Raw genomic sequence first — 55,800 nt, forward strand, 5'->3', positions numbered from 1 at the left:
GCTAATCTCTTCAATTAGATGATCACGCATGAGCGGCTCGATTTTTCCAAGATAAACAAAATCTCTAATTGCATAATATGTTATCTTTGATAGGCTACGTGTTGGTATCTCCATGTTGTATTTTTTAATTAGCTCCAAAATTTTGGATTTTAGCTCACGCGCAGCGTCTTTTTTTGTTTTGATAGAATTTAATGAAATGTCCAACTCGGAAATTAGCAGTTTTTTTATGACCTTAAAGTTGATTTCATCTGTTTTGCTTAATTGTGGCTCTATTATGACATAGCGCAAACCGTTTTTTGATGTTGGGTCTTTGATTAGGCCTGCATAAATTTCCGCATCGTCAAACTCTATTTTGTTTAGTGTCTTGAATTTTGGAACCAGATCCTGTATCTCTGATGAGTCAAGATTCACATTTGTGCTAAGTGAGGCGTCCTGTCTTGCTACTGGCTTTTCTTTTTTTATTGTGAATTTAGAAAAATCAAACGGCGAAGTCTTTTTTATCCTGATAAAAGGCGTGCCTCTTTGAGCCTTAGCTAGGTCCATTGTGAGGTATAGTCGGCAAATTACACATAAGAGATTGTGAGTGCAAATGAACAGCACCCCCTTTACATTTTTGAAAACGACTTGAATTCTAGTATTGTTCCAGATAGGAAAGAATGTTCTCAAAGGCAAGACCGATCCCAAGTCCCAAAAATTAGAGTCAGTCAAGGAGCAGAAAAAGGCCAGAGTTTCAGCCTCGGAAGCGGCAGAACTTGCTCGTTGGCAGGAACAAAACGAGGAAAAAATAACAATTTTCATCAAAAAAGCAAAGGATAGCTATAACGGACTGCTTGTTCCTGAGGTCAACTACAAGGAAGCCTCATTCAGCTATAGAATATTTCGTGAGCTTGATGACAAATTCGATATAGAGTTTCTGGATAATTTGGCAAATCTTGGCATGTTTGAAAAACTAGTCAACAACAAATTCTTGGTTTGTCCTGAACACCAATCTTCGTTTCTCATAAGCGTTCGGGTTGGTTGCCCAAAATGTAATTCAATTAATGTTGAAAAACTACATTTGCTAGAGCATAAGGCATGCGGCTTTATCTCTGAGAAAAAACATTATGAACCACAGCCTGATGGGCAGCTAAAATGCCCCTCTTGTAAAAAACTAATAAAAAACCAAGAAAAAGAACTGCGATTACCCGCTGCGTGGTATCTGTGTAATGATTGCAATGACAAGTTCGATGAGGCAAAGATCAGCCTTCATTGCAACGAATTCAATCATGATTTTACTGCAAGTCAGGCATCGTCAGTTGCATTGTATAATTATGTTTTAACTGACTATGAGGCCAAGTCGAATTTAGACCAATCCAAGCTAAAATCCGAAATCTCCAAAATTTTATCAAAGCGTGGTTATGCTGTAAATGAAAACTATACTACAAAGGGAAAAAGCGGACTTGATCATAGCGTGGATATTGTTGGGTCTGATAAATCCGACCCAGCGGTGTTTATCTTTGTTAAAAATTCGTCTGAGAACAATTCCGAAGTAGATTCACGGCTAATTCAAATCCTTGACACTGCTCCAAAAATAGCGATTCTTGTTGGTTTTAGCTCCATTTCTGAAAAAACAGTATCAATTGCATCAAAGTACAATCTTTCTATTGTGTCATCACAAAACATTGACGAGATTGCAGCCGAGATTGATACAATTCTTGCATCAAAGGCCAAAAAGGCAGAGGCAAGAGAGAATTGATTGGAAAAACTCGCCCTAGACGCGCCGTAAGCCAAATTCTAGGCACACTTTTCATGCTTGCAATTACTGTTCCAATAGGCACAGTGATTGTGAGCAAGGGCCTAAACGAAGTGGGTGACATCAACAACAGGCTTGCAAGTGGAGTCACGTTTCAAAACGAACGAGGACAAGAAGACATTGTCTTTGAGCATGTTAGATTCAATCCTACTGGAAATCAGGTCACAATTTCAATAAGAAATGTTGGTACAACTGATTCTGTTATATCAAAAATAACAATGGTCAAAACCGACACTCAAGATTTAATATTTAATAATAACATTGCATTAAGTGTTCAACCAAAAATTGGAGTCGATGTGTTGACTGTCGGTAATTTGCAATTTACCGGCAGATGGGATGATCCTAACTATCGTGATGATGAATACAAAATTGGTTTGACTACTGAGCTGGGCAATTTTTTTGAATTTACTGCGAGGCCGTACAACACATGATGAAATCAAGGCGTGCAATATCTGAGATTTTTGCAACCTTGATGTTGCTTGGAATAACTGCAATTGGCTCTGTAATGCTTGCAAGTCTAGTGCAGGGCTCTGGTATTAGCTCACAGGACAGCAATACTCAAAGAAACAACGTTGCGTCGTATGCAATACGACTAATCGGATATGATACGCGAGACTCTAATGATCTTTTAGGGATAACGACACTTGATAACAAATTTGATCAACGAATATGCACTATAGCATGTAATATCACGCCCAATAATACACCGCAAAACTCTGGAACAGAATTTGTTGTGTTGCAGATACAAAACACTAGTCCAGATCTGGTCTACTTGGAAGGAGTTCAAATCAATAATGTGTTGCATACTTGGGATACAAGTACTGGTGGAAGATCTCTGGATGCGAGCGCAAACGACTTTACAGGAAAGTACCCACAAAACGGTAAATTCAGTATTCTTTCTGCCTCTGGCTTGGTCCAGAAAAATGACAATACTCTATCCGAAGACGAACAAGTCCGAGTGGTAGTCAAACTAAGCAAAGATTTGAGCACGGATGTCTCCCTTACGAAACCAATACTGATTCAGATTGATTTTGGTGGAGCGAGAACCTCAGACCACGTAATACTCAGCGGAGAGATACGATGAGGCGAGGAATATCTACCGTTATTGGCTCTGTATTCTTTTTGGTATTGATGACGGCTGGATTGTCAGTATCATATCTTGTAATTGAAACCCAGTCTGATATGATACAGGCCCAGCAAACAATAGCAGATTCTGAAATCAAAAAGATACAGGAAAAATACTTTTTATCCGTATCCTCAGATAGCACTGACTCTAATCGATTGGCAGTATACGTCAAAAATCAAGGAACAAATCCACTTCACATTGAAAGTCTGTGGATTGTAAACAAAACGCAACCAACCCAGCCTGCGCAGAAATTTGATGTAGACTATACTGACTCTGTCTTGGCCCCAGGATATGGTACGGACATTTTACAAAACAACCCAATGTACATGAGTCCTGGAATTTATGACATCAAGACAATATCGACGATTGGTACAATTAAAACGACCGAGGTAAACGTTGGTGGAGCAAATCACATCAAGGCAAAGCTGATCATGAATCCGCCTGATGTTAGATTGGGTGAGAATGCAACCGCAATACTATTTGTGACAAATACTGGGCCTACAAAACTGTTGAATGTCACCGCAGGACCGATCATTATATCGCCGTCATCCGCAGTATTGGCATCATCCCCAATTGTTCAGATGAAGTCTGATCTGGCCCCTGCAGAATCTGCCGTCTTGTCATGGAAATACAGGTTGCTCAGCCCTGCTGGAACCAATGTCACATTTTCTACATATGCTACAGGAATTGATGAACCAACCAAGGTAACAATGCAAAGCTCTACTGAAAAAGGCATGGTCTTTATGCGTGATAATTCAGAGCCTGGCTCTATAGTGTCATCTGATCTTTTTGCAAGACCTGAAATGTACGTGATAATGCCAAACACGTTTGGTGACACCAATGACAAAGGATTATGGGGAGTAAATGTCATCAATCCGACAAGTCAGCCGATCTATGTCTCAAAGCTGGTAATTAGTGCACAAACATCTCCTGCAAATAGTAATGATGAAATCTTTAACAGTGGCTGCAGTGCGCAGACGATTTATCCATCTGTGAATAATTGGTCTTGTCCTACCTCAAATCAACTGATGTGGAAAAATACTGTGACGCCTCAACTGATAGGACCGAAATCTGTCGGTACATTTCTAGTCAAAGTTGATCCTGGTAACATTGGTGGTAGCGGAATAGAACCTGAAACCATTATTGTGCAAACAAATGTGTTTACCACTCTTGGTCAATTTGGCAAGGCAGCGTATGGAACATCAATTAGAACATCGTCATCAATCCCAAATGTCTATCTATCCAAAGTTGTTGATTCTACCGCAAATACAAACATTTTTGCAAATATGACAAACGTTCCACCTGGCTCGATTCAGACATTTAATGTAGTTCTTGCTGATTTAGAAGCCGCAACCGGAAATCGAATCAGTGCTGGTTCACGCCTAATCATAAACATGCCCAGTGGTTGGACCACTCCTGTTGTTACCGGGAATACTGGGTTTACAATTCAGCCCACCCAAACATTTCCAGATGGTTCTTCACAAATTGTAGGCATACTAAACGCTGATCTGACCGGTGCTGGTGGGACAGGTAAAACTATAACATTTACTTCAATTGCTCCACCAATATCTGATACTAGGATGTATGTGATGTATGTTCTAGCAGACGGATATGTCAATGGAAACATTGTCATGGGTCCACTTGCGGAGGTAGTCTTGCGTGTATCTGCGACTTAGAATGTCCTTGGGGCATGGATCTGGAAGATTATTTCGCTATGACAAGAAGCGTGGTCTAATCGCTGTCCGAATCTAAAATATCAATTGAGGTATCTGACATTGTTAAAGACTAAGATATTTGCTTTGTCGCTGATTCTTGCAGGATTGATAGCATTGCTGACATCGCTGAGCTATACAAATTCTGAGATCAGCCCTGTGACCAACATACCTAGAATAGAAGTGCCTGAGATACACACATCCGAAATCAAACTACCTATAGTTGGCAGTGCCAAGCTAACAAACATCGATAATTCTCAAATTGTTAATTCTACCAATACTTGTCTTGGTGTTGAATTGTGTACCACTGACACAATAATCAAAATAATAGATGGTGATACAATCTACACTACACACCACAAAGTCCGACTAGCGCTTGTAGATGCGCCTGAAAAATATGATTCTGGGTTTTCAGATGCTAAATCATTTACAAACAATCTGTGTCCGGTAGGCTCAACTATATTCATAGACCAAGATGATAGACAAAAAACGGATCAGTATGGAAGAATGGTTGCCAAAGTGACCTGTTCTAACATAAATCTCAATGAAGCTCTGCTAGAAAACAAACATGCCACAATTACCAAGTTGTTCTGCAAGAAAAGTGAATTTGCATTAGAGTCTTGGGCTATGAGATTTGGTTGCTAGTGTAGGTCAGAATCAGGCCTTTTTTGCCCATTTCTTTGGCTTTTTCTTGAAAATTCGTCTGCATCCGTTGCAGCAAAAAAAGTATTTTTTCCCATCATGCTCGTATGATACTGCTAGGGATTCATCCATTTCAATTCCACATACAGGATCTACTGGCACAAAGTATCGCTAATTATTTTCTATTTATACATTAAGAGATCTGCAACATTATTGATTTTAGCTCGTCGATTGTTTTTGCAAGCATTATTCCAGAGCGAAACTTGGCGCCCTGTCGCAGACCTTTGGTAAATCGCATTGCCTGCTGTCTGATGTTTGCAAATTTGATTTTGTATTGTGCTGCATAATCCAAATACTTGCAAAACATTTCCGTTCTGTTTTTTTGTGAGTATTTCTTGTATGTTCCTGTCTTGAGATAATCGTTTATCTGCTCAAACAAAAATGGATTTCCCATCGCACCTCGGCCTATCATGATATAATCACAGCCTGTCTCATCAATCATTTTTTTGGCAAGTTCTGGAGTTGTAATGTCGCCGTTTCCGACAACTGGGATGTCTACTGCTTGTTTTAGTTCTTTGATTAAAGACCAATCCGATTCGCCCGAATATCCTTGTTTTACTGTTCTAGCATGTAACGTTATCATCTGTACTCCTGCGCGCTCTGCAATACCTGCAATGTCCTTGAATACTAGATTGTCATCAACCCCTGCGCGCATTTTCAGCGTGACTGGCTTGTCGGTTGATTTGACTAGTGTTTCTAGAATTTTTCGAGTTAGGCTGAGGTTTTGCAACAATGCTCCACCTGCCATTTGTTGAGTGATGTGCGGTGCTGGGCATCCCATGTTATAATCAATGATGTCAAAATATGGTCCAACTATTTTGGCTGCTTTTTCCAGTGATTCCAAGTCGGAGCCAAACAGTTGTACTGCGAGAGGCCTCTCTTTGTAGGAATACTCGATAAACTCGGAAATGTCTTGGTTTTGCGCCTGGAGCTGTTTTCCTTTAGCAATTATTGCATGAATGCTTGTGAGCTCAGTCACCACTAGTCCTGCGCCCATTTCTTTGCAAATCAATCGTAAGGCAGGATCGCTTACTCCAGCCATGGGTGCCAAAAAGGCACGACTAGAAAATTGGGGCAGCATGATTTTTGCCGTTTTAGTTATTATATAAAATCAAGCAAACTATTCCGTTCGACTCAAACACACCAACAAAAATACTCTCACATTTTGCAAAAATTGTGATGAATCGCAGAGGTCTGACATTTTGGTATAATACAGCACTTGTTACTTTTGGTGTTGTAGCATTAGGAATCACTTGGTCTGTTATGAGCTCGGGATTTTCATCCAGTGATGTGATGAAAGAAGTGGTAGAAGAGGCCGTGCAAGATTCTGCAAATAATCTGCAGGTAATAGGAAAGATCACGGGCTCTGCAGATGTGTCTGATGCTAAAATCAAGGTTACCTCTACTCCAATTACAGCTACTACGACAGGCCTAGTAGACATGAGGCCTCAGAACATCAAGGTAACATACAAGATAATCAAGCTTGGAAGCCACGAGATCAGCTATGAAGATATCTATTCTGGAATGTTGGATGGTACTGCCTCCTCGCTTGGCGATGCACTCATCAAGGCAAAAGAACAAGGGCTAATCTCGGCAAATCCAAACATGGATGAAAAACCAGACACCACTAGCGCATTTTTGTATTGGGTCATACAACAAAATGACGATGTTTTTCTGGAAAGCAACGAAATTGCAAATCTGGTAGTTGTGTATTCTGATAAAGACAGACCAATATCTAGTGAATTCATCAAGCTTCAAGTGGAGGAAAGTGAAGGAATGCTGCTTGACATACAGCGAACAATTCCGACAATCTCTGGCAGTGTCGTAGATCTTGGCGGCAAAATAAAGAATTAGTTGGTGAATTTCTTTATCAAATCAGTAAATTCTGATTCTGACAAAGGAGGAATTTTCATTATCTGCAGGTTTTGGTCAACATGACTCTGGGTTTTTTGTCCTACTAGTGGCGCCAATACTCCTGGAGTTGAGCGAATGAATTGGAGACATCGAAGCGATGGCTGTGCAATATTTGCAAACTCTGGTATTGTTCCTGGAGCAAGCAGTCTTCCCTGCATCAGAGGAACACTGGTAAAGACTCCTATACCAAGTGATGTTGCGGCATTTAGGAGAGATACGTCTGTGCCAGAGATCTGCTGTGACTTTAGCATAAAGGCTTGGTCATAATACAAATTGTATGGCAACTGGATGAACCTAAAGCCGTGATTTTCTCCTCCAACCTTTTTTGCCAATTCGACGGTATCGTACAATGACAAGTATTGTGGACTGTCTTTTGAGACCCTGTAACACTCCCATGTTGCCATGCCATAGTATCGAATTTTTCCATCTGTTCTCATTTTTTCATAAAATGCAAAGACATCCTGTAGATTTTGCAAAAACTGCTGGCGAGGAATGTCTGGCTGGCCTTCAACTGCATTGTGTAGATACATTAGATCAATACATTCCAAGCCCAGGTTCTTTAGACTTCGATTTAGCTGGTCATGCAAGTACGGTATTGTCATGCAGTGATATCCAGATGAAATGTCGTTTGCCTTGATTGTGCCTGGCTTTGCATACTCGCGCTGTATGTATGCCCAGAATTCTTCTTTGATGTCTGCGTCATTTGTGACATAGCCGTTTTTTGTGCTCACAAAAATCTGGTCTCGGTCTATTTTGCCTTGTGAAATCAGGGATGCGATTGCCTTTCCTACGGAACGTTCTGCCTTTTGTGCCCTATAATTAATGGCAGTGTCAATTACATTGATTCCAGACAAGACTGATTTTTTGATTGCTTCTTCCACAAGTGCATCTGTTTGTGAATCTGGATTGCCAAGGTATGTCCCAATTCCCACATTTGATAGGGTGAGGTTTTGTATTGTTTTGTAGTTTTGCGGAATTGCGCCAGGCCTAGTTGAGAATTTTTTTGTTCCTTCTGGCGTGGCAGAGCCTGCAATCATGTTTGAATTTCCAATTTGTTTGATTTAACTGTTGGTTACTATGGCAATTATTATGCTAATTACAAACAATGCTCCGGTAATTCTAGAGAACAAAATCGTTGCCTTCATCGTAAGAACAAATTCCTCTAAACTGTCAATTGATTTTTTGATTTTTTTGCTAGATTGTATTGTCAATGGGATGGTAGTAAACACCATTGCGCTGTATATTGGCAACAGATCAAAGATGATTCCAAATGTGATTAGGCCATATGCTACACACGGGAAAACCAAATACAGATTCGCTGCACGCGATTTGCCAAGTACGATAACTAACGTCTTTCTTCCTTTTTGTTTGTCTGCATCATGATCTGGAAATGATGTGATAAACAAGACAAACGAAGATAATGCCCCTGCAACAATTCCTGCCAAAATGTTTGCAGGTAAGATTTGCTCTGTTTGGATAAACATCGTGCCAAGTACAATCATGGTTCCTTTAATGCCAACAAAGATTTCGCCAAGGCCTGAATCCACTATTTTTGTCGAGTAAAAATAGATGGACACAATTGCAAATCCAAGAATTGCAGCAATAATCCAGCCATGAACAATGACGAAATACGCGCCTGCAAATGAGCCCAAAACAAGGCAAATTATGCCTGCATAATACACCGTGGAAGGCTTTAGCAAGCCTTCTGGAAGCACCCCAGTTCCTCCGGAGAACTTGGTTCGCTTTGTTATTGCATCGATTCCTCGCTTGTAATCTGAATAATCGTTTAGAAGATCAACGCTTGCATGCAACAACACAACGCCCCCCATTGTGATTGCGGCCGATATTGCATCTATCGATTTTGTCTGCCAATATGATAACGCAAGACCAAGTGATACTGCAATTACCGATGCTAAAAGAAACTTTATTCTAATTACGCGGAACCAAACTGAAATGCTCATACAAGAGATTCGTCGCTTACGCTTAATGGTTTTCGCCCCATAAAGCCAACGTCTTTCTCATGCCAAAATTTTATCTCAGTTTCACCTTCTTTCCAGCACAGCCAAACATCCTCATCAAATCTTTTTGATGGAAAGTCAAGCAGCCCCTCTTCTATGCTTTTTAGTATCACTCCAGAGTTTTCAAGCTCTTCTACTGCAACATAGAATTTTGTGACTGCCGAGTTTAGCTGTTTTTTTAGTGTGGCATAGTCTCCTAGATTAAATGACATGCCCATTTGCGAGTTTAGTTGAGCTTCTATTTTTTGCACTTCGGCTCGCTGTCTTTGTAGCGCTTTGAATTTTTGAATTACATTGGGCAATGCTGCATTTGCTTCTTGAATCGTAAAATAGGTGGGCAACATTTCCAATGCAAAATATCGTCATTAAAAGGATTGTTGTGGATTTCTCTGCAAATTTATTACCAATCACATTCCCACAAATGACGTGAGCGAAGAGCAACAACTAGAAGAGCTGATCAATCAAACCTTGGATGGAACCCTTTCTGCAATACCAGTCTACATGCAGGAAATAGAGCAAAACAAGGCAGAACTACACGTAGAAAATGTACGTGAATTTGTATTTGGAGTGATAATGGGCATGTCGCTAGGAATGGCAAGCACGGCTATTGCTGCCATGAGAAACGGAATGCCATCAGAAGAAGACCAAATCAAGGTGCGCGACATTGTTTATTCTAAAATTCCACAAATCCGCGAGAGGATCTATAGTTGAATTTTTCACCCAAAGAAAAAAAATTCCTACACGCAATCGAGGAGGCAAGATTTGCAACCGTAAACGGCACAATTCCTCACGTCAAGCCAGTGTCGTTTATTTTCCATGATGATTCATTTTATCTTGCAACCGATTACAAAACCCGAACATACAAGAATGTAGCAAAAAACCCAAAGGCAGCAATATCAATTGATGTTTACAAGCCAGGAGGACACAAGGCAGTTCTGGCACAAGGAAAAATCAAAATCATAGAACATGGTCCTGAATTTAAAAAAATATATGAAAAATTTTTTGAAAAATTTGAGTGGGTTCGACGTGATCCGTGGAAAGAAGACGAGGCTCCGTTTTTGAAGCTAATCCCAACAACCAAGACTTCTTGGGGATTATCATAAGATTTTTCAATCCCGATTACAAACTTGTATCATGGCAGACAAGATAAAATGCTCACACATTTTGGTTGAAAAACAAAGTCAGGCACTTGCCGTACTAGAACGACTAAAAAAAGGAGAAAAATTTGCAGACCTGGCAAAAGAACTCTCGCTAGATACTGGATGTGGAAAACGCGGGGGGGATCTTGGTTACTTTGGGCGCGGAAGAATGGTCAAGCCATTTGAGGCGACTGCATTTGCATTGACAGTAGGCCAAGTATCAGAGCCTGTAAAGACAGAGTTTGGCTATCACATAATCAAGCGATTTGCCTAAAAGTACGCGTCAAGGCCTGCCGGTGTATTTTCTGACTGCTTTTGTAGGTCTTTTGTGAGTCTCTCGCCCATGGTTTGAGCGGACTTCATCTTTCGCTGCCCAACCCAGTAATATGCCTCATCTATTGTTCCCTTGGCAATTAGCACTGTCAGGTTTCCAGCAGATTTTCTTCCGGTTCGACCCTTTCTCTGCACAAATCTGATAGAGCTTGGAACATTGTCAAAGAAAATGACATCATTTACCTCTGAAATGTCAAGGCCTTCTTCACCCACACGAGTTGCAATCAATACCTGATATTTTCCGTCTCGGAATTTTTGCACCGTTTCTACCTGTTGTTTTTGTTTGAGGCCTGTCTCACCTGCCTTGCCAATCAAAAATCCGGCAGACACTCCAAGATTCACCAGCTTGTCGTGTATGATCTCAACAGAATCCCGGTAGCTTGTAAACACGATTGCGCGGCCTGACAACCCTTTGATGATTTCGGCAAGCTTGACAATTTTGCTATGCTCTATTCCTTTTTTCTGTGCATCTTTGGCATATGCCAGTGCACGAATAAAATTAGAATCATTCTCAAACAGATCCTTTATTCCTACTCCCTTCTTTTCTCGTGTTCTATCACAGAATCTCAAAAATGACGTCACTCCATGAGATTCCAAAATGTTCAGGGCATAGTGCAGTCGTATTGCAGTAAACAGCGGTTTTGCCGCCCGCCTGTTTTGCCGTATCACAAAATCCCTGGCTCGCAATAATTGCGACAGTGAAACATTGGCAGACAACCGCAATCCGCATTTTGTTAATTCATGGTGTCGCACTTCCAAAGCTTTTCTCAGGTAGAATTGGACTTCTTTCATTTCTTGAGGTAGGTCAACTTTGACCCAGTTTGTGTTTGTTTTCTGTATGTGTGGCGCAACATCAGGGCTGTCTTCTGTTTTTTGTGCAACATTTGCAATACGCAACGTTGTGATGATTTCCGTTGCCTTGTCTTTTTCAGCAGGGAGAGTGGCAGTCATGCCCATAATGCGCACGTTTTTGCCTGCAAATCTTTGCGCTATGCCAGAATACGCATAGTCACCTATGGTGCGGTGCGCCTCATCAAATATCACCAAAGAAAACTGGTCTACTGATACTATTCCTCTGTCTAGATCATTTTTTGTAATTTCTGGCGTGGCGCAAATGACAGAGTTTGCCCAGGATTTCTTTCGTTTTGCTAGCGTGTCTTCGCCTGTCAACAATCCAATATCATCCAGATTCAAATTATTTTTTAGAAATTCATAATGCTGGTTTGTCAAGACACGAGTTGGTGCCAAAAACAAAACTCCGCCAGTACCACGAGACAAGTATTCTGCTATTACTTGTAATGCCACCGTGGTCTTGCCAAGGCCTGTGGGCAATACGATCAAACAGTTCTCAGATTTTGCCTGATTTGCCAGTGAGACCTGGTATTCGCGGGACTCGACTTGGTTTGGCTTGATGAATTTATGAGTAATGTATTCTGTCAAACAACAATGATTTTGCGATCTTTGAATTTTATAGTTTCGAGTCACTAAATGCAATCCAGAGGTTAATTCTGAATGAAACAATGGATCGACCTAAATATTGAATTATCGCACCATGATTCATGTGTGCAAGCTTTGAGCGCCCTAGCTGGGATGAATACTTTATGCTACAGGCAGAGCTTGCCAAGCTTCGATCCAACTGCATGACGCGCCAAGTTGGAGCAGTAATTGTTAGAAATAATCGCCAAATCGCAACAGGATACAACGGAACGCCGCCAGGCGTAAAGAATTGTTTTGAGGGAGGATGCAAGCGGTGCCAGCTTAGGATGGAAGGCAAAATCGAATCCGGCGCATCACTTGATAGATGTCTGTGTAACCATGCAGAGGCAAATGCGATAATGCACTGTGCCATAATGGGAATAGAGGCAGGAACCAAGGACGCTACGCTATACACGACGTTTGTTCCGTGCCTGGAATGCTCCAAGATGGCAATCACCATAGGTGTAAAAAGAATAGTGTGCTTGGATACATACCCGGAAACGGATTATGACCTAATGAATGATGCAGGAATTGAAATCATAAGATTGGACAAAAAAAAGGTTCAACGCTGGGCATCCACATTACTAGATGAGCCAAAGCGGTAATGGATAATGCAAGTACAAGAACAGACACTAAAAACACTTGGCCCATCACTTTTGGTTTCAGCAACATATGACAACCAAAAACAAGCAGCAATTCTGAAATTCTATGATCCGCAATCACAAAAAGTGATTTTATGGGCAGATGAAATTGGCCATAAACCATATTGTTACTCTAAATTACATCCAGAGGAGCTATCGTTTCTTAACAACAGAAAAGACATCATAAAGATAGAGTCTGTCAAAAGAAAAGACTTTCTCAAGGACAAAGAATCCGAAGTATCAAAAATCATAGTGACTGATCCTCTGGCAATTGGCGGAACCCAGACAGACAAGAGCATTCGAAACATCATAGAAACATGGGAGTCTGACATCAAATATTACGAAAACTATCTGTATGATCGAGGACTAATTGTAGGAAGATTCTACGAGATCAAAGACGGCAAAATACTCCCTCATGACTTTGAGGTAACAGAAGATGTTGCACTTGCAATGAAGAGCCTACTATTGGATGTAAACACTGCAAAGGGAATTGTAAACACAAAGGAGTTTCAGGAATATATTTCCCAGTGGGCAGAGCTACTCAACCAACCAATTCCAAAAATAAAACGACTCAGCATAGATATTGAAGTAGAATCTGAAATTGGAAGAATACCAGACCCAAAGATAGCTGAAAAGAGAATCACTGCAGTTGGATTTGAAGGAACGGACGGACTACGACAGATCTTTGTGTTACGCAAGGATGGCTCAACTGATGGTAAAAACGAGCTTCCAGAAGGAGTCAAAGCGACATTTTACGCACAAAATAACGAAAAGAAAATGATAGAGGACACGTTTAGAATAATTGCAGAATATCCCTTTGTCATAACGTACAACGGTGATGAATTTGACATGCCATATTTGTACAACAGGGCAGAAAGGCTTGGCATCAAAAATTCCGACAACCCACTATACATGATGCGAGATTCTGCCACACTAAAGCATGGAGTTCACATTGACTTGTATAGGACAATGTCGAATAGATCATTTCAGATCTATGCATTCTCTCACAAGTATACTGATTTTTCACTAAACAGTGTATCTATGGCATTACTCGGTGAGTCAAAGCTTGACTATGGGGTAGATCTGGACCAGCTGACAAACTACCAGCTTGCCAGCTATTGTTACAATGATTCTCGCATTACATACAAGCTTACAAGCTTTAACAATGATCTGCTGATGAACCTTCTTGTTGTAATATCAAGAATTGCAAGAATGCCAATTGACGATATTGCAAGAATGGGAGTATCACAGTGGATTCGAAGTCTGCTATATTATGAGCACAGACAGCGAAATGCGCTAATTCCAAGGCGCGAAGAACTGGACGCAAAGTCTCAGGGAGTAATGAATGATGCAGTAATCAAGGACAAAAAATATCGTGGAGGACTAGTAATAGATCCTGTTGAGGGGATTCACTTTAATGTCACAGTAATGGACTTTGCTTGCTTTGATGACAAAACCGAGATATTGACAGTTGATGGATGGAAAACATACAACACATTAAAGAAAGGAGACATTGCATTATCTGTCAATTTAAGGACGAATATTGTAGAAAATGACCCCATAAAAGACGTATTTAGGTATAATTACAAAGGTAAGATATTCAGAATAAAAACACCAAGAAAATTAGATTTTGTTTTTACACCCAACCACAGAGTCATCTACAATGCAAAGGTCGGTGGCAATAAATGGAAATGGAATAAAAAACTACAGGTTGAAGAAATACAAAAAATCAACAGATATCACATCGCATTACCATGTTTTGGCGAATGGGTAGGAAAAGAAGGAGAAAAAATAAAAATCAGTAATTTTGTTTTTGAGACCAAATTATGGTTTGAATTTCTTGGTAGATTTCTAGGTGATGGATACCTAAGCAACAGATCTATTCACATATATGAAAACATAAAAAATCGAGATAAAATAAACAATCTCTGCAGCATAATTACAAAGCTAGGTTTTATACCAAAAAAAACCATAATTGCAAAAAAACACAGTATCACCATATCCATACACAATTCGCGTCTTGTTGAATCATTACGTGATCTTTTAGATGGAAAAACACACAGTAAAGATCGTCACATACCAGTCGAATACCTCGATTATTCAATCAAATACCTACAATGTTTGCTAAAAGGACTAATGGATTCTGATGGAAGTACAACTAAAGAGGGAGATAAAACATACTCCACAATTAACAAAAACCTTGCCGATAGTTTTCAACTGTTGGCATTAAAATGTGGATACAATTGTTCAATAAACAAAAGAATCAGTAATGGATTCGGAAAAAAGACTCGTTATTACTTATGTGTGTTGTCTGGATTTAGACAAAAAAAATCCTCGTTTGTAGTATCAAAACAACACCACCACATCACCACAAAACAATATGATGGAAAAATATGGTGTGCTAGTACAAAAAATACAACATTAATCATTAGACGAAACGGCAGGGTCATAGTGACCGGAAATTCACTGTACCCAAGCATAATCAAGGTTAGAAATATTTCATACGAAACCGTCAGATGTGTTCACGACGAATGTAAAAAAAATATCATACCAGATACAAATCACTGGGCATGCACAAAACGAAATGGACTGACATCTATGTTGATTGGTTCTCTTCGTGATCTTCGCGTGAATTATTATAAAAATTTAGCAAAAAATGCAAAGACGTTAGAACAAAAAGAACAATACACAGTAGTCAGTCAAGCACTTAAGGTAATTCTCAATGCAAGCTATGGGGTCATGGGTGCAGAGATTTTTCCATTGTATTTTCTTCCAGCAGCTGAAGCTACAACTGCAGTCGGCAGATACATAATTGTAGAGACAATTAAAGAATGTAAAACAGTTGGAATAGAAGTTTTGTACGGAGACACAGACAGTATTTTCAATAAAAACCCAACACGTGAGCAAATTCAAAAAGTAATTGAATACATCAAGAAAGAATATGGTGTTGATCTTGAAATCGACAAGGAATATCGATACGTTGTGTTAAGTAACAGAAAGAAAAACTATCTTGGAGTAACAAAAGATGGCAAAGTGGATGTCAAGGGACTGACTGGCAAAAAATCCCATACGCCGCCATTTATCAGAAATTTATTTACCGAAATATTGAGCATACTGTCAAAGGTACAGACTGCCCAAGATTTCGAGGCGGCAAAAAAAGAGATCAGCCAAAAAATCTCAACATGTGCAACCAAGGTTAAGGAAAGAAAGATTCCAATTCCAGAACTTGCATTCAATGTCATGATAAGCAAAGCTCCATCAGAATACGACAAAACCATCCCGCAGCACATTCGAGCAGCCAAACTGCTAGAACAGCAACGTGAGATAAAGCGTGGTGATATCATATCCTATGTGAAAATACTTAACAAACCAGGCGTAAAACCCGTAGAAATGGCGCGCCCTGACGAGATTGATTCTGAAAAATATATGGAATTCATGGAATCCACATTGGATCAAATCACATCATCGATGGATTTGGATTTTGACAGCATGGTTGGCAAACCAAAACAAACTGGCCTGGACCAATTTTTCTGGAATTAGATATATCTAGCTGCTGTGATTTCCGCACAACACTTGCCTTAACAGCACGCCAGCATGAATACCATACAATGAATACATACGTCAAGAACCGACGACTTCATTCACGCAGAGGAGTAGCCCCAGTCATTGCTACGCTGTTGCTAGTTGCAATAGCAGTGGTAGGCGGAGCAATCGTCTTTGCGTACTCGCAAAACTTCTTTAGCTCATCACAGCTGAGCGGAAGACCAACAATTGAGGCAGTCAAGATTCTTGGTTATGATGCAAGAGCAATCCCAACAATTGTCAATCAAAATGGCGTTGCATTTACAACTGCAGGAGGAGATGCTGATGCACTAAAAGAAGTAGACGAAGAGATAGCAGTCTATGTCAAAAATGATTCTGTCCAATCTATCACTATAGGTGAATTAAGATTTGGAGGCCAGACATACACGTATACTACCAATCCAGCAACACTAGGAGCTTTAACTGCAGGACAATATACCATTGCGGGAAGCGGTGCCGGTGACGGTATCATAAACAATCCCGTTGCAGAAGTTCTACCTGGGCAAACACTCAGTGTAGTTGTAGCACTTAGCGAAGACATGAAGTCAGGACGAGACACACAATTCAAGATTACCACTACCAACGGAGCCGTATTCGTAGGCACCGTTGTGATAGGACAACAGAGTGGTTAATCCTCTCTTTTTCTTTTTATGGAGGCACAAAAAATGATAAAAACCTCTGAAAAAGCCTTTTTGATTTTATCAATAATGTTCATCATGTTGTCTGGAAACCTTGTCATGGTTTCCGCACAGCAAGAAAACTCTAATCTAATTTTAAGAATTGACATAAGCCCATCAAGCATAGAACAAACACAAGATGTGCACAAAATAGGCCATGTTTGGCTTGAAAACAAATTGGGAAATCCAATCGCACTTCCTAATGATATTGTGATAAACTTGGAATCTGACAATTCTCAAATAATCTCAATTCCACAGACAATTACAATTCCAGCAAACTCTGAGCATGCTGTTTTTGATCTATCTAGTACTGGAATCAAAGGACAGGCAAAGATCTTTGCCTCGTATGGTGATCAGACCGTGTTTGATACAGTATTTGTCGGCGACAGAGATGTTGACATTACAAATGACTTGCATTTGGTGATTAATTTGCCAACATCTGAGATGAATGTAAACTCGCAGATGCCATTTTCGCTATATCTGGAAAATTCCGAAGGCGTTGTAGCACAGGCGCCATTTGACATACCAGTATCAATAGAATATGAAGACAGCCTGGTGACTGTTGAATCACATGATCTAATCATCAAAAAAGGAAATAGCTATGTTTGGGGCACAATAACTACAAAAGACAAAGTAGGTAACGCGTTTGTTCGAGCATCATCGGACAAGCTAGGTGCCGACGAGGCAAAAGAAATCAAGATTTCATCGTCTGCACCGGCATCACTTGCAGTAAATATCTTCCCAGAGCAAATCCCGGCAACGTTAACACGTGATATTGAAATCATTGTAAGCCTCATTGATTCTGATGGCTTACCGACGCTTGCACAACAAGACATCAAGTTGGAATTCTTCTCAGATGATATATCGGTGGATAATCAGCTGGACAAAAAAATCAAAGAGCAAAGCCTTGATGGCCTCATAAGAAAAGGCGAATTTAGTTATCACTTTAGTCCTAGTCTTGATTTTTTCAAAGAAAATCAAACCATAACAATTGGCGCCTCTACTAAGGGCTTGGGCGTAGCTACAGACACATTTGATACAGTAAAGCCAATTACCACCACCAATCCTGTGGCAGAAAACAAGACCATGGCAATATTTACACTAGGCCAAATCCCGACCAAATCGCAAGCTGTCGTGGTATACCAGATAGGAATGCTGGCAGAAAAGGAAGACGATGAAGAGACTGGAACCATAACAACCGAAGAAGAGGAAGAACGGGTCTTTTTCCCGTTGATAATAAATGAAAACTATGGTTCTACTGGCAGCCAACAAAAGATAAACATCATTTCCAGCAACGAGCTTTTGCTCAAAGTACTGGATGCCGGTTTGATTACTGCAGCATCATCCCATGGAACCGCAATAATACAGACAGGCCAAGAGACAGGCCAAGTCTCTGTATCGTCCACCATAAAGGGAATTGGATCTGCCACCACCACAACTGAGACAATAAACACATTACGACAAGAACAAACAATGCTGTTTTCACCAACAGGTGCAAATTCTATCTTATTTGATAATAATGGCAGGTTTGATTTCTTTGTGATATCACTTGATACCAAGGGAAGGCCGACTCAGGTGGAAAACCAGATCCGATACCTGATAACACCAATTAATGAGATAGTCGCAATAGAAAAACCAAATACATTTGCACACGTAAATTTCCAAGGGAGCACAATCCAGTCTGAAGATGAAGGCACTATGATAATCAAGACAGTGCCAATCGGAGAATCGGCAGATGTTAGGCTGGAGGCACAAAACACATTCACAAAAGAGCCCACTGCCAAGCTTACACTTGCTGTACCGCACCAAACAATGAATCCTGATGAGTCATACTCTGGCATAATTCAAGTAGTGGATTTTAATGACAATCCTGCTGTACTCAAAAGTGATCTTAGGGTAAAGCTAGACACAACAGAGCTAGGCATATTGCAGATGCCAGAAAACGTCATAATCCCAACAGGCAAGTCTTTTGTGGAATTTCCGCTTGGTACTACTGATAAAATTGGAAGCACCATGATCTTGGCAAGTGGAAAGGGAATTGTAAGTGATGATTATGATGTTGAGGTAAAGACACTAGCAACAAAGCTCAAGATAAGCATTGGAAGCGTTGAGGAACCCGTGCAGCTAGAGACGCCGACAGAGCTTAAAATCTACGTTGATGATGAAACCCAAAGTGCAGTAAGTGGCGCTACGATCAAGGTGATATCGACAGACTCTTCCATTATGCCGGATGTCATAACAACTGATTCTAGTGGAACTGCAACAATTCAATTCAATCCAAAGACTGCGCCCAAGATATCACTGGAGATCTTGGCCACTGCGGAGGGATACTCTGAGGATTCAAAGAAAATCGACTTTGATGTAAGCGGAACAGTAGAGGATACCAGAACAGAGCTTCCACCTTGGATAATTTATGGTGCAATAGGGGGAATTGTTGCAATTGGCGGCGGTGTTTTTGCATTTTTGCGCAAGCCAAAGAAACAACAGGATGAAGACGAAATCTACGAATAGCTATATTGGGAATCTGCCGCACATCCTGCAGAATCTAGAGTTTTCCTCTATCATACCACGACAGTCTGGACAAAAATTATCATGAGACTGCTTTAGAGTGTGGTATTTTTTGAAAATCTCATAGTAATGCATGGATTCCTTGGTTCTGATGGTTACGTTGTCGCTTGACTTGATTTTTCTTGCCTTTTCAAAGAATACGTCATCTGGAATTGCCCAATCAAAGAATCCTGTCAATCCTTGGGTTCCGGCGCCTTCCTGCATGGGGGATTTTTGGCGCCACACTATGCTGTTTGGAATTGTATTTTCAAAGGTCTTTCTTAGGATGAATTTGCCGTATTTTTTGTCATCATGCGTCCCTACTAGGTCGCCTGGTGACAGACCGCTTGCAAATTCCACTACATCCTGATGGCAAAACGGTGATTCGACTGTCACTCCAAGTGCCTTTCCTATTTTTTGTGATGGAAAATGCATGATTTTTGCAATTCTTGCTAGGTCTTTTTTTAATTCGTCGTCTGATTTTGACATTAGAAAATTATATCCCGCAAAGAGCTCGTCTGCACCGTCACCTGTTATTATTTTGTCAAATCCCTGTTTTTTTACCTCAGATATTGCCAAGTATGGCACCACATTGTTTCGAATTTCAATGTCGTTGAAATTGCCTAGGATCTTAATTGTCTGCTCTATTGCGTCAAGGATCTGCAAGATATCGTACATGTATGTGGATAACGGCAATCCGAACTCCTTTGCCGCCATTTGTGAATATGTCAGATCATGTGCAATGTGATCCTTTGATATTATGACAAGGCAGTCTGGCTTTTTTTCCTTGAGCAGATATGCAAGAATTGTGCTGTCTAATCCACCAGACAGTGCCAAGTGTTTTGCTGTACAGGAATTTGCTGCATTGTATAACAGCTCAAAAATCTTTTGCATTGTGTTGTTGTGTAAAAAAATCAATTAAGGTTTTTGCGATTAGCTGAAGCTAGTTTTGATTCAACAATTCTTGATTAGAAATTTTGTAAAATTCATTGTTAACTTTAAATAGATTAAACAAGGACTTTTGCATAATGTTACTTCCTGCCGAAATAGAATCAAAGACGCTGATTCCAGCACTGCGTGCAATCTTGGCAAAAAAGCTTGCCGAGGACCACAAAGTTCGAGAAGACGAAATATCAAAAATGCTTGGAGTAACACAGGCGGCAATAAGCAACTACATCCGTGGAACGCGCGGTGATCCAAAACTAATCGAAAAACTAGTCTCTGACAAGCAAGTATCTGAGATGATAAACGAGCTTTCCGACAGACTGTCATCAGATATGGCATATACGCCATCAAGCCTGGCAAAATTCATCAGCCTTTGCAATTACATCAAATCTAGTCTGTTGATCTGCGAGATTCACCACAAACTAGAATCAAACATTGATGAGGCAATCTGCAAGGAATGTGAAAACATGCTGCTAAAGGGCCCAGGCTCTGTATACTAGGTCTTTGAAATAGAAATTTCTATTGTGGATAGCATCCTTTTGCCAAACTCGCTTTCCGAGTCCAGCTTGATGTGGTCCAGCTTGCAGGAATTATGAAGCATTTTTTCCACTATGATATTTGCAATGGCAACTGCGGCCGGTATGTTGAGTCCTTTTGCAAGCAAGACTGCCTTGCCATGTTTATTTATGATAGTAAATACATCAAGTGCGGATGGCATTATTGGATCGTTTCTTACAAAATACGTGTATGGAGGATGTTGGGCGATCTGTTTTGTTTCTTCCATACTAATCATTCAGTCTCTCCCAAAAATTAATTCTATTAAGTTTTGTCGACGATTCATCCACTAGTTAAAATAATCAATTGGGATGTTTTGGTAATCCCCGTTTGGCAATCTTCTTTTAATGACAATTGGTATTGCGTAATCGTCAAGCTCTTTTAGTGCAATGTCTAGTGAGGTTCTGGCGTCTGCTGGAATCTCGATGAATGGCGGTGCTCCCTGTGATAATTGTAATGCGCGTGCGCCCAAAATTCTCGCCTTTTCAAATCTGGTCAGGTTTGGTGGTCCTATTGCTATCTTGCCTTTGCCTGCAAGCGGGATTTCTGTTATTTCGTGGACTGGGTCTATGTCGATGATTTCGCGAGTTTCCATTGCCTTGATTTTTTTGTCCAGTTCTGCTCGCTCGTCGTCTGTTAGCTCTTTGGTCTCGAAAATCTTCTTGTATGCGTTGATGGCATCCTCCATCGTGGTGTCTTCTGCCATCTCTTCGCCAGCTGGTCTGACAAATTCAGGTTCTTCCTCTATTTCTTCTGGAGCTTCAATCTCAACTTCTTCAGGATCCGACAAGTGAAAAAACTCTCTAATGCGGTTATATATTCCAATTCGCGCAATCTGGTGTATTGAGCGCAGGTACAGTATCGACAACTAGGATGATTCTGGAGATCAGGGGCAAATCAAAGCTAGACTGCGAGCTGAAAAGACACCTCTCCCCAAAAACAGTTGGAATAATCATGAGATCCCTGCCGCTTGATGGCAATGCGCACTTTATGGGCCAAAACATTGTCTATTTTGAAACAAAGGTAAATTCTGGAATAGAGCGACAGAAAAAGGAATTCAAAAAAGGCGACATTGCTTTTACTCCTGCGGGCTCTAGCATCTGTTTGTTTGTGTCCGATGTTGTCACATCAAAGCCACTAACGCCAATTGGGAAAATTCTCACAAATGTTGATGCGCTAAAAGATGTAACGTCTGGCGATGTGATTTCGCTGTATCTAGGCTGACTGGTAAATCCAGTGCCCTGAAAATCCGCCTGCTCGCTTTACTGCTCCCTTTTTGAGCAAGCCGACAAGGCATGCGTTTGCAGCAGAGATCTTGACTCCTGTCTGCTTTGCTAGTTCTTGGATGGTAAGATAATTGTTTGATTTTATGAGCTTGAGTGCTTGGTCTTCGGCTAGAATAACTGTGATTTCGGCTTTTCTTTCTGTCTTTTCTCCCTTTTTGTCTTTCTTGTCTTTTTTGCCTCCAGCATCTTTTGCCTTGGAGTCATCTTGCGATTTTTCCATGGCTGCTGCTCCCTTTTTCTTTGCTCCGCCCATGTGTCTTGTGCAAAATACTCCATTTATAAACGATAGAGCACATGATTGCAAAAATATTATCCGTACGAAAAAAACACACTAGTCTTACTATACAATAGTATAACAAGTCAAATTATAATGGCCAGAAGGTACATCAACCGTAATACCAAGGAGCATTTTAAGCGACTTGCAAGTTATGATGATTCCCCAAAGCATGTTACGGAAAAGGGGCCTGCCATTCCAGAATTTGACGAGACACTAAAGCCAAAGAGAATAATCTATCTCAAGGATATGGAATCTCATCCAAGTACGTTTGAGGATGTGGTCAATGAAAAGATTACCGATCTGTGCAATGTAGCAGAGGAGACAAGCCAATACATAAAACAGGTCAATGACCATCTGGACAAGCAAAAGATCAAAATAGAAGAGCTCAAAAAGCTGCAAAAAACCTACGAATCTCAGATGCGCAGCCTTGAAGGAAAGTCTGAAAATTAAATTCTTCCGTGCTTGCTTAGTGCGATTGCCATCTGTGATGAATCAAACGGTTTTAGGATATAATCAATTGCACCTGCTCGCATCGCGTCCTGTACAATGTGGATTTTTCCAGTGGATGAGACCATTACTACTTTGGCGTTTGGGTCTAGCTTTTTTATTGCGCGCAAAGCCTGGATTCCGTCTGCCTTTGGCATCAAAATATCCATTGTAACCAGGGTTGGATGGAATTCTTTGTATTTTATTACTGCCTCTATTCCGTCTCCTGCTTCTATGATTTTGTTGGAAAGATGATTTTGCTCAACTATGGTTCTAATGGCTCGCCTTGTAAATGGGGAATCATCCACTATCATAATTGATGGCTCGTAATCTTCGCTCATTTTAGATCCGCCAGTGCATGTAACACGTTTGATTTGTTGAGGATTCCAATCATTTCTCCGTCCTTTTGTACTCCTATAGAGTCGATTTTCTCATCTAGGAGCAGTTTTGCGGCATCGCGCATTGTGTAGTTTGAGGGTATTGTGATTAGCCCCTCAGTCATTATTTCACCAGTTATCTGCGCACCGACAAACCCTGACTCTGACCATAATCCGTCATCGTCGGAATAGTTGGAATCGTGGACTATGCTGAGCTTGTCCGTCGCTAAGCTTGTCCTGAAAATGTCGCCATTTGTTATGATTCCAAGCGGATTGTTGTTGTCTGTGACTACAACTCTGGATATATCACAGGTGATCATCTTTTTGAGAATCTCGTGAATTTTAGAGTGGTGCGGCGCTGCAAAAAAGCTCACCGTCATGTAATCAGAGACCTTGGATGTGCCCGGATCTGTGGCGACAAAATAATTGATCAAATCGCTTTTAGTCACAATTCCTTCGAGCCTGTCCTTGGAGCCAATTCCAAGTGAGCTTATCTTGTTTATCATCATCATCTGTGCTGCCTGCTTGCATGTCATTGTATCCACGACAAAGCAAATCTGGTTCATTATTTCCGATGCATAGATCTCATCTAGTTTTCTTTTACTCCTGTCAATGTACAAAAATCGAATAATGTCCTTGTCGCTAATTACGCCTACCGGCTTTTGGCCATTATTTACAAAGATCTTGCTTATCTTGTTTGCGACCATGTGAAATATTGCGTCCTGCATGGTCTGGTTTTCCTGAACCATGATGACATCAGTGCTTTTTATCTCCGATATGGTGTCCTCCTGCTCTGCGCGTAACATCTATTCTAATTGGGCAATTTGGAAATTTTATCTCCCAGTTAGTTTGTTTCAAACAAACATCAAGTCCAACTATAAATAATATAAGTCCGCAGAAAACCCATGGGAATTGTATCCAAAGGCGCAAAGTGCAATGTTGATGGATGCTCCAACGATGGGGCTCGCTCTTTGAACTCATCCAAGGTGGAAAACGCTGGACTGCGACTCAACACGTCTGCAAAAAAGGCAATCCTGTGCAAGGAGCACTATAAGGAATGGAAAAAAGAAACCAAAGACGACCGCGACCTGGAGCGAGCTAGATTCGATAGATTCTAGTATTTTTAATTTTGAACTGTTTTTTGTTTATTCTGTCTTTGTGATGTGCAACTGGATTCTGATTTCAATAATGTTATAATGATTATTGTGATGTGTATGATACAATGAAAATCATCGACATGACAAATCCAGACAGAATAAACCGAGATCCCGATGACGTAATTGTGCTAGTCGAGTCGGGAAATTTCAAAGAACAAGGATTTGTGATAAAAAAAATCACACTGCGCCTATTTGTCGAAAAAAACGACACAAAACTAGGCAACTATTCCTTGATTACCTCTCTTGTGGAAACGGATCAAGGGGATGTGGAGATGATCTACGATGAGGGGTATAGGGGAGAAAACGCACTGAACCGTGCTGCAAGTTTTTTGATGAATAATCTTGGATTATCCAGCATAATACTTCGCTCTGTGATTGCGTTGCAATCCAAAAGCTAGATGTTCATCTCTGATAATTGTCGATTTTATTATTAATCAATAAATTATAGTACAATAAATGGCAGACAAAATACAAAAAATTCTGGTGCCGCTGGATGGCTCTGATAACTCGCTTCGCGGCCTCAGACACGCAATCACTGTTGCGCAACCGACGGGTGCTACAATAACCGGGCTGTATGTTGTGAACATACATCCAAAAGAGGTAATACGATTCAATCCGCAGCAGAGAAAAAAGGAAATCTCTTTTGCGGAACGAGTGATTGCAGAGGCAACAAACCTGGCGGCAAGGTCTGGCGTGAATTTCAAGCCAAAGACAGACTCGGGCAATCCTGCGGAAAAGATAACAAAGATGGCAAACGACGGCGACTATGATCTTGTAGTGATTGGCTCGCGCGGCAGAGGGGCAAGAAAAGAGATGTTCCTTGGAAGCGTTTCCAATCATGTCTTGCACAAAGCAGATGCACCAGTAATGATAGTCAAATAGATCGCGACACTTTCTTTTTTGTCGTAACACTTAATTCAATAACGCAGAGTTCTTCACATTATGCGAATACTACAGCTACACTGCGACAGTATAGAGTACAATCCTACTAAAAAAGAGATAAAATCGGCAGAAGAAATCACACCAGAACCAAAAAGACTAGAAGAGGTAGTTGTGGTATTTGTAGCAATAGAAAACGGCGATGATTCCGAAATTGCGCAAAAGGCAATATCTGAAATAAAAACCAGCATGGGCAAAGTTGGCTGCAAAAAGTTACTGCTATACCCATATGCACATTTATCGTCAAATTTGGCAGCACCAAGTACTGCACTATCATTACTAAAGGAAATGGAGTCTCTTGCATCTGATCTAGAAGTGTCGCACGCCCCGTTTGGCTGGACAAAATCATACAATGTCAAGGTAAAGGGACACCCACTGGCAGAGAGCTCCAAGGTGTTTTCCAAGGATGTTGCACCTCATGATCACGGACATGTACACGATGATGAGGGCCAGGCATCCGAGGCTCTAAAGTCAGAATCTAAAATCAAATCATTTTGGTATATTTTATCACCAGACGGTACCATGACAGAGGTTGACAAGTTTAACTTTGCAAAACATGAAAAACTCGAAATCTTGGCAAAATACGAGGCTGCCAAGAAAAGGGCAGTAGACGAGCCACCACCACACGTCAAGCTTATGAAGAAAATGGCAATAGCTGACTACGAGCCGGCGTCCGACTCGGGCAACATGAGGTTTTATCCAAACGGCCGACTAATCAAGTCCTTACTGGAGCGATTCGTCACAGACCAGGTAAAGGAATATGGCGGCCTCGAAGTAGAGACGCCAATCATGTATGATTCACACCACCCAAGCATGGAGAGCTACTTTAACCGCTTCCCGGCACGACAATACAATATCAACACGGAAGGCAAGCAACTCTTTTTGAGATTTGCAGCATGCTTTGGCCAGTTCCTAATGGCAAACGACTTTCAAATATCATACAAGAACATGCCGATGAAGCTGTACGAGCTTACCCGGTATAGCTTCAGAAGGGAGCAATCAGGGGAGCTGGTTGGACTGCGAAGACTGCGAGCATTTACTATGCCTGACTGCCATGCATTCTGTACCGACATTCCTCAGGCAATAGAGGAATTCCGAAAGCGATTTGACCTGTCTCGAAATGTCCTCAAAGAAGTAGGAATCGACGACTCTGATTATGAGATGGCAATCAGGTTCACGGAGGAATTTTACAATGAGAACAAGGCCTACATTGAGGAGCTGGTCAGAAAGATGGGAAAACCAGTGCTGGTAGAGATGTGGAAGGAGCGATTTTTCTATTTTGTGCTAAAATGGGAATTCAACTATGTGGATAATTTGGGAAAGGCTTCTGCATTGTCCACTGACCAGATAGATGTGGAAAACGGCGCTCGCTATGGAATTCGATACTTTGATGAATCCAACACTCCACACCATCCCATAATACTGCACAACTCGCCAAGCGGCGCAATAGAGCGAGTAATCTATGCGTTATTGGAAAAAGCCGCACTGGACCAAAAGGAGGGAAGAAAGGCGCAATTTCCACTGTGGCTTGCCCCAACACAGGTCAGAATAATACCACTCAAGGATGAATTTGTCAAATATTGCGACGACCTAGCAGACAGGCTCAGCTCATCAGATATTCGCGTCGACATTGATGACCGAAATGAGACACTTGGCAAGAGAATTCGCGAATCCGAAACAGAATGGATCCAGTACACATTGGTAATAGGAGAAAAAGAAATCGGCAAGGCAAATCTGTCCATACGTGACAGAAAGACAGGAAATGTCAGGGAATTATCATTTGAGGAGTTTGTCTCTGAGATAAAAGATCAAACCAAAGGCAAGCCCTTTACAAAACTAAACCTGCCAAGGTACTTATCGAAAAGACCGCAGATAATGGTCTGATTCGTGTCTGTTTGGATCGAACACAGGTTACTAAATTAACGCTAGATGTGAATTTCATAATGTGAACATCTTGGTTGCCGAAGACAGTGTTGCGTACGGAGTATTGTACCAAGAGATATTCCAGTCCAAGGGACATACAGTCCGGCTCACATTTGATGGGCAAGAATGCCTATCGGAATATTGCGCAAGACCCACATCATATGACATGGTTATTCTGGACTATAGCATGCCAAAGATGAACGGATTGGAGGCTGCCAAAGAAATCTTTGCCAAAAACAAAAACCAAAACATTTGTTTTATTAGCAGCTTCGGCGATGAGCTGGAATCAAAGCTTGCCGATCTTGAATGGGGCAACAGAGTCCACTTTGTCGAAAAGCCATTCAGCTCTGCCAGTCTGGTAAAAAAAGTAGAAAGACAATTCAAAGAGTCCGGCCACAAGGTCATAGCATAGTATATTTTCTAGTGATTTTCTGAAAATACAATGAGCTATCTGGACTTGTATCTTAACAAGGACCCGCTGATTATCAGTCCAGGCGATGCTAAAACTCCGGTTGCCACTGTTTATGGAATTCCTTTTGATTCAACGCATTCTTACAAGCCGGGGTGCAGGTTTGGCCCTGACGCAATCCGCAAGGCCTTTAACAATATAGAGATTTTCCACCCAGACTTGGGAGTTGACCTGGAAGGCGTGGCAATAGAAGACTTGGGAAACGCAATGCACACTGCAAATGTAGAAGAAATGCTGGATATGGTTGGCAAACTCACCGCAGAGCTTACAAAAAAAGATAGGTTGCTGATTATTCTGGGAGGCGAGCACTCGCTGACCTATGGCACATACATGAATGTTCCAAAGGAAACTGGCTATATCGTATTTGATGCGCACTATGACCTGCGAGACGGATATGCGGGAGAGGAATATTCCCATGCATCATACCTGAGAAGAGTGGTGGAGAAAAAAGGCGCAGACAAGATAATCCATGTTGGTGCGCGCTCTTTTGTAAAAGAAGAGCTTGCATTTCTAAAAGAAAACAAGATTCGCACCATTACTGACAGAGATATTCGAGAGGGTAAAGGCCCAAAGATGGTCAAGGACGCACTCTCTACATTTGACAAGACCTATGTCAGTGTGGATTTGGACGTGTTGGATCCTGCGTTTGCCCCCGGCGTTGGCAACCCAGAGGCAGTAGGAATTACATCACGCGAACTATTTGACATGATATATTCAATGCAGGATCGAAAAATCTCCGTTCTGGACGTGGTGGAACTAAATCCGACATATGACAATGGCGCTACGGCATCGCTTGCAGCCAAGCTGTTATCTACCATGGTTGCCATGAATTTTAAATAGAATCGGAAATCATTCCACGACATTGCTTAATAATTTTAGGGAATCGCTAAAGCCGGCACTGGAAAAGCTTGGCGCAAAGTTTGGCGCAATCGGCCTCTCTCCTGACTTTTGGACAGGCGTGGGTCTTGCATTTGCTTTCTTGTCTGCCACAGCATATGGCCTAAACCAGTACATTTCTCCGTATTTTTCTGCTGCAATAATCGGCGGCGTACTGCTTTTGGTTTCTGGGTTTTTTGACATGGTTGACGGCCAAGTTGCTCGATACACAAAAAAGGTCACAAAAAGGGGCGGGTTCCTAGATTCCGTATTTGATAAAATTGCCGAGGTTGCAATCTTTGCGGGGTTATTGGTGGGCGGATTTGCAGAGCCAATCTGGGTCTTGCTTGCTATCACACTATCGTTATTGGTAAGCTATGCAAGGTCTCGCGCAGAATCCCTTGGAATCAAACTGCAGGGAATTGGGATTGGCGAGCGCGCAGAAAGACTGCTAGTAATTGCCATAATTGGCATGATTCCGGGATTGATGCCGTATGCCATAGGCATTGTAATTGTAATTGCAGGAATAACGTTCATTCAGAGAATTATCGTAACGTCCAAAAACATTAAAGAAGACTAGTACAGCTTGCCTGTCTGTCTTCTGGAATCAGCAGATCTGATCTTTAGTATGCCAAAGTGAATTGCACATGACACGCAGTACCATTTGAGAACCTTTGGCGATGCAATGTATGCCCCCTGTGCCCGCAGTTCTTTTGCAAGCGATGCCTCCACCAGGTTTAGCCTGGATGTGACTTTTTTTGCCTTGTCTTTAGGAACTGTAGCGCCACAATTTGTGCACTGGATACGGTCAGAAGAGCCCTTTCCACCCTTTCGTCGTCCCCTACTTGCACGCTTTAATGGCATGGCTTTCCCTTCCGAGTGCCTCTTTATAATCTTGATGTGATTACTGTGATACTAGATACACCGCAAACTTGTTTTCTGCATCTATTGTGTAATTTGCGATTTTCTCAAACTTGTATCCTTTGATGTCTTTGACTTTTTGGTACAGTGATTCACCGATTACAAGCGTGTTTGGTTTTGCAAGCGAGTTTATCTTCGAGCAGGTGTTTACCGTAGAGCCAAAAATGTCATCGATTGCAGACGTTGCGACTATTGCCACCCTGACTGGGCCAAACATTGCAGATATCCTATAGCTTACCTCAGGCAGGTTTTCTGCTCCTAGTGCCCGGTTGATTGTGGTTCTAGCCTCGATTAGTTTCATGCAGCAATGTAGCATTTCCTCAAATGGGGTCTGCTCTTCAGAGTCTGTCTTTGGGAAATAATACAGTAATGCGTCGCCAATGTTTTTGACTACGACTCCGTGGTTTTGCGTAATTGCAGTTGCTGCCGAGTTCAAAAATATGGAATAAAACTTGCTAGTCTCCATGTCTGATAGTTTTGATGTGAGTTTTGTAGAGCCGACAATGTCTACAAAGCAGACGCAATAATTGGAGCTGTACTGGGAAAACTGTAGCAGTATGTCTTTTTGCTGCTTGATTATGTCCTCTCGCTCTTTGATTTTGAGAAGAGAATCCTGAATCTGCTCTGCCATCTGGTCAAATGAGCGCGAAAGCTGGCCTATCTCGTCGTCGGTCTTGATGTTAGTCCTGACGTTAAAGTCTCCGTTTGCTACTTGGTTTGCGGCATTTTTGAGCTTAATTATTGGCTTTGATATCAGCTTTGATAGAAAATACGCGGCAACTCCTACTACAACAGTAATGATTGCGCCAAGGACAATTATTTTGTCTCGAAGGTCTGCTACTGGCTCAAAGACTTCGACTTCGTCAATTTCTACTATCATGCTCATCCCAAGGCTCTTCATGCAGTTTGATGCGCCAAGGACTGGCATCCCACGATAGTCGTTGTGTATGCCAAAGTAGATCTGGCCGTCCGCTAGGCAGTGCTTGAGTGGCTCGGTGTCTACTTTTTGCACAAACGGCGCATTTGGAATAAACCTGGACTCTGATATCATGTATCCATACTGGCTTACAAGATAGGCCTCACCTGTCTGGCCTAGGCCCTTTCTGTTTAGTAGTACACTGTCGATTTGGTTTGTGTTTGCTGTGATTATTGCAACGCCTGAAGGGGATTGGTCTTTTGGTTTTTCAAATATGGGTGCGGCAGTTACAATTTTTCGCTTGCCGTCGGCACCAAGAATTATCTGCGTAAATGGCTCTTTTGCCCCGCGAACAAAGATCGGATCGGACAGATAGTCTTTTTTGTTTTTCGTGTTGATGAGTGCAAATAATCGCTCTCCGTCAATTCCTACAATTTCCACGTTTTCTAGGTCGTCTAGGCCTCCAATGCTTGCCTCAAATGCCTGAACCTCGATTAAAAAGTCCATTCGTTTTTGCGCAATTGTCCCTGCAAGAATCTGCGCGTCTTCGATTTGGTTTAGCTCCGAGACTAGCAGCTTTATCATGGGGTTTGTGGTAATTACTTGCATTTCCTGGATTTTGGATTTCATGGTGCCTTCTATGGCGCTGCCTCGAATTGCGGCCTCGCCTATTAGCTGGTTTGTTGCCCGCTCGCCCAAAATTATGGTAGCATAATGAAATGAAAAGAAAATAGTCACGCCTATCCCAATCAATGAAACTGCCATGACCAAGGAGACCAGCTTTTTGTCCAGGGTCACCGGAATTGGCTTTCTCACAGCCTTGGACCTATTCCCTTGGAATATCTCTTTTTCTAAGATTACTAGCTTAGATTTATGCTAGTTCGGGTATGGTATAGTAGATGCGAGGCCTCTGCCATTTCTGCCTAAGGTCAAACGTGGAAATTGTAATAGAGCGGGGACAGATTATCTGCCCTGACTGTCTTCAAAAGCAAAAAACTAAATCCGAACCGAATTGAGCTGGTACCGTGAAGCTTGGAATTTTTTCCCACTGTACAATAGATGAAATCAACATCGGTGGAAACCTGTATGAGAGGCCTGGCGGACCTGCATGCTATTGCGGTGTGGCTGCAAAAAACATGGGTTTTGATGTGGAATTGTACACAAAGTTTGGCCCTGACTATACCAATGTAGAGTATTTGCAAAAAAACAAGATAAAGTTTGAAAACGCGCAATCGCAAAAAAACACCACGCGATTCAGATTGGACATCTCTGGCGCAGAAAGAACACTATGGATAAAAAATCTCTGCGACAAAATTGATTACGCCAAAACAAAAGCAGACGGAATTCTGATCAGCCCAGTATTTGATGAAATATCTGTGGAGGTACTGCAAAAGATAAAATCCGATTCTGGCTTTGTGGCATTGGACCCTCAGGGCTTCTTGCGAAGAAAAGGCCCAGACGGGCTGGTGTCATTTGAGAGAACAAGCCTTGAGCTTGACGACATAACCGTTCTCAAGTCGGACCCAAACGAGGTGTACCAGCTGACTGGAATAGAGGGAATTGAGGGGGCAAAAACACTGCACAAAAAGATAGAGCACTTGCTATACACTAACAAGCGCGAAGTCTCACTGTTTTACAAAAACAGGCAGTACTCCATTACTTTGCCAAACATGGACATTTACGACACTGTCGGAGTTGGTGACATTTTTACTGCCACATATTGCTGTGCAATGCTCAAAGAAAAGGACGCATTGTGGGCACTAAGCTTTGCAGGAGGTGCTGCACAGGCTGCCCTGGAATCAAAAGAGGTGGGCCTAGACAAGATTCCGCAGAGAGGCCAAACTCAGGTCAACGCCTCATACTACTATAATATAATGAAGTTCAAGGACGTCTAAGCTTTTATTATTACAAGAAAACCTAGCTTTTCTGTGCAAATAGGAATCTCTGGTGTTACACCAACAGACATTGCAGTAAAGACAATCAAGACTGTCTTGGATGACTATGGACTGTCATCTAGATATGTGGGATACAAGCCGCAAAAAGACCTCGACTGCGTAATTGTTACTGGTGGCGACAGGGGAGTGCGCAATTATTTTCACAAGACCCAGGATGCACAGGTCCCAGTCCTTGGCGTCGGAGAATCCGAATCAAGCGGGTTTTTGGCCCAAATTGATCTAAAGGAATTCTCCTCTATAGTAAACAGGATAAAAAAATTAGACTATGAAACATCGGAATTCTCAAGAATTGCAGTCAAAATTGACGGAAAGCCTGCCTATCCAGTGTTGAATGATGTTGCAGTGTTTTCATCAAAGAGCGCCATGTTAATGGAACATGTGTTGCGCGTAAACCATGAGGAAGTCTGGCATGATTCCAGCGACGGCGTCATTATATCGACTCCGATTGGCTCGTCTGCATATTCCATGTCTGCTGGGGGCCCAATGATATTTCAGGACTCGCCAGTATTTGGCATAGTGTCTGTGAACTCGCTAGACACCACCCGCAGGCCGCTCATCGTCCACGACACTAGCATTATCGAAGTAGATGACATTTCATCTCGATTGTTCTGTGAAGTGGTAATGGACGGAGTCGACAGATTCAGAATAAACAACACACTAGAATGCACAAAATCCGTGCCGTCCGCACGAGTAATCAAAATAAAAAAGGACTCTACTGCCGTTTCCGCGCTAACAAAAAAGGTCAAGCTGGCAGAGGACCTACTAAACATGCCTCCAAGTTCAAAGCTGCTGCTCAAGACATTGGAATTTGAGGGCACCATGACGCAGCGCGATCTGGTGACAAAGACCCTGCTTCCTGATAGAACTGTACGCCTGGCACTACGACACTTACTTGACAAAGGTTATGTCAAAAAGAAAATCTCTATGCGGGACTCTAGGCAGAAAATCTACGAAATATCAAAGACCTAGCTTGCCGAAGCCCGGACAAAGGCCTCAAAGGACTCTTCTGGAAAGCCTGGCCTACTGTTGAATTCCGGATGGAATTGCACACCAAAATAGAACTTGTGCGATGGAATCTCTAGCATTTCCATTCTCTTTGAATTATCAGATTCTGCTGAAAATACTAGGCCTTTTTTCTCAAATTCCTGTAGGTATTTTGTGTTGATTTCGTATCTGTGTCTGTGTCGTCTTGAGACATGAGTTGCATTGTATGTTTTTGCTGCAATTGTGTTTGGTTTTATTGTAATATCATGTGCACCTAGTCGTAGCGTTCCACCAAGATTTGACATTGTCTTTTGCTCTGGCAGCAAGTCCACAACTGGATGTGTAGTGTTTGGGTCTAGCTCTGTTGAGTTTGCATCGGAATAATTCAGCACATGTCTGCCAAACGCGACTGCAGCTAGCTGAAATCCAAAACAGATTCCTAGGTATGGTATGTTTTTCTCTCGCGCAAAGTTTGCTGTTTTTATTATTCCTTCTACGCCACGTGATCCAAATCCTCCCGGCACTAAGATGCCGTTGTATTTTGATAGTGCATCGACGTTTCCGTTAATTCCTTCAGAGTCAATCCAGTCTATAGATATGGATTTTCCAATTTTAGCTCCTGCGTGCTTTAGTGCGTGGTTTACGCTCACATAGCTGTCTGCTAATGTGACATATTTTCCAACCATTGCTATTTTGATCTCGCCGTCTTTTTGCTGCATTGACTGGACTATGCTATTCCAGTTGTCCCAGTTTGCAGCCGAGTTTATCATGCCGACCTTGGCAAACTTTGTAAATATTTTATCGACTATACCCTGTTCGTAGAGAATTTGCGGAACTGAAAATATTGATGACACGTCATGACATGAGAACACATCGCTTGCCGTAACGTTGGTGAACATGGAGATTTTCTTTTTTGTTGATTCCAAGAGTGGCTCTGTGCACCGAACTGCCATAAAGTCTGGCTGGATACCTATTCTTCGCAGCTCTTGGACGGAATGCTGCGTCGGCTTGGTCTTTTGCTCGCCTACTACATCCAGTGATGGAGCCAGGGTAACATGGACAAACAATACACCTTGCGGCCCTTCCTCTAGTCTCATCTGTCGCAATGCCTCTAGGAATGGCAGTGATTCAATGTCTCCTACCGTTCCACCACACTCTACGACAAGAAAGTCGAGCTTTTCATCTTCTGCTATTTTGTGGATTCTCTTTTTGATTTCGTCTGTAATGTGTGGAATAATCTGGACGCATGCACCTAGGTATTCGCCTCGGCGTTCTGCCTCTATTACTGCGGAATAAATCTGGGCAGTCGTGATGTTGTGGGTTTTTTTGAGGTTTTGGTTTAGGAATCGCTCATAATTTCCAATGTCCATGTCGCACTCGCCCCCGTCATCTGTGACATATACTTCGCCGTGGGCTACTGGGTTCATTGTTCCTGCATCATAGTTCAGGTATGGGTCTATTTTGACGCAAGAAACCCTCTGGTTTGATAATTGTAATAGTTTTGCAATAGAAGATGTGACTACGCCCTTGCCTAGGCCAGACATGACACCGCCTGTAACAAAAATGAACTTTGTCTGCACATTTGGATAAGGAAAATGATATTTTTATTTCTTTTTTTGCGGATATGCTTTAATCAGCACGGTTTATGTCTCAAAGAATGATCGAAGACGTCTGGGTGACAATTCTTGGGAGCGTGGCAGCAGCTCTTGTTACCGGAAGCTTTGTGCCACAAGTGATTCGTGGCTATAGGACAAAGAGCCTCAACGACGTGTCGTATTGGTTAATGATTACAATATGCGTTGGATTGTCTTTGTGGATTGGATATGGAATAATAAAACAAGACTGGGTCATAATCGGCGCAAACATTAGCACTATAGCGCTAAACGTGATGTTGCTTGCCTTGAAGGTAAAATACTCAAAATAGCTATTTTGTAGCTGATTTTAGCTGCCTTGTAAATTTGGCAATGGCGCTCTGGATTCTGGTAGAGGGTGTTTTTTCTATTAGTTTTATCAGAGCAGAACCAACAATTGCAGCATCCGCCCCATGTTTAATGTATGATTTGATGTCATTGGGGGTTGATATTCCAAATCCAATTCCTACTGGGACCTTGCCCCTTGCAATTTTCTTGGTGGCTTGGAGTGCAGATATTGTATATGACTGGATTTTGTTTTGAACGCCGGTTGTGCCAAACACTGCCACTAAATACAAAAATCCCGTAGTCTGCCTTACTATTTCTTGCAGTCTTGACTTGCTGGTGTTTGGTGATACCAGAAATATTGTATCCAAGTTGTGTTTTTTTGCAGCCTTGAGGTATTCTTTAGATTCTTCAACTGTCATGTCTGGCGTAATAATCCCATCTAGTCCTGCCTCTTTTGCAAGCTTGAAGAATTTCTCATATCCTTTACTGTATAGAATGTTGGTGTATGTCATCAGTACCAGTGGAATTTGGCTTTCCTTGCGGATTTGTCTAACTAGGCTCAAAAATTGTGCCATCTTGGTTCCCCTTTCTAGCGATATGGTACTTGCATGCTGGATCACTGGACCGTCAGCTAGTGGGTCTGAAAATGGAAATCCTAATTCTATAATATCTGCGCCACCCTCAATTAATCCGCGAACTGCTGACAGCGTGTCTTTGTGTGATGGGTACCCTACCATGACATAGGTGACCAGTGCCTTTTGTCCGGCTGATTCCAGCTCGGCAAACTTATTTTGAATTCTCGATGTAATCTTGTACCACCTCTACGTCCTTGTCTCCTCTGCCAGATAGTGTAACTACAATGCTGTCTGACTTTGATCTTTTCTTTGCAAGCTTGATTGCCTCTGCCACCGCATGCGATGATTCCAGTGCCGGAATAATTCCCTCTGTTCTAGTTAGTATCAAAAATGCATCAATTACTTCCTTGTCTGTTGCAGAAACATATTGTATTCTTTTTTGGTCCTTGAAATAGGAATGCTCTGGGCCTACACCTGGATAGTCTAGTCCCGCGGAAATACTATGAGTTTCTTGGATTTGGCCTTCTGAATCTTGCAACAAATATGTCATCATGCCGTGCAATACGCCTTTGGTTCCAGCAGACAGTGTTGCGGAATGGTGTCCTGACTTTAGGCCCTCCCCTGCAGCTTCAACACCAATTATTTCGGTGTCCGTGTCTACTAGTGGATAGAATGTTCCAATTGCGTTTGATCCTCCGCCGACACATGCAATTACGGTATCTGGAGTTTTTTTGCCAAAGGCCTTGATTTGCTGCTTTATCTCCTCGCCGATTACTGCTTGGAAATCACGCACCATTACTGGATATGGGTGTGGTCCAACTGCTGAGCCTAGCAAATAATAGGTATCCTTGACGTTTGTAATCCAGTCGCGAATTGCCTCGTTTATTGCGTCTTTTAGTGTCTGCGAGCCTGCCTTGACTGCATGGACTTCGCATCCCAGCATGTTCATTCGAAATACGTTTAGCTTTTGTCGGATTGTGTCCTTGTAGCCCATGTATACTTCGGCTTTGAGGCCTAAGGCCGCACATGCCATTGCAGTAGCTACTCCATGCTGGCCTGCACCAGTCTCTGCGATTATTCTTGTCTTTTTCATTCTCTTTGCAAGTAACGCTTGACCCAGAGTGTTGTTGATCTTGTGGGCCCCGCCGTGTAACAGATCTTCTCTTTTTAGGTAGATTTTAGCACCGCCGATTTTTTCTGATAGATTCCTTGCATAGTATAATGGGGTTGGGCGTCCTGCGTATTCTGTTAGGTAATAGTTTAGCTCTTTTTTGAAGTCTGGGTCGTTTTTGTATTTGAGATAGCTTTGTTCTAGCTCTTCGATTGCTGGAACTAGGGTTTCTGGGATGTATTTTCCACCAAACTCGCCAAATCGACCGTCCTTAGGGAACTTAATTTTCATATCGCGTTGACCAAACTCCTTACGTTCTCTTTAATATCTTCTGACTTCATGATGCTAGAGCCAATCAAGAATGCCCCTGCGCCGCATTTTTTTAGGAATTGTATGTCTTGGGGGGTTTCAATTCCGCTCTCTGAGACTATGATTCTATGATTATCGAATCCTTCCAGTAGTTTTTTTGTCGTATTGATGTCGATTTGTAGGGTGTCCAGGTTTCGATTGTTTATTCCGACCAGGTCTGCTTTTGTATTTAGCGAATTGACAAACTCTGATTTTGTGTGGGCCTCAACTAGCACCTTGAGTCCGTTTTTGTGCCCATAATCAATGTACTCGTCAATGTCTTTGAGTAATCCAATATCAAATAATGACTGGATTAGTAGCATGTAATCTGCGCCTATTTTTCTTGCCGCATCGATTTGCACCTTGTCCACTACGATATCTTTCATCAGCATTGGGATTTTTACTTGCTTTCGAATTTGCATGAAATATTGCGGCGAGCCCTCAAAAAGATACGGCTGTGTGAGAACAGACAGTGCCTTGGCACCACCCTCCACCATGGCCTGGGCAATCTGAACAGGATCTGATATTTTGCGTATTTTACCAAGCGACGGGGATGAGAACTTTACTTCGGTGATTAGTGATGCATGCTTGTTTTCTTGGATAGATTGTATTAGATCTATTTCGGATTTTGGGATTTTTTCTGTTATCTCATATGTGCCGTCTGATATTGCCTTGTGGGAGTTGTCAAATAATTTCTGCAGCGTATTCATTATGTAATCTCCTTTAGCTTGGAATAATCACCACAATCTTTGACAAAATTCTCAAAATGCGAAAATGCCTGGCCTGACTTGATTGATTCTAGTGACATTTCCAGGCCTTCCTCTAGGTCTTTGGCTACGTTTCCGACAACTAGGCCTGCAGCTGAATTTAGTGCGGTGATCTCTATTTTGGCCTGGCTTGCCGTACCATCAAGTACTGTGACAAATGATTCGATTGCTTCCTGTTTTGTTGATATCTGCAAGTCCTTGATTGTTGCCTGATGCAGTCCGAACTTTAATGGGTCGATTGTCATTTTTCCTACGTTTCCGTCCCGCAGAAAGCAGATCTTGTTCTTTGATGTTGTGGATAGTTCGTCTAGGCCATCCTGAGAGTGAACAGTCATGATGTTTTGCGCGCCTCTTCTTTGCAAAATACTGACTATTCTTTCCAGGTAATCCTCGGAAAAGACACCTATTAGCTGGTGTTTTACGCGTGCCGGATTGCACAATGGTCCTAAAACATTGAATGCGGTTCTGGACTGGAGCAATTTTCTAGCAGCTGCGACATTTTTCATTGCAGGATGGAATCGTTGTGCAAACAAAAATCCAATTCTGTGTTTTTCTATTATTGATGTTGCTTTGATTGGGTCTGCGTTTAGGTCATAGCCAAAATACTCGAAAATATCTGCACTGCCAGAAATCCCTGACGATGAACGGTTGCCGTGCTTTGCTACTATTCCCTTGCAGGATGCAATGACAAATGCCGCAGTGGTGGAGACATTGAATGTCTGTAGTTTGTCGCCTCCAGTTCCGCAGACATCAATTATTGTGCCCTTGCATTTTGGCGATATGTGTACTCCATGCTCTTCCATTTTACCAAGCATTGTTAGCAATTCGTCGTCCGTTTCGCCCTTGTTTGCCAAGTGTTGCAGAAAAACTGCCTTTACTTGGTCTGGCGTTCCCTCTGTTAGCAGTAATTCCATTGCCTTGCTCATCTCGTCATGCTTGAGATTTGCGCCGACTTCGAGCCTTGCGATATAGTCTTCTAGCATTTTTTCACCTTGTTGATAAAATTCTGCAGGATCTTTTTTCCTTCTGTGGTCAGTATGGATTCTGGGTGGAACTGTACTCCTTCGATTAGATAGTCCTTGTGCGATACCCCCATTACTTCGCCGTCGTCTTCAGCTATTGCGGTTATTTTTAGAACATCTGGTATGATGGTTTTATCGCCTACCAGAGAATGATATCTTGTTGCGCGAAACGGGTTTTGCACGCCAGAAAATAATGAATCGGAATAATGCTTGATCTGGCTTGTTTTGCCGTGCCTTGCGCAGCCCGCATTGACTACTTTGCCGCCAAATTCCTGTATGATTCCCTGGTGTCCAAGGCAAATTCCAAGAATCGGTGTCTTTGGTCCAAGCTCGCGAATCACATTGGAGCAGATTCCGAAATATCGCTTGTCTTCTGGCGTTCCGGGACCAGGCGATATGATTATCGCGTCATAGTTTTTCTTTTGTATTTCATCCAGTGTTATCTTGTCGTTGCGTATGACATCGGATTCTACTCCAAGCTCGCCTAATAATTGTGCAATATTGTATGTGAATGAATCGTAATTGTCGATAATTAGAAATTTCATTTTGTGGACTCCTTTAGCGCTGCGATCATTGCACCTGCCTTGTGTTCTGTTTCCTTGAATTCTCCTTCGGGTGTCGAATCTATTACAATTCCCGCACCGGACTGGATGAAGCCTTTAGTGCCATCAAAGAAGATACTTCTAATTGCTATTGCAAAATCGCAACAACCATTGTTGGAAAAATACCCAACAGCCCCTGCGTATTGCTCTCTGATATCTGGTTCTAGCTCGTTGATTATCTCCATTGCCCGAACCTTTGGCGCACCGGATACCGTTCCTGCAGGAAATACGGCCTCAAATGCAGAAAACATGTCATGCTTGTCATCTAGTGTCCCTACAACGTGGGTCACAATGTGCTGCACATGCGAGAATCGCTTTATCTGCATTAGTTCTGGTACTCGGACAGAGCCATATTTGCAGACTCGTCCCACATCGTTTCGCCCAAGGTCAACTAACATTGTGTGCTCGGCGATTTCTTTTTGGTCAGATAGCAATTCCTGCTCTAGCTGTTTGTTTTTTGCCTCATCGTCTGTGATTTTGCGCGTGCCTGCAATTGGAAATGTCTCTACTTCCTTACCTGTTACTCGGACCAGCATTTCTGGGCTGCAACCAATGTATGTTTTTTGTGCAAATTTCATGTGATAGAGATATGGTGATGGATTTAGCGTACGCAGTTCCTTGTATACGCGCAGAAAATCCCCCGATGCTGAAAAATTAAATTTTCTGGATAATACCACCTGGAAGATGTCGCCAGAGTACAGGTATTGCTTTGCCTTGTTTACTATACTTGCAAACTGGGATTCGTCCATGTTTGTTGTGATATCAGATAGAGTGATGTTGCCGAATTTTCTTTCAGCCTGTTTTATCTGGTTTATTCTGTTTTCATCATAATAGAAGTATAGTGATTGGTTTGTCTTGTTGTCGTATAATATTCCGTCCTGGTAGATTCCAAATTCCATTATTGGTTTTGAATTGTCCTTGATTGGAATGTTTTCGTACAGTTTTATTGCGTCATAGTTTATGATTCCAACTGCGCCGCCCAAATATCGGTGTGACTGGTCTTGGGTTGGTGTAATGAATTGTTTTAGCTCGGCTACTGGGTCTTTGGTTGGAATTGTTTTTGTGGTGCCGTCCTTGTATGATATTACGATTTTGTCTGGATATCCCTGGATGATTATTTTTGGATCAAAGCCGATGATTGATGATTCTGCCAGCTCTTCAGGTCCAGTTAGTGATTCAAAGAGAAATGTGTGGGTGTAATGTTGTTCTAAATTGGAATAGATTTCAAATTGCGTTCCAGGCAGGCCTAGGGGTATTACAGTACAAGTATGGTTACCAAAGGTGGCCACCCATGGAGTAGCTTGTTGATTTGGGATATTTAATGAGTTGTATTGTTGTTGGATTTTTAGTAATTTTTGCAAAAATTTGCGCCAATTTACGCACGATCAGGCTCAAATGTTGTAAGAATTACGGTATGGTACGGTACCTTTATATGCGATCTTGATCTATTATAATTATGAGTCAGATGCTTGCAAAGCCAAAATCACACATATTGTATTCGGAGATGTATTTTGGCAAGCCGCAAATTCCACTGAAAAGTTCGGCAACCGAAGTAATGTGTACATTGTGCAAGTCGGAGCTGATGGAAGGAATTGGAATTACTGCAAAAAAGATTGGTGACAGAACGGTCTTTGTTTGCAGTATACATGGATTCTAGTTGTAAAACTGATAAAGCAGCACCAAAGATACCAATCCATGACTGATTTTATCTACGAGCCGTACAAGAAAATCCACGTCCATGATTTGATAAAAATGAGTCTGGATGATCTAGTAAGCATGATTTCTACACTGGAATCTGCAAATGCGTATTGGGCAGAAGGCGTTTTGTTTGTGAGCTTTTCGATTTCGGAATCAGATGAGCTGGGAAAAAAAGAGATTGAAGGTGAGACCTATTTGGATAGGGTGGTGTTTTGCAAGTATGACAGGTACACCAAAACAGCAAAATCAAGTACTAATGTGGAAATTAATGTGATTAATGTCCAGACCAGTCATCTGTATCGTGATTTGGTGTCCTGGCTCAAAAAACAATCGGTGTGGAATGAATAATGGATGAGAAATCAAACTATGTTGCCACTGACGGTAAAATTGCAAAATCTGAGATTCCGATGGGGGATCTTATTGCATATTTTAGGGTAAAGTGTAGAAATTGTGGCCACCACAGAATAATGCATGATGGTATAGGTAAATGCGAAGGCGTAATGAACAAGCCGTGCAACTCTGGCTGCGATAATTTCAGCCCGGAAATCTGAGAAATACTCTTAACTTGATTATATCTTGGTAAAATAATGTATGTTGCAATAATAGACATGCCTCTAAAGGAGGAAAAAGAAGAGGAATTTGCGGCTTGGATTGCAGAAACCAACAAGATTCTTACCAAAAACCCTGGATTTGTAGGCAGAAGGCTGGGCAAGTCAAGTGACGGAAAGTACATTATGATTGCAGAGTTTGAAAATGAAGAGGCGCACCACAAGATACACCAGACACCAGAACATCATCAGATATCGATGCAGTTGATGGGGTTTCTAAAGCAAGGGCCGTCTAGAAAGTTTTATGATATAATTTCACAATAGATATTTTTCAAATAATACTGCGAACCATTTTTTAGACGAATCTAATTATCTTTGAGGGAAACTGAATGGCCGTAACCTTTGAGAAATTTTACGTTGTAATGATTTTTGTGGTTTTTGAGGGTCAATGCAAAAATATACTTGTCACAAAATATGCGAGAATAGAATAACCAATACTAACCAAAATAGCCAAAATAATACTCTTGACATTATTGCGGAATGTATCTTCAGTTTCAAAATTTTCTTTTCGAAGTCTTGATCTTAGTAATTCAATATTATAGAATTGGGCTACTGGAAGTCCAACAAATTGATAAAAGACATACGCTTGTACAGCAAAGTCATATTGGATTCTATCCACAATTGAGGACTGCCACAAGGTAGCTAGTATCATTCTTTGATCTATGAGAAAAATTGGAGCAAACATTACGAATGTGCAATAAAGTAATACTTCATTGAGAATTTTCGTTTTCTTATCTTTTGTTTTGTAATACTCTTTTAGTCCTTTTTTTATTGGATACATTGCAATAATAATTGCAACTGATTGAGTAAAGATGAAAATCGGCAAGTATAGATTATCAATTAATAAAGATTGTAAGAACTTGTTTGCTTCTCTATTTGAGTAGAATATAGTTACTATTAGAATAATTATGCTCCAGATGAAAAATGGACTTTGAAAATAATCTTACCAAACCTAGTTAACATAGATTATCTCGGATCATTAAGATCTTAAGGATTCTCCAACAAATCCTAACGTACGTCATTCTCTAGTCATAACGAAAAAGCGACACAAATCCCCGAACGAATGGGGGGCTTTGCATTTTTTATTGATAATCAATTAACTCATTTGATTACCAAACAGGACTAGTCACAGCACCCTGTGCTGCAGAACCTACTAGTGAGGCATATTTTGCCAAAGCACCCGATTCATAGTTTGGTTTGCGTGGCTTCCAGGCTTTTCTCCTGTTTTCCATTTCATCAGATGAAATATGCAGATCAATCGTGTTGGTTTCTGTGTCTATGGTGATTTCATCACCGTCTTGAACCAAGGCAATGTTTCCACCAACAAAGGCTTCTGGCGCCACATGACCAATCATAAATCCTCGAGTTGCACCTGAAAACCTGCCATCTGTTACCATTGCCACTTTTTCTCCAAGGCCTTGGCCTACCAGTGCAGCAGTGACTGCCAACATCTCTCTCATCCCAGGACCGCCCTTTGGACCCTCATATCTAATAACAACCACGTCTCCTTCCTTGATTTCATTCTGCGATACTGCATCAAATGCTAATTCCTCCCTATCAAAACACTTGGCTTTTCCAGTGAATTTAGTGATTTTTACACCAGACATCTTTACTACGGCGCCGTCTGGGGCCAGTGAACCTTTCAGAATTACAGCAGTTCCAGTATTGTGTAGTGGGTTTGCCATCGGCTTTACAATATCGTCATTTGATGGCGGCAACACAATAGAATCCAAGTTTTGTTTCATTGTTTTGCCGGTTATAGTCAGTACATTTTCGTGCAGTAACTTTCTGTCAAGCAATTTCTTTAGCATCAATGGAACGCCGCCAACTTTGTCCAGATCATTCATTACATACATTCCACCAGGTTTCAAATCCGCAACATGCGGTACTTTTCTTCGAATTCTCTCAAAATCCTCATAGGTCAGCTTTACCTTGGCCTCATGAGATATTGCCAGCAAATGCAATATTGCATTTGTAGAGCCGCCAATTGCGTTTAGTATTGTTATAGCATTCTCAAATGCCTCAAATGTCAAAATATCACGTGGTCGGATGTTGTTTTTCAAAGCCTGCACGCATGCAACGCCGGTATCATACACCATCTTCTCTCGTCTTTCATCCTCAGCAGGCGGAGAAGCACTGCCAGGCAATGCAATTCCTAGTGCTTCAGAAATTGACGCCATTGTATTTGCAGTAAACATGCCGCCACAAGATCCTGCAGTGGGGCACGCATAGTTTTCAATATTTTTCAGAGACTCTAACGTAAGTTTGCCCGCATCATATGCGCCAACTGCCTCATACACATCTTGTACTGTGAGCTGTTGCCCATTTAGCATTCCAGGCATTATGGTACCACCATACACAAAAATCGACGGCAGGTTTAGTCGCGCCATTGCCATCATGGTGCCAGGCAGGCTCTTGTCACACCCGGCAATTCCTACAAATCCGTCATACTGGTGGGCGCGCACCATTATCTCTATTGAATCCGCAATTATTTCTCGAGACACCAAAGACGACTTCATGCCCTCATGTCCCATCGCTATACCATCTGATACTGCTATGGTGGAAAATTCTCTTGGGGTAAATCCTGCATCTGATACTCCTTGCTTTGCCCTAATTGCCAGTCTTGGCAGGTGAATGTTGCATGGCGTTGCCTCATTTCCAGTATGGCATACGCCAATAAACGGTTTATCCAGATCATTATCAGTCAAACCCATTGCCTTGTACATTGCACGATGCGGGGCTCGCGCGGTTCCAGACACTACGTTTCGACTTGAAATCTCCATTATACCACCATTTTATTCAATATAATATTAGAATTTGGTTGATTTTCGGCTATTGCTTTTCGATAAACAGGCCGTCTAGTTCCATTAGGTAGTTGTCCACCTGAGTCTGGTTTTCATTGCCGTATAGCACTAGGATTCTGTCGTCCTCTTTGAGAACATAGTCGCTCAGTGTTGGCACCTTTTCGTGGTTCACATAGAATTTGAGCGAATAATCCTCGTTATTGCAGAATGTGTGCTCTGGCTTTTTGTCTGGGAACACAAAGCATTCATCATCAAAGCCTATCTTGATTGACTTGAAGAGAAAGCCTAGTGGTACATTTGATGCGTGTCTGTGGATTGTGTCGCCATTTTGGCTCTCAAAGTGGATGTAGGGGCTCTTTACCTGATAGTCCGGCAGTGAAAAGTCAAACTTATCGCCAAATATTCTGACCAGAATTGCTGCGTGCTCGTGCTCATCACCCAGTTTTCCAGCGCCAGGTGGGCCTGACATTTGGGTGCCAGTTAAAGTGAGTTTTTCATAATAATGGTATGACGCAAATGCGATAATTGCAATTATTACGGCAAAAATGCCTGCTGCGATGAGCGTGTTTTTCTGTTTTTGTGACTTTTGCTTGGAAGCATAGTTTTCCCGCTCTTTTTCACGTCGGGAGTCTCGGTTTTCGCCCATGGTTATCCGTACTCCTATACCAGTACTAATTTAATCAATCGCATAACCATAATAAAATCCAGATCGAATGATTCTCTAGTTGAGTTGCATCTTTTGCGATATCATATCAAAGAACAGGGAGGGCCATTTCATATACGAAGATGACAACCATGTAGTGTTTTTGGACAAGTATCCAATAGACAAGGGCCACGTCCTAGTCGTGCCAAAATACCACTATGAAAAGATAACAGACATGCCGGAAAACAAAGTAGGGGAACTATTCTCAAAAATTCCAAAAATTGCAAAAGCAATAATGACATCAACTGGCGCAGTTGCATTTTCTTTGGCGCAAAACAACGGACGGGCTGCAAAGCAGATAATCCCGCATGTTCATGTGCACATCATACCAAGATATGCCGAAATGGGAGCAGTCTGGACAAAGAGAACCATACCCAGCTCAGAAGAACTAGATGACCTAGCCAGCACAATAAAGCAAAATCTCTAGTCAGACATTTGCTCTTTTAGTCTGTCCAATAACGCATAGATTCTATCTGTTTCGGGAATTCCAGAGCGAACCAGTTCTACTTTGAGCCTAGTGATTGGGTCGGCCAGGGGCTCGTTTATGTCCATTTTTGTTTGTAGCTCCAGCTTTATCTTGTCTATTTGCTCTCGCTTTTTTGCAATTTCATCCTTGGTCCTCTGCACTATTAATTCCTGGTATAGCAGCCTGTCCTTCATTTTTTCGCATTCGTCTTCTAGTATGGTCAGCAGATTTTTCATATTGTCTATTGTGATGTGTTTTGGGTTTAGCTTTTCAAGCTCGTATCTTGTCTTGACCTTGTTTTGCAAGACACTTACCTCGCCCAAAAAGCGTTGCTCGTCTTGCTTTATTTTCTGTAATTTGTCAAGCCTTTCTTTTATCATGCCGTTTGCGAATTTGAAATACTGATCAGTGTTGGTCATCTGATCTGCAAATTCCTTTGATTTTGCACGGACCGCATCTTCTTTTGTGGTATTTTGGAATTTATTGGAAAACTCGATGATTCTCTCCTTTGGTGCCATTGGGTCCTGGGGCTCGGATTGCTTTATTTCGCCTGCAATGTGCGACCACTCGTCCTCAGATGAGATGTTCTTGTTGTACCTGTCAGGCCCGTCCCTGCTTGCGCGGTTCATGTGCTTGGTCATTATCATACAATTCCACAGAACGGCTTTTGACCCAAATGCTGTTTAATAGGACACCACGGTTTTGTTCGTTTAAAACAGCAAGACGAGTCTTAAAAGAGATTTTTTGAGCCTAGAAAAACAATGTTCAATATCCTGATTGCGGAGGACAATGACTTTACTGCAAAACAGTACAAAACTGCACTCGAAAAGAGAAACCACAAGGTCACATTGACTAAAGATGGGGTAGAATGCGTTGATCTGTACACAAACGAGGTAAAATACGAGGAATTGTTCCGAAAGACAAGGACTCCGCCATACGATATCGTACTACTAGACCATGACATGCCAAGAATGACAGGAGCAGCTGCTGCCAAAGAAATCCTGGAGCAAAGGCCCAATCAGAGGCTGATATTTTTGTCTGCATACGGCAATGCCATAATGAGCAAGCTGGATACCGTCAGGGAAGATACAATCCAAATAGTGCAAAAACCGTTTTCGCTCAACTTTCTGATAAAAAAGATAGAGGGCTCGGCACTACGAAACAGGATAATCAACTCTCAGAACGGCAATGTATTGACTGCATCCCAGGATGCGGCGGCAATCAGATAGTCCATTTTGATCATGTTTTTATAAATTTGAACCAAGCCACATAATGTGCTGGCAAGATCTTTTTTTGTGTTTTTAGCAATATCTCTGATGCTTGTATCCTCCCAATACGCGTCCGCGCACTGGGATGTTCCACCAGCTGGCAGCCCTTATCATATTACGGTAATTCTCAAGAGAATCGACTACAACGAGGATGCCGATGATTGGGAAGACAATACAAGTGGTGCCGACTTGGTCATAGGCTGGAGAGTGGAGCTTTCAGGGCATGATCTTGCAACAAACTCTGGCACAATAGCAAGAGACAACCTTTCATTGTCTGAAGGCGGAAAGCTAAGGCTTGATCTGACAATTCTGGATCATGACGAGTGTACTCCACTGAGTGATCTTAGGCTGTTTGCATGGGGAGTAGAGTCTGATCAAGACAACACGCTTGACACAAACCGCATCATGCGTTCTATAGTTCAAAATGGAGACATTTCTACAGGTCCGCTGGAAGCGCAAAATCGGTTTGACTCTGCGGGAGACCAGTGGATGGGATTTAGCTCCAAGGTATCGCGGGGAGTCAATGCAGAGGGAACCCATTTTGAGGGCGAGATGACACTTCCATTAGACGAGCAAAACAGGCTGGATGCCGAATTTCTAATCGAAAGACATTCTGTAACAAATACCGGACAATGCAACCAACCAGCAAACTCTAATCCCAAGACAGCAATAAAATCAGACACCGCAAAGAACGTCAAAACATCACAAACTAACAAAAAAACAGAATCAACATCTCAGATAACAAATGAGCTCAAGGGAATATACCTAATCGCAAAACAAGACGAAAAATTCAACTCGATACTAAAGAAGGCAAACGATGCAGAATCTAAAGCACTAAAAAAGATAGCAGGCGATGCCAAATCATTCTATTCAAAAACGAAAAACTCTGATGTAAAGAAGCTAGGCGATAAAATCCAAGCACAGATCAAGGACGCAGAAGCAGACAAAAAACAGATATCTGCACTCGATGCCGACTCTAAAAAAATAACAAAGCAGATTCTTGCAGTTGCAAAGGAAAACAAGATTACAAAATCAGAGCTTGACAAGGCAGTCAGGGACAAAACAGATACAAAGAATCCAAAAGCCGAGGAAAATACGGCCAAGCTAGACCAAAACTCGCTTGGCAGACCACTTGACCTGAACACTCTGGACAAGCTGGCAGAGATATTGTTTAATGCAAAATCACACTACGAAGAGGAAGCAAAGATAAATGAAGAAGAGATAAGAAAATTTCTCCAAGTTCATAGGAAAGCATTAGAAGAAGCACGACAAAATTCAGAAAACAAGCCTAATGATTCCAAACAAAAAGACCAAGATGCCCCTCCAGAATCACTTCTTGATGACCTAGACCCAACAATTCGAGGGCCTGACGTCAATGAATCAAAGCCAAGCAAAGAAAAGCCAGGCCCAAAAACAGAAAAACCCAAGACAGACCAGCAGAACCCTGACGCACCTCCAGAATCAATACTGGATGATATAGACACCAACTATGGGGCAGACATTGGTCCAAAACCAGACAAGCCAAAATCTGACCAAAAACCAAAACAAAACTCCGGCATAGATCATGCCAGAATTGCACAAGATGACATGAGAATAATCGAAGAATCACTACGACAAGAATTGTTGGACCAAGTTCGCGATACCCAGATACAATTAGACCTAGAGCGCCAGCTAAAAGATTTAAAACAAAAAATCGTAATTGATGACACAAAAAAACCGATAATCCAAAAAGACCCAACAAAACTGCCTGAAACAAAAACCCAAAAGCCAAAAACAGAAGTCAAACCAAAAAGCACCATCCCAGAAAAGACAGAAAAACCAGTAATACAACAAGACCCAGTAATTACAAAACCCAGCAACACAAAGCCAACATTATCAATACCAAAACAAGTGACACAAGAGGCAACAGGCCCAGCTGGTGCAAATGTCGCATTTTCCACATCAAGCCAGGACAAGGAAGACGGCTCACTGAGACCGGTGTGCAGTCCTGCATCCGGCTCAACATTTCCAATTGGAACAACATCAGTTAGCTGCACAGTCACAGACTCTAACAATAATTCCATATCTGGAACATTTACAGTAACTGTACGCGACACAACACCTCCCGCATTTGGTCCATTCCAGCCAACAGAGGGGGTAAAAGATGACACTGGTGTGCAGGTGTTCTTTGATGTTACCGCAACTGACCTAGTGGATGGAAATACTCAGGTAAGCTGCAATTACCAGTCAGGCTACAAGTTTCCACCAGGAGTAACTGAGCTGAAATGCACTACATCTGATTCGCGAGGAAACCAATCCACAAAAACCGTGCAAATAACAGTTACAGTGTCAGAGCAATAAGTTACGGCTTTAGCTTTCCGCCAATCTTCCATTCTATTTCTGACCTTTCCTGAGCAATCACATCAAGCATTTTCGCCTCGGAGATTTCCACTTTTTGTATGCTGGACTGAGTTGCCTCTTGTACAATATTTTCAGAATCTGAGAATGGCAGGGCCAGCAACGACACAGTAAACATGATGAGGCCAATTCCGACTAGGATTCCAATTTTTGTCTTGAGCGAATATTTCACGATATGATACTACGAAAAAACAACACAAGAACTAGTCTCTGATCAAAATACACAAGCTAGAGATTGGGATTATATCTAAGAATAGCAGCCACTTTTCCAAGACTGGAGAGCATCACGCCATATTCCGACAAACCGGATATGACCTCGATTTTTGTGCCAACAGGGATTGCTAATGTGGATAGATAATCCACCAAATCCTGGGACGAATCAACCTGGTCCATTGATTTGCATGAAGGGCACGGTTTGTTTAGCATCTCTGTCTTTTTTGGTATTAGCTTTGCATGCTCTACTATTTCCTCTTGGATGTGTTTGCACCTATTGCAGGTAATCTCTAATCGGTACAGGTTTGTATCATCTGTGATTAGCAAAATATCGACAACGTTGTTTTTGAGTAATTTCAGAATATCCTGGAGCCCGTACACCCCAAGGCCTGTCCTATTGTTTATCTCTCGGAACAATCTTTCTACTAGTTTTTTTTCTTCTGCCAGCCTGAAATCAGACAAAACATCCTGTGCCTTCATGAATGCTTCGCGAATTCCTTCAGAGCCGGAATATGAAGTGTCCAGCGTTGCAAGAACCTTGTCTTGGAGCCTATACTCTAGATAGTTTTCTTTTAGAAAGTCCTCCTTTGTTGGGCCAGGCCCAGACACAATTAGGCCCTTAATCGGATAAATGTCTATGAAAAACTCTTTTGTTACCTCTGCAACCCTGTTATAGTAATACGATAATTCCATTTCCCGCAGTCTTTCGAATCTTCTGGCAGACTGACCTCCCTGTCTGTGCTTTCCTGCAACACCAGAGCTTGTCTCGCGCAACACCTCGATTTTATCGCCGTGTAGCAAGCCCCATCCTGCGTCTTTGGTGTCAATTGCCAAAAACCCAATGAGGTTGTCGTCCTTTAGCATGTCTTTGAGAATATCTACATGGAAATGATCATCGCATCTATACAATGATGTGGTAAGGTCCTTTGGCGGTTCCAGCTCCCAGACCTTGATTACCTCGCTTCCTATCGGCCCGCCCCCCTCTGGTGGAACGGCTCCACAAAATATGACTAGGCCGTGCTCTGGTGTGTCCTTGTATAGCTTTAGTCTCTGCTGGACTCGACCCAGCGCATCCACAACATGACTCCTAGTCATGGCAGACTTGATGTTGTCTGCAGTTCCCTGCTCCTCTCGTAATTGGTTGATGACTAGGTGTAGCTGCTTGCCCTTTGGAATGTATACTGTGATGAGCTCAGTCCCCCTGCCTGAAATTCTTGATAATTCGTCTAACGTTCTTTTAATTTTGTAAATCTTGACTGAATCTTGTTTTTCTACGTTGATTTTTCCCAATGAAGACAAGCTTTTTCGGATGCCATATTAAGATTCCAAAACGGCACACCAAAACACTGCAAAATGCCGCACTAGTCAATAACTATCATACAGCGCGCAATCCGTGGAAAAACAGCCCTACCAAATCCAAATGCAGGATTATCCAAAGCTATTCCGATACAGAATAACACAGCAAGGGCTCTATCACATTGAGGATTTGGTATCGCAGATCTATTTGGAAGAGCAAACCCCGACCATGTACACACTAGTCAAGCTGGGAATTTTACTGCGGGTAAACATGTGCCAGACGCAAAACCTGCAAAACGAAAGCCTGTTCCAGGATGTGTCTGCAAGGGCAAAAAAATTCGGCGGAGTGGAACCGCAATATATCCATGAATGCGTCAAGTCGCTGATTGCGAGGGGATTGTTGGAATCAAATCCAAAATACGACCGCAGTCTTGCAATGCGACTGCATTTGTCGGGATTAAGTTCCGTCTAATTTACGCTCAACATTCACAATTGTTATAATACTTACTCAAAGGAAGCTTAAATAATTAAAAAGATTATTTTAACATCAGATGTCAGTCAAAATTAAAGACATTCAAACAAGGATGATCAAAGAAGATGATGGCTCTTATTCAATTACGTGCTCTGCGTTAGGAGTTTACAGTTCGGGCAAAACTAAACAAGATGCCAAAAAGAACTTTGTGGAAGCACTTGAACTTCACTTGTCTGTTCTAAGAGAAAAGGCAACCAAAGTAATAACAGCTTGACAAAACTATCTCCAATTGCAGGAAAATTACTTGTCAAAATTTTATGCAATAAGTTTGGTTTTAGAGTCATACGGCAAAAAGGAAGTCATGTAACTATTACTAATGATACAATATACGTTACCGTGCCACAAAAAGAAATTCGAGTTGGATTGTTGAGTGTGATTCTAAGAGATTGTGGCATTGCACGTGATGAGTTTCTAGAATATGTTTAACCATCTAGAACCTTTCGGAACACTTCTAGCGGTTGGTTGCCAGTAATCTTGGTTATTTTATCACCAGATATTACCAAAAATGACGGTGTCGCATCAATGTTGATTCCTTGAGCAAAATCATACGTCTCTAGCACCTTGTCTTGGTATTTCTTGGAGTCAAGGCACTGATTCATAGAATCGACATCAACTCCTGCAGTCTGTGCGAACTGGGAGATTGAATCCCGATTAACCCAGCCGGTCCTCTCGCCGTTCCAGTTGTGGTATATTTCATCATGCATTGCCCAGAATTTTCCCTGGTCATTTGCGCAATGGGTCGCCTCTGCAGCAAGTACAGAGTCAGGGCCGTTTAGGGGAAAATCAACAAAAACCAGGCTTGCCTTGCCAGAGTCAATGTATTCTTTTTTGATCACATCAAGGCTGGATTGGTGGAATTTGAAGCAAAATGTGCACTGGTAATCGCCAAATTCCACTATTGTGATTGGCGCAGACGAATCCCCAACATATGGCGAGCCGCGCTCTGTCAAATCAGACAATGTAAAATCAGAATTATCCTGAGATGCGTTTCCGCCAAAAAACACTACCACAAAGATTGCGGCAGCTATTCCAATTCCTGCAGGAATTGCAAGCATCACTTTGGACATGTTTTATGCGATTATACCACCAGACAAATAGTTTTGCTATCCGTGTGTTGCCAGGGTCCACAATGCCGAGTTTTTTGCGGCAATCTCTGCCACAAACGGGTCGTCTGCCGATGCTATAATGATAAGATCGCCGTTCTTTGGGCGCATGTTATCTACTAGAATTTTCTTGGTTTTGGGGTCGCCTGCTAAACAATCGATGTTTTCCTTTGGAAACATAAACTGGTCGTCCTTGTATTGGATTGTGGTGGCCCCGCTTGCCCCGTACAATATGGCATAGTCTCGCTGTTCCATGCCAGATTTTGTGGCACTAGAATATTTTCGCAGAATCACCCCATAGTTGAACTTGCTTCGCGCAATGTTGCACTTGGGTATGACACATTCCGAATCCATGACATCGTGAAGCGATTTTACAAAATTCCTGCCCTTGTTGGTAAGAAAGGTGCCTGATTTTGTAGAATCCACAAACGATTCCTCCCTTAGATGTGCAATCATGGTTTTGACTGCGCCCTCACCCATGTGCAACTGTGCACAAAATGTTGCCCTGGATACAAACTGATCCAAATACAACAATTGCAAGGCCTTGAAGACATGTGGAACAGAAAATGTCAGGACCTTGGCAGATCCTTTTCTTGATACAATATTTTGTATGGTTTGGACCTTTGACTGCATGCTCATTAAATATTGGATGATTCATCCAAGAACTTAAATACATTGCATCGAAGGCTTTTGCATGTCTCAATCCAAAGAGATTGCAATCTCAAAGTCAGCCATTCCAAGAACGGCAATCATTGCACTAGCTGCAGTGTTTGTGCTTGGATTGTTTGTAGTAGGCTTTGATCAAGGACACATGTTCTCAGTGGTGTTTGGCGAGCAAGCATATGAGGACCTGTACATTCACGAACTAACTCATGACATGAGACATGCAGCTGGCTTTCCATGCCACTAGGGTGAATCAGTCATGAAGACGTCTCTTTTTATTGCGATAATCTTGGTTTCCGGCGCAATAGCAGGAACAGTCCACGGCCTAGTCAATTTGGCGCTAGTGGAACCATACCTTGATACTGCCATAGGAATTGAAAACCAAAATCTGTTTGATTCCGGAGAAGAGCAAGACACGCCGGAATTCTGGGCAAACTACAACTCATATAGAATATGGCAAAAGGGAGGCCAAATCCTAGCTGGCGCAATACTTGGCACATCAATGGGTGCGTTATTTGGAATTGTCTATGCGTTATCAAAGAATGTGCTGCCGGGATCCAGTCCTGCCAAAAAGGCACTATTTCTGTCATTATTAATGTGGGCAACATTATACATCATTCCATTTGCAAAATATCCTGCAAATCCGCCAACAGTTGGAGACCCAGAGACCATCATTTTACGCCAGACATTATACCTGGCGTTCTCTGCAATTTCAGGCCTGGGCGCAGTTGGATTCTACCAGATATACAAAAAAACAAGCAAAAAGGCAATTGCGTTTGCAGGCTATGCTATATTCATTGCAGCCGTGTTTTTTGCAATGCCGCAAAACCCAGACCCAGTAGAAATCGATTCCGGGCTACTTGTGGGCTTTAGGGTGACATCCGCAATAGGCATGTCCGTGTTTTGGGCATCAGTGGCACTGGTTTTGGGTGCACTGTGGGCCAAGCTAAACCTGGACCAAACATACCAGAAAAAATACCAATAACATCATTATCTGTTCTCATTCCATATAACTAGAACAATAACATTTTATTTAAAGAGCAGAAAACGTAACACAGCAACTTGACTAGACGATTCACATTGCCACAGCTGAAAAAATACGACGTCACGCAAAAGGTAATCGAGGCGTTGGCCGATGCGGAATCTCGAACCATACTGTTCTCTGTAATTAAACAAGGAAAAACCGCTGCAGAAATAGCAGACAAGTACAAAATTCCACTATCTTCTGTTTACAAAAAGCTGGCAGACCTAGAGGATCTTACCCTGGTGCACGTGGAGCGCTGGATGATATCTGACAAGGGCAGAAAATTCAAGGTGTACCGCTCCAGAATCAGCAAAGCAGACATTTCAATCAAAAAGCCAGAGCCAGTTCTGAGTCTTGCGCCAAACCTGTGAGTGTTATGCTGGACAAAAAGTCAATCTACAACCTCAGCCAGTATGACGTAACCCAGCAAATTATAGAGACACTTGCAAATGTGTATTCCCGCGCAGTCCTGTTTTGTATTATAGACAAGGCAAAGGATGCGCAGACAATAGCAGATGATCAGAAAATGTCCATTTCAACCGTATACAAGATACTATCCCAGCTTGAAGACCTCACACTAATTGAGGTTGACAGGTACGAGATATCCGATGCTGGCAAGAAAATCAAATACTACAAGTCCAGAATCAAAAAGGCCGAAATCATCGTCGGCGGCAACACGCCTGTTTTGAATCTCCAATCAAACTAGACTCATTCTAGAATCGTAGAATGGCGTTGCCCTTTAAATAAAGTTAGGCGGACCTATCAAAACATTGAAACAGTTTTTGGTATTGTTTTTGGCCCTATCGGTGATTTTTTCCGCAATTCCATACTCGTATTCGCAAACACAGGACGGAGCACTAGTTGAAGCAATTTTTGAAGTCACGCAGATAGGAACCAATCTCACAAAAGAATCAATGCAGAATGGCGATATAGAATCCGCAAGGCATTATTCCAAG

General features: G+C 41.9%; 70 protein-coding genes (2 of these 70 cut by a window edge). 41 read left to right on the forward strand and 29 right to left on the reverse strand.

The window, feature by feature from the left end; genetic code table 11:
- Positions 1–543 carry the 5' portion of a type II/IV secretion system ATPase subunit gene (locus NAQ_RS01975; protein WP_100182003.1) on the reverse strand. The gene continues 1,113 nt to the left of window position 1, outside the view, so 543 of the gene's 1,656 nt are visible here — the first part of the coding sequence; its start codon is at positions 541–543; the stop codon falls past the left edge of the window.
- A gap of 94 nt (positions 544–637) precedes the next feature.
- Here NAQ_RS01975 and NAQ_RS01980 point away from each other — a divergent pair, with 94 nt between their 5' ends.
- The 5 genes from NAQ_RS01980 (at position 638) to NAQ_RS02000 (ending at position 5,275) form a co-directional block, all read left to right on the forward strand.
- Positions 638–1,735: a TackOD1 domain-containing metal-binding protein gene (locus tag NAQ_RS01980; protein WP_100182004.1), complete on the forward strand. Its 1,098-nt coding sequence runs from the start codon at positions 638–640 to the stop codon at positions 1,733–1,735.
- Positions 1,732–2,223 carry a hypothetical protein gene (locus NAQ_RS01985; protein ID WP_100182005.1) on the forward strand — a complete coding sequence of 164 codons (492 nt, stop codon included), beginning with the start codon at positions 1,732–1,734 and terminating at the stop codon, positions 2,221–2,223. The genes NAQ_RS01980 and NAQ_RS01985 overlap by 4 nt, the downstream gene beginning before the upstream one ends.
- Positions 2,220–2,876 (forward strand): archaellin/type IV pilin N-terminal domain-containing protein, encoded by a 657-nt coding sequence (locus NAQ_RS01990; RefSeq protein WP_119571098.1) that lies wholly within the window; start codon positions 2,220–2,222, stop codon positions 2,874–2,876. The genes NAQ_RS01985 and NAQ_RS01990 overlap by 4 nt, the downstream gene beginning before the upstream one ends.
- Entirely contained in the window at positions 2,873–4,594 is a 1,722-nt protein-coding gene (locus NAQ_RS01995) for a hypothetical protein (protein WP_100182007.1), read from the forward strand. The genes NAQ_RS01990 and NAQ_RS01995 overlap by 4 nt, the downstream gene beginning before the upstream one ends.
- Positions 4,595–4,693: 99 nt before the next feature.
- Positions 4,694–5,275: a thermonuclease family protein gene (locus tag NAQ_RS02000; RefSeq protein WP_162858575.1), complete on the forward strand. Its 582-nt coding sequence runs from the start codon at positions 4,694–4,696 to the stop codon at positions 5,273–5,275.
- 12 nt (positions 5,276–5,287) lie between these two features.
- Here NAQ_RS02000 and NAQ_RS02005 read toward each other — a convergent pair whose 3' ends face one another.
- Positions 5,288–5,434: a YHS domain-containing protein gene (locus NAQ_RS02005; protein WP_100182009.1), complete on the reverse strand. Its 147-nt coding sequence runs from the start codon at positions 5,432–5,434 to the stop codon at positions 5,288–5,290.
- Between the two features lie 31 nt (positions 5,435–5,465).
- The gene (gene dusB, locus NAQ_RS02010) at positions 5,466–6,413 is read right to left on the reverse strand and encodes a tRNA dihydrouridine synthase DusB (protein WP_100182010.1); all 948 of its coding nucleotides are present in this window, start codon (positions 6,411–6,413) and stop codon (positions 5,466–5,468) included.
- Between the two features lie 98 nt (positions 6,414–6,511).
- On the opposite strand from dusB, the gene NAQ_RS02015 reads away from it, so the two are divergent.
- On the forward strand, positions 6,512–7,186 hold the full coding sequence (locus NAQ_RS02015) for a hypothetical protein (protein WP_100182011.1): 675 nt from the start codon (positions 6,512–6,514) through the stop codon (positions 7,184–7,186).
- Here the strand turns inward: NAQ_RS02015 and NAQ_RS02020 are convergent.
- Genes NAQ_RS02020 through NAQ_RS02030 form a run of 3 tightly spaced genes read right to left on the reverse strand, consistent with a single transcriptional unit; the run spans position 7,183 to position 9,605 of the window.
- On the reverse strand, positions 7,183–8,283 hold the full coding sequence (locus tag NAQ_RS02020; RefSeq protein ID WP_100182012.1) for an aldo/keto reductase: 1,101 nt from the start codon (positions 8,281–8,283) through the stop codon (positions 7,183–7,185). The genes NAQ_RS02015 and NAQ_RS02020 overlap by 4 nt on opposite strands.
- A 24-nt stretch (positions 8,284–8,307) precedes the next feature.
- Positions 8,308–9,207 (reverse strand): prenyltransferase, encoded by a 900-nt coding sequence (locus NAQ_RS02025; RefSeq protein WP_100182013.1) that lies wholly within the window; start codon positions 9,205–9,207, stop codon positions 8,308–8,310.
- Entirely contained in the window at positions 9,204–9,605 is a 402-nt protein-coding gene (locus NAQ_RS02030) for a DUF2203 domain-containing protein (RefSeq protein WP_100183394.1), read from the reverse strand. The genes NAQ_RS02025 and NAQ_RS02030 overlap by 4 nt, the downstream gene beginning before the upstream one ends.
- Positions 9,606–9,690: 85 nt before the next feature.
- On the opposite strand from NAQ_RS02030, the gene NAQ_RS02035 reads away from it, so the two are divergent.
- The 3 genes from NAQ_RS02035 to NAQ_RS02045 are packed head-to-tail and all read left to right on the forward strand — an operon-like array spanning position 9,691 to position 10,677.
- Positions 9,691–9,975: a hypothetical protein gene (locus NAQ_RS02035; protein ID WP_100182014.1), complete on the forward strand. Its 285-nt coding sequence runs from the start codon at positions 9,691–9,693 to the stop codon at positions 9,973–9,975.
- A complete protein-coding gene (locus NAQ_RS02040) occupies positions 9,972–10,367 on the forward strand; it encodes a pyridoxamine 5'-phosphate oxidase family protein (RefSeq protein ID WP_100182015.1) in 396 nt (131 codons plus the stop codon). Before NAQ_RS02035 ends, NAQ_RS02040 begins: the two co-directional genes overlap by 4 nt.
- 31 nt (positions 10,368–10,398) lie before the next feature.
- Positions 10,399–10,677 (forward strand): peptidylprolyl isomerase, encoded by a 279-nt coding sequence (locus NAQ_RS02045; protein ID WP_100182016.1) that lies wholly within the window; start codon positions 10,399–10,401, stop codon positions 10,675–10,677.
- On the opposite strand, the gene NAQ_RS02050 is transcribed toward NAQ_RS02045, so the two are convergent.
- The gene (locus NAQ_RS02050; protein ID WP_100182017.1) at positions 10,674–12,176 is read right to left on the reverse strand and encodes a DEAD/DEAH box helicase; all 1,503 of its coding nucleotides are present in this window, start codon (positions 12,174–12,176) and stop codon (positions 10,674–10,676) included. The two genes, NAQ_RS02045 and NAQ_RS02050, sit on opposite strands and share 4 nt — an antisense overlap.
- 119 nt (positions 12,177–12,295) lie before the next feature.
- Between NAQ_RS02050 and NAQ_RS02055 the strand changes: the two genes are divergently transcribed.
- The 4 genes from NAQ_RS02055 to NAQ_RS02070 all read left to right on the forward strand — a co-directional run bounded on the left by NAQ_RS02055 (position 12,296) and on the right by NAQ_RS02070 (position 19,623).
- Complete coding sequence (locus NAQ_RS02055) at positions 12,296–12,817, forward strand: deoxycytidylate deaminase (protein ID WP_100182018.1); 522 nt, start codon at positions 12,296–12,298, stop codon at positions 12,815–12,817.
- A gap of 6 nt (positions 12,818–12,823) precedes the next feature.
- Positions 12,824–16,393: a DNA polymerase domain-containing protein gene (locus NAQ_RS09995; protein ID WP_162858576.1), complete on the forward strand. Its 3,570-nt coding sequence runs from the start codon at positions 12,824–12,826 to the stop codon at positions 16,391–16,393.
- A gap of 68 nt (positions 16,394–16,461) precedes the next feature.
- Positions 16,462–17,067 (forward strand): archaellin/type IV pilin N-terminal domain-containing protein, encoded by a 606-nt coding sequence (locus NAQ_RS02065; RefSeq protein WP_100182019.1) that lies wholly within the window; start codon positions 16,462–16,464, stop codon positions 17,065–17,067.
- A gap of 33 nt (positions 17,068–17,100) precedes the next feature.
- Entirely contained in the window at positions 17,101–19,623 is a 2,523-nt protein-coding gene (locus tag NAQ_RS02070; protein ID WP_162858577.1) for a hypothetical protein, read from the forward strand.
- Here NAQ_RS02070 and NAQ_RS02075 read toward each other — a convergent pair whose 3' ends face one another.
- Positions 19,624–20,553: an asparagine synthase C-terminal domain-containing protein gene (locus tag NAQ_RS02075; RefSeq protein ID WP_100183396.1), complete on the reverse strand. Its 930-nt coding sequence runs from the start codon at positions 20,551–20,553 to the stop codon at positions 19,624–19,626.
- Positions 20,554–20,687: 134 nt separating this feature from the next.
- On the opposite strand from NAQ_RS02075, the gene NAQ_RS02080 reads away from it, so the two are divergent.
- Positions 20,688–21,104, forward strand: a complete 417-nt coding sequence (locus tag NAQ_RS02080; protein WP_100182021.1) for a transcriptional regulator — start codon at positions 20,688–20,690, stop codon at positions 21,102–21,104.
- Here NAQ_RS02080 and NAQ_RS02085 read toward each other — a convergent pair.
- Both NAQ_RS02085 and NAQ_RS02090 read right to left on the reverse strand, forming a co-directional pair.
- Positions 21,101–21,388 carry a DNA-binding protein gene (locus NAQ_RS02085; protein WP_162858578.1) on the reverse strand — a complete coding sequence of 96 codons (288 nt, stop codon included), beginning with the start codon at positions 21,386–21,388 and terminating at the stop codon, positions 21,101–21,103. The two genes, NAQ_RS02080 and NAQ_RS02085, sit on opposite strands and share 4 nt — an antisense overlap.
- 60 nt (positions 21,389–21,448) lie before the next feature.
- Entirely contained in the window at positions 21,449–21,949 is a 501-nt protein-coding gene (locus NAQ_RS02090; RefSeq protein WP_245871667.1) for a DNA-directed RNA polymerase subunit K, read from the reverse strand.
- Between the two features lie 53 nt (positions 21,950–22,002).
- On the opposite strand from NAQ_RS02090, the gene NAQ_RS02095 reads away from it, so the two are divergent.
- The gene (locus NAQ_RS02095) at positions 22,003–22,383 is read left to right on the forward strand and encodes a cyclophilin-like fold protein (protein WP_245871669.1); all 381 of its coding nucleotides are present in this window, start codon (positions 22,003–22,005) and stop codon (positions 22,381–22,383) included.
- Here the strand turns inward: NAQ_RS02095 and NAQ_RS02100 are convergent.
- On the reverse strand, positions 22,375–22,698 hold the full coding sequence (locus NAQ_RS02100) for a MarR family transcriptional regulator (RefSeq protein WP_100182023.1): 324 nt from the start codon (positions 22,696–22,698) through the stop codon (positions 22,375–22,377). The genes NAQ_RS02095 and NAQ_RS02100 overlap by 9 nt on opposite strands.
- A 117-nt stretch (positions 22,699–22,815) precedes the next feature.
- On the opposite strand from NAQ_RS02100, the gene NAQ_RS02105 reads away from it, so the two are divergent.
- Positions 22,816–23,172 carry a hypothetical protein gene (locus tag NAQ_RS02105; RefSeq protein ID WP_162858579.1) on the forward strand — a complete coding sequence of 119 codons (357 nt, stop codon included), beginning with the start codon at positions 22,816–22,818 and terminating at the stop codon, positions 23,170–23,172.
- Here the strand turns inward: NAQ_RS02105 and NAQ_RS02110 are convergent.
- Together NAQ_RS02110 and NAQ_RS02115 are read right to left on the reverse strand one after the other, a co-directional pair.
- A complete protein-coding gene (locus NAQ_RS02110) occupies positions 23,169–23,549 on the reverse strand; it encodes a response regulator (RefSeq protein ID WP_100182025.1) in 381 nt (126 codons plus the stop codon). The two genes, NAQ_RS02105 and NAQ_RS02110, sit on opposite strands and share 4 nt — an antisense overlap.
- Positions 23,546–24,391 carry a CBS domain-containing protein gene (locus NAQ_RS02115; protein WP_100182026.1) on the reverse strand — a complete coding sequence of 282 codons (846 nt, stop codon included), beginning with the start codon at positions 24,389–24,391 and terminating at the stop codon, positions 23,546–23,548. The genes NAQ_RS02110 and NAQ_RS02115 overlap by 4 nt, the downstream gene beginning before the upstream one ends.
- Positions 24,392–24,490: 99 nt before the next feature.
- On the opposite strand from NAQ_RS02115, the gene NAQ_RS02120 reads away from it, so the two are divergent.
- From NAQ_RS02120 to NAQ_RS02150, 7 genes are all read left to right on the forward strand, one after another.
- Entirely contained in the window at positions 24,491–24,703 is a 213-nt protein-coding gene (locus NAQ_RS02120) for a hypothetical protein (protein WP_100182027.1), read from the forward strand.
- 104 nt (positions 24,704–24,807) lie between these two features.
- Positions 24,808–25,140, forward strand: a complete 333-nt coding sequence (locus tag NAQ_RS02125; protein ID WP_100182028.1) for a hypothetical protein — start codon at positions 24,808–24,810, stop codon at positions 25,138–25,140.
- Between the two features lie 58 nt (positions 25,141–25,198).
- A complete protein-coding gene (locus NAQ_RS02130) occupies positions 25,199–25,624 on the forward strand; it encodes a universal stress protein (RefSeq protein ID WP_100182029.1) in 426 nt (141 codons plus the stop codon).
- Between the two features lie 60 nt (positions 25,625–25,684).
- On the forward strand, positions 25,685–27,565 hold the full coding sequence (locus NAQ_RS02135) for a threonine--tRNA ligase (protein ID WP_100182030.1): 1,881 nt from the start codon (positions 25,685–25,687) through the stop codon (positions 27,563–27,565).
- Positions 27,566–27,626: 61 nt separating this feature from the next.
- Entirely contained in the window at positions 27,627–28,016 is a 390-nt protein-coding gene (locus NAQ_RS02140; protein WP_162858580.1) for a response regulator, read from the forward strand.
- A 30-nt stretch (positions 28,017–28,046) separates the two neighbouring features.
- Positions 28,047–28,913 carry an agmatinase gene (gene speB, locus NAQ_RS02145; protein WP_100182032.1) on the forward strand — a complete coding sequence of 289 codons (867 nt, stop codon included), beginning with the start codon at positions 28,047–28,049 and terminating at the stop codon, positions 28,911–28,913.
- A gap of 22 nt (positions 28,914–28,935) precedes the next feature.
- Positions 28,936–29,529: a CDP-alcohol phosphatidyltransferase family protein gene (locus NAQ_RS02150; protein ID WP_100182033.1), complete on the forward strand. Its 594-nt coding sequence runs from the start codon at positions 28,936–28,938 to the stop codon at positions 29,527–29,529.
- On the opposite strand, the gene NAQ_RS02155 is transcribed toward NAQ_RS02150, so the two are convergent.
- Together NAQ_RS02155 and NAQ_RS02160 are read right to left on the reverse strand one after the other, a co-directional pair.
- The gene (locus tag NAQ_RS02155) at positions 29,526–29,813 is read right to left on the reverse strand and encodes a 30S ribosomal protein S26e (protein ID WP_100182034.1); all 288 of its coding nucleotides are present in this window, start codon (positions 29,811–29,813) and stop codon (positions 29,526–29,528) included. The two genes, NAQ_RS02150 and NAQ_RS02155, sit on opposite strands and share 4 nt — an antisense overlap.
- Positions 29,814–29,853: 40 nt before the next feature.
- Positions 29,854–31,602 carry an adenylate/guanylate cyclase domain-containing protein gene (locus tag NAQ_RS02160; RefSeq protein WP_100182035.1) on the reverse strand — a complete coding sequence of 583 codons (1,749 nt, stop codon included), beginning with the start codon at positions 31,600–31,602 and terminating at the stop codon, positions 29,854–29,856.
- A gap of 209 nt (positions 31,603–31,811) precedes the next feature.
- Here NAQ_RS02160 and NAQ_RS02165 point away from each other — a divergent pair, with 209 nt between their 5' ends.
- Positions 31,812–32,681: a PfkB family carbohydrate kinase gene (locus tag NAQ_RS02165; protein WP_100182036.1), complete on the forward strand. Its 870-nt coding sequence runs from the start codon at positions 31,812–31,814 to the stop codon at positions 32,679–32,681.
- A gap of 33 nt (positions 32,682–32,714) precedes the next feature.
- Entirely contained in the window at positions 32,715–33,710 is a 996-nt protein-coding gene (locus NAQ_RS02170) for an NAD(+)/NADH kinase (protein WP_100182037.1), read from the forward strand.
- Here the strand turns inward: NAQ_RS02170 and NAQ_RS02175 are convergent.
- Positions 33,707–35,305, reverse strand: a complete 1,599-nt coding sequence (locus NAQ_RS02175) for a CTP synthase (RefSeq protein ID WP_100182038.1) — start codon at positions 35,303–35,305, stop codon at positions 33,707–33,709. The two genes, NAQ_RS02170 and NAQ_RS02175, sit on opposite strands and share 4 nt — an antisense overlap.
- 77 nt (positions 35,306–35,382) lie before the next feature.
- On the opposite strand from NAQ_RS02175, the gene NAQ_RS02180 reads away from it, so the two are divergent.
- On the forward strand, positions 35,383–35,649 hold the full coding sequence (locus tag NAQ_RS02180; RefSeq protein WP_100182039.1) for a SemiSWEET family sugar transporter: 267 nt from the start codon (positions 35,383–35,385) through the stop codon (positions 35,647–35,649).
- Here the strand turns inward: NAQ_RS02180 and trpA are convergent, their stop codons facing one another.
- From trpA to NAQ_RS02210, 6 genes are read right to left on the reverse strand one after another with little or no spacing between them, the layout of a single operon-like run.
- Positions 35,650–36,453, reverse strand: a complete 804-nt coding sequence (gene trpA / locus NAQ_RS02185) for a tryptophan synthase subunit alpha (protein ID WP_100182040.1) — start codon at positions 36,451–36,453, stop codon at positions 35,650–35,652.
- Positions 36,431–37,621: a tryptophan synthase subunit beta gene (gene trpB, locus NAQ_RS02190; RefSeq protein WP_177585547.1), complete on the reverse strand. Its 1,191-nt coding sequence runs from the start codon at positions 37,619–37,621 to the stop codon at positions 36,431–36,433. Before trpB ends, trpA begins: the two co-directional genes overlap by 23 nt.
- Positions 37,618–38,388 carry an indole-3-glycerol phosphate synthase TrpC gene (locus NAQ_RS02195; RefSeq protein WP_100182041.1) on the reverse strand — a complete coding sequence of 257 codons (771 nt, stop codon included), beginning with the start codon at positions 38,386–38,388 and terminating at the stop codon, positions 37,618–37,620. The genes trpB and NAQ_RS02195 overlap by 4 nt, the downstream gene beginning before the upstream one ends.
- Positions 38,388–39,428 (reverse strand): anthranilate phosphoribosyltransferase, encoded by a 1,041-nt coding sequence (gene trpD, locus NAQ_RS02200; RefSeq protein ID WP_100182042.1) that lies wholly within the window; start codon positions 39,426–39,428, stop codon positions 38,388–38,390. Before trpD ends, NAQ_RS02195 begins: the two co-directional genes overlap by 1 nt.
- Positions 39,422–40,012 (reverse strand): anthranilate synthase component II, encoded by a 591-nt coding sequence (locus NAQ_RS02205; RefSeq protein WP_100182043.1) that lies wholly within the window; start codon positions 40,010–40,012, stop codon positions 39,422–39,424. Before NAQ_RS02205 ends, trpD begins: the two co-directional genes overlap by 7 nt.
- Positions 40,009–41,358 carry an anthranilate synthase component I family protein gene (locus tag NAQ_RS02210; protein ID WP_100183400.1) on the reverse strand — a complete coding sequence of 450 codons (1,350 nt, stop codon included), beginning with the start codon at positions 41,356–41,358 and terminating at the stop codon, positions 40,009–40,011. Before NAQ_RS02210 ends, NAQ_RS02205 begins: the two co-directional genes overlap by 4 nt.
- Before the next feature lie 167 nt (positions 41,359–41,525).
- Here NAQ_RS02210 and NAQ_RS02215 point away from each other — a divergent pair, with 167 nt between their 5' ends.
- Genes NAQ_RS02215 through NAQ_RS02230 form a run of 4 tightly spaced genes read left to right on the forward strand, consistent with a single transcriptional unit; the run spans position 41,526 to position 42,639 of the window.
- Positions 41,526–41,726 carry a hypothetical protein gene (locus NAQ_RS02215; RefSeq protein WP_162858581.1) on the forward strand — a complete coding sequence of 67 codons (201 nt, stop codon included), beginning with the start codon at positions 41,526–41,528 and terminating at the stop codon, positions 41,724–41,726.
- On the forward strand, positions 41,705–42,115 hold the full coding sequence (locus NAQ_RS02220) for a hypothetical protein (protein WP_245871672.1): 411 nt from the start codon (positions 41,705–41,707) through the stop codon (positions 42,113–42,115). Before NAQ_RS02215 ends, NAQ_RS02220 begins: the two co-directional genes overlap by 22 nt.
- Complete coding sequence (locus tag NAQ_RS02225; protein WP_100182045.1) at positions 42,115–42,318, forward strand: hypothetical protein; 204 nt, start codon at positions 42,115–42,117, stop codon at positions 42,316–42,318. The genes NAQ_RS02220 and NAQ_RS02225 overlap by 1 nt, the downstream gene beginning before the upstream one ends.
- A gap of 36 nt (positions 42,319–42,354) precedes the next feature.
- The gene (locus NAQ_RS02230) at positions 42,355–42,639 is read left to right on the forward strand and encodes an antibiotic biosynthesis monooxygenase family protein (RefSeq protein WP_100182046.1); all 285 of its coding nucleotides are present in this window, start codon (positions 42,355–42,357) and stop codon (positions 42,637–42,639) included.
- Positions 42,640–43,484: 845 nt separating this feature from the next.
- On the opposite strand, the gene ilvD is transcribed toward NAQ_RS02230, so the two are convergent.
- Positions 43,485–45,158 (reverse strand): dihydroxy-acid dehydratase, encoded by a 1,674-nt coding sequence (gene ilvD / locus NAQ_RS02240; RefSeq protein WP_100182048.1) that lies wholly within the window; start codon positions 45,156–45,158, stop codon positions 43,485–43,487.
- Between the two features lie 49 nt (positions 45,159–45,207).
- Positions 45,208–45,825: a protein-disulfide isomerase gene (locus NAQ_RS02245; RefSeq protein ID WP_100182049.1), complete on the reverse strand. Its 618-nt coding sequence runs from the start codon at positions 45,823–45,825 to the stop codon at positions 45,208–45,210.
- 79 nt (positions 45,826–45,904) lie between these two features.
- On the opposite strand from NAQ_RS02245, the gene NAQ_RS02250 reads away from it, so the two are divergent.
- Entirely contained in the window at positions 45,905–46,309 is a 405-nt protein-coding gene (locus NAQ_RS02250; RefSeq protein WP_100182050.1) for an HIT family protein, read from the forward strand.
- Here NAQ_RS02250 and NAQ_RS02255 read toward each other — a convergent pair.
- The gene (locus tag NAQ_RS02255) at positions 46,306–46,995 is read right to left on the reverse strand and encodes a hypothetical protein (RefSeq protein WP_100182051.1); all 690 of its coding nucleotides are present in this window, start codon (positions 46,993–46,995) and stop codon (positions 46,306–46,308) included. The two genes, NAQ_RS02250 and NAQ_RS02255, sit on opposite strands and share 4 nt — an antisense overlap.
- 114 nt (positions 46,996–47,109) lie before the next feature.
- Here NAQ_RS02255 and NAQ_RS02260 point away from each other — a divergent pair, with 114 nt between their 5' ends.
- Both NAQ_RS02260 and NAQ_RS02265 read left to right on the forward strand, forming a co-directional pair.
- Positions 47,110–47,577, forward strand: a complete 468-nt coding sequence (locus NAQ_RS02260) for a response regulator (RefSeq protein ID WP_100182052.1) — start codon at positions 47,110–47,112, stop codon at positions 47,575–47,577.
- A gap of 45 nt (positions 47,578–47,622) precedes the next feature.
- A complete protein-coding gene (locus NAQ_RS02265; RefSeq protein ID WP_100182053.1) occupies positions 47,623–49,956 on the forward strand; it encodes an HYR domain-containing protein in 2,334 nt (777 codons plus the stop codon).
- A 1-nt stretch (position 49,957) separates the two neighbouring features.
- Here NAQ_RS02265 and NAQ_RS02270 read toward each other — a convergent pair whose 3' ends face one another.
- Both NAQ_RS02270 and prf1 read right to left on the reverse strand, forming a co-directional pair.
- Positions 49,958–50,185: a hypothetical protein gene (locus NAQ_RS02270; protein WP_100182054.1), complete on the reverse strand. Its 228-nt coding sequence runs from the start codon at positions 50,183–50,185 to the stop codon at positions 49,958–49,960.
- 56 nt (positions 50,186–50,241) lie between these two features.
- A complete protein-coding gene (gene prf1, locus NAQ_RS02275) occupies positions 50,242–51,516 on the reverse strand; it encodes a peptide chain release factor aRF-1 (RefSeq protein WP_100182055.1) in 1,275 nt (424 codons plus the stop codon).
- 103 nt (positions 51,517–51,619) lie between these two features.
- Between prf1 and NAQ_RS02280 the strand changes: the two genes are divergently transcribed.
- The 3 genes from NAQ_RS02280 to NAQ_RS02290 all read left to right on the forward strand — a co-directional run bounded on the left by NAQ_RS02280 (position 51,620) and on the right by NAQ_RS02290 (position 52,480).
- Positions 51,620–51,994: a hypothetical protein gene (locus tag NAQ_RS02280; RefSeq protein WP_100182056.1), complete on the forward strand. Its 375-nt coding sequence runs from the start codon at positions 51,620–51,622 to the stop codon at positions 51,992–51,994.
- A 79-nt stretch (positions 51,995–52,073) separates the two neighbouring features.
- On the forward strand, positions 52,074–52,268 hold the full coding sequence (locus tag NAQ_RS02285) for a type II toxin-antitoxin system HicB family antitoxin (protein WP_100182057.1): 195 nt from the start codon (positions 52,074–52,076) through the stop codon (positions 52,266–52,268).
- Entirely contained in the window at positions 52,265–52,480 is a 216-nt protein-coding gene (locus NAQ_RS02290; RefSeq protein WP_100182058.1) for a type II toxin-antitoxin system HicA family toxin, read from the forward strand. The genes NAQ_RS02285 and NAQ_RS02290 overlap by 4 nt, the downstream gene beginning before the upstream one ends.
- On the opposite strand, the gene NAQ_RS02295 is transcribed toward NAQ_RS02290, so the two are convergent.
- On the reverse strand, positions 52,477–53,121 hold the full coding sequence (locus NAQ_RS02295) for a DsbA family protein (RefSeq protein WP_100182059.1): 645 nt from the start codon (positions 53,119–53,121) through the stop codon (positions 52,477–52,479). The genes NAQ_RS02290 and NAQ_RS02295 overlap by 4 nt on opposite strands.
- Positions 53,122–53,157: 36 nt before the next feature.
- Complete coding sequence (locus NAQ_RS02300) at positions 53,158–53,796, reverse strand: DUF4443 domain-containing protein (RefSeq protein WP_245871673.1); 639 nt, start codon at positions 53,794–53,796, stop codon at positions 53,158–53,160.
- 55 nt (positions 53,797–53,851) lie between these two features.
- On the opposite strand from NAQ_RS02300, the gene NAQ_RS02305 reads away from it, so the two are divergent.
- From NAQ_RS02305 to NAQ_RS02325, 5 genes are all read left to right on the forward strand, one after another.
- The gene (locus tag NAQ_RS02305) at positions 53,852–54,067 is read left to right on the forward strand and encodes a CbtB domain-containing protein (protein WP_100182061.1); all 216 of its coding nucleotides are present in this window, start codon (positions 53,852–53,854) and stop codon (positions 54,065–54,067) included.
- Positions 54,068–54,079: 12 nt separating this feature from the next.
- The gene (locus tag NAQ_RS02310) at positions 54,080–54,805 is read left to right on the forward strand and encodes a CbtA family protein (RefSeq protein ID WP_100182062.1); all 726 of its coding nucleotides are present in this window, start codon (positions 54,080–54,082) and stop codon (positions 54,803–54,805) included.
- Positions 54,806–54,882: 77 nt separating this feature from the next.
- Positions 54,883–55,215 carry a winged helix-turn-helix domain-containing protein gene (locus NAQ_RS02315; protein WP_100182063.1) on the forward strand — a complete coding sequence of 111 codons (333 nt, stop codon included), beginning with the start codon at positions 54,883–54,885 and terminating at the stop codon, positions 55,213–55,215.
- A 5-nt stretch (positions 55,216–55,220) separates the two neighbouring features.
- On the forward strand, positions 55,221–55,550 hold the full coding sequence (locus tag NAQ_RS02320) for a helix-turn-helix domain-containing protein (RefSeq protein WP_100182064.1): 330 nt from the start codon (positions 55,221–55,223) through the stop codon (positions 55,548–55,550).
- Between the two features lie 64 nt (positions 55,551–55,614).
- Positions 55,615–55,800, forward strand: the start of a protein-coding gene (locus NAQ_RS02325) for an FTR1 family iron permease (RefSeq protein ID WP_245871676.1). It continues 2,034 nt past the right edge of the window; only the first 186 of its 2,220 coding nucleotides appear in the window; its start codon is at positions 55,615–55,617; its stop codon lies off the right edge, out of view.

The sequence above is a fragment of the Candidatus Nitrosotenuis aquarius genome, assembly GCF_002787055.1.
Classification (GTDB): domain Archaea; phylum Thermoproteota; class Nitrososphaeria; order Nitrososphaerales; family Nitrosopumilaceae; genus Nitrosotenuis; species Nitrosotenuis aquarius.

Bases quoted from the DNA above. Each gene is read 5' to 3' on its own strand.
- NAQ_RS02305 (WP_100182061.1), top strand. From the start codon at position 53,852: ATGTCTCAATCCAAAGAGATTGCAATCTCAAAGTCAGCCATTCCAAGA.
- NAQ_RS02255 (WP_100182051.1), bottom strand. From the start codon at position 46,995: ATGATAATGACCAAGCACATGAACCGCGCAAGCAGGGACGGGCCTGAC.
- NAQ_RS02085 (WP_162858578.1), bottom strand. From the start codon at position 21,388: ATGGAAGAAACAAAACAGATCGCCCAACATCCTCCATACACGTATTTT.
- NAQ_RS02110 (WP_100182025.1), bottom strand. From the start codon at position 23,549: ATGAGCGAAGATTACGAGCCATCAATTATGATAGTGGATGATTCCCCA.
- NAQ_RS02320 (WP_100182064.1), top strand. From the start codon at position 55,221: ATGCTGGACAAAAAGTCAATCTACAACCTCAGCCAGTATGACGTAACC.
- NAQ_RS02195 (WP_100182041.1), bottom strand. From the start codon at position 38,388: ATGAATACGCTGCAGAAATTATTTGACAACTCCCACAAGGCAATATCA.
- NAQ_RS02300 (WP_245871673.1), bottom strand. From the start codon at position 53,796: ATGAGCATGCAGTCAAAGGTCCAAACCATACAAAATATTGTATCAAGA.
- NAQ_RS02245 (WP_100182049.1), bottom strand. From the start codon at position 45,825: ATGGGCGAAAACCGAGACTCCCGACGTGAAAAAGAGCGGGAAAACTAT.
- NAQ_RS02080 (WP_100182021.1), top strand. From the start codon at position 20,688: ATGTTACTTCCTGCCGAAATAGAATCAAAGACGCTGATTCCAGCACTG.
- NAQ_RS02135 (WP_100182030.1), top strand. From the start codon at position 25,685: ATGCGAATACTACAGCTACACTGCGACAGTATAGAGTACAATCCTACT.
- trpB (WP_177585547.1), bottom strand. From the start codon at position 37,621: ATGAAAATTAAGTTCCCTAAGGACGGTCGATTTGGCGAGTTTGGTGGA.
- NAQ_RS02105 (WP_162858579.1), top strand. From the start codon at position 22,816: ATGGCCAGAAGGTACATCAACCGTAATACCAAGGAGCATTTTAAGCGA.
- NAQ_RS02120 (WP_100182027.1), top strand. From the start codon at position 24,491: ATGGGAATTGTATCCAAAGGCGCAAAGTGCAATGTTGATGGATGCTCC.
- NAQ_RS02125 (WP_100182028.1), top strand. From the start codon at position 24,808: ATGAAAATCATCGACATGACAAATCCAGACAGAATAAACCGAGATCCC.
- NAQ_RS02100 (WP_100182023.1), bottom strand. From the start codon at position 22,698: ATGGGCGGAGCAAAGAAAAAGGGAGCAGCAGCCATGGAAAAATCGCAA.
- NAQ_RS02205 (WP_100182043.1), bottom strand. From the start codon at position 40,012: ATGAAATTTCTAATTATCGACAATTACGATTCATTCACATACAATATT.
- NAQ_RS02285 (WP_100182057.1), top strand. From the start codon at position 52,074: ATGTCAGTCAAAATTAAAGACATTCAAACAAGGATGATCAAAGAAGAT.
- NAQ_RS02015 (WP_100182011.1), top strand. From the start codon at position 6,512: ATGAATCGCAGAGGTCTGACATTTTGGTATAATACAGCACTTGTTACT.
- NAQ_RS01995 (WP_100182007.1), top strand. From the start codon at position 2,873: ATGAGGCGAGGAATATCTACCGTTATTGGCTCTGTATTCTTTTTGGTA.
- NAQ_RS02045 (WP_100182016.1), top strand. From the start codon at position 10,399: ATGGCAGACAAGATAAAATGCTCACACATTTTGGTTGAAAAACAAAGT.
- NAQ_RS02310 (WP_100182062.1), top strand. From the start codon at position 54,080: ATGAAGACGTCTCTTTTTATTGCGATAATCTTGGTTTCCGGCGCAATA.
- NAQ_RS02225 (WP_100182045.1), top strand. From the start codon at position 42,115: ATGGATGAGAAATCAAACTATGTTGCCACTGACGGTAAAATTGCAAAA.
- NAQ_RS02070 (WP_162858577.1), top strand. From the start codon at position 17,101: ATGATAAAAACCTCTGAAAAAGCCTTTTTGATTTTATCAATAATGTTC.
- NAQ_RS02020 (WP_100182012.1), bottom strand. From the start codon at position 8,283: ATGATTGCAGGCTCTGCCACGCCAGAAGGAACAAAAAAATTCTCAACT.
- NAQ_RS01990 (WP_119571098.1), top strand. From the start codon at position 2,220: ATGATGAAATCAAGGCGTGCAATATCTGAGATTTTTGCAACCTTGATG.
- NAQ_RS02065 (WP_100182019.1), top strand. From the start codon at position 16,462: ATGAATACATACGTCAAGAACCGACGACTTCATTCACGCAGAGGAGTA.
- NAQ_RS02230 (WP_100182046.1), top strand. From the start codon at position 42,355: ATGTATGTTGCAATAATAGACATGCCTCTAAAGGAGGAAAAAGAAGAG.
- NAQ_RS09995 (WP_162858576.1), top strand. From the start codon at position 12,824: ATGCAAGTACAAGAACAGACACTAAAAACACTTGGCCCATCACTTTTG.
- NAQ_RS02055 (WP_100182018.1), top strand. From the start codon at position 12,296: ATGTGTGCAAGCTTTGAGCGCCCTAGCTGGGATGAATACTTTATGCTA.
- NAQ_RS02180 (WP_100182039.1), top strand. From the start codon at position 35,383: ATGATCGAAGACGTCTGGGTGACAATTCTTGGGAGCGTGGCAGCAGCT.
- NAQ_RS02025 (WP_100182013.1), bottom strand. From the start codon at position 9,207: ATGAGCATTTCAGTTTGGTTCCGCGTAATTAGAATAAAGTTTCTTTTA.
- NAQ_RS02215 (WP_162858581.1), top strand. From the start codon at position 41,526: ATGAGTCAGATGCTTGCAAAGCCAAAATCACACATATTGTATTCGGAG.
- NAQ_RS02075 (WP_100183396.1), bottom strand. From the start codon at position 20,553: ATGCAAAAGATTTTTGAGCTGTTATACAATGCAGCAAATTCCTGTACA.
- NAQ_RS02260 (WP_100182052.1), top strand. From the start codon at position 47,110: ATGTTCAATATCCTGATTGCGGAGGACAATGACTTTACTGCAAAACAG.
- trpD (WP_100182042.1), bottom strand. From the start codon at position 39,428: ATGCTAGAAGACTATATCGCAAGGCTCGAAGTCGGCGCAAATCTCAAG.
- NAQ_RS02130 (WP_100182029.1), top strand. From the start codon at position 25,199: ATGGCAGACAAAATACAAAAAATTCTGGTGCCGCTGGATGGCTCTGAT.
- NAQ_RS02295 (WP_100182059.1), bottom strand. From the start codon at position 53,121: ATGTCCAAAGTGATGCTTGCAATTCCTGCAGGAATTGGAATAGCTGCC.
- ilvD (WP_100182048.1), bottom strand. From the start codon at position 45,158: ATGGAGATTTCAAGTCGAAACGTAGTGTCTGGAACCGCGCGAGCCCCG.
- NAQ_RS02155 (WP_100182034.1), bottom strand. From the start codon at position 29,813: ATGCCATTAAAGCGTGCAAGTAGGGGACGACGAAAGGGTGGAAAGGGC.
- speB (WP_100182032.1), top strand. From the start codon at position 28,047: ATGAGCTATCTGGACTTGTATCTTAACAAGGACCCGCTGATTATCAGT.
- NAQ_RS02115 (WP_100182026.1), bottom strand. From the start codon at position 24,391: ATGTTACGCGCAGAGCAGGAGGACACCATATCGGAGATAAAAAGCACT.
- dusB (WP_100182010.1), bottom strand. From the start codon at position 6,413: ATGCTGCCCCAATTTTCTAGTCGTGCCTTTTTGGCACCCATGGCTGGA.